The organism is Chitinibacter bivalviorum, assembly GCF_013403565.1.
GTDB lineage: Bacteria > Pseudomonadota > Gammaproteobacteria > Burkholderiales > Chitinibacteraceae > Chitinibacter > Chitinibacter bivalviorum.
The window spans coordinates 1554851-1612521 of the sequence record NZ_CP058627.1; the positions used below are offsets into that span (position 1 = coordinate 1554851).

Consider the following 57671-nt stretch of genomic DNA (forward strand, 5'->3'; position numbering starts at 1 on the left):
ACCAAGGCCGCAGACCAAAATGCGGCCGCCGCACCCGATGACATTACGGCGTTGTCTGAGCAATCTGCGCAAGACGCGCCAGCGAAACGCAGCGTATTCCCGCAAATCGAATTGCTGGCGGCCAATGCGCACGGCGCGCCCAATGTTGCGGCGCTGGAAGTGGTGAAAGCCGAGAGCAAAGGTGTCAAAGAGCTCGATGATCTGGCGGTGACGCTGCATTTATCGCAAGCGCAGAAATTGGTGTACGGCGGCGATGTACCACAAGTCACCGCAATTGCCTTGCAACTGAAACACAGCAGCCAAATCTCGGCGGCGCAAGCGCGGCTGGATGAGCTAATCAAAACCCAATTCAAAGACATGGCGCTGGAAGTGCACGATTACGCCACGCTCAACCCCAGCTACGGCCAAATCACCGGCATGTTTGCTGCGATTTTCAGCTTTATCTCATTGCTGATCGGCGCGATTGTGCTATTCACCGTCGGCAATACGATGAGCATGGCCGTGGTTGAGCGTACCGTCGAAATCGGTACCTTGCGCGCCATTGGCTTGCGCCGCAGCGGGATCCGCCGGCTCTTTGTATGCGAAGGCGTATTGCTCGGCATGGTCGGCGCAGCGCTGGGGGTGGCGCTGGCTTTGGCCGCGGCGTATCTGGTCAATCACAGTGGCATGACGTGGATGCCGCCGGGTAACACCGAGCCCGTGCCGCTGACGGTGCGCGTGTGGGGTGAAATGCGCATGATCACCACCACCGCAATTGGCTTGTTGGTCGTCGCTGCGATTTCCGCGTGGTGGCCAGCTCGCCGCGCGGCGCAATTGAATATTGTTGATGCTTTAAGACACGTTTAACCAGCATGTATAGCCTTGCAGACATTGATCCAAAATGATTACAAGGCTATACCCTTACAGGAGAATGTCATGTTCCATTCAATTATTCTGGTCTTACTCGGTGCAGCTTTCCTCGGCCATAACCTGGGCTGGTGGCCTAATCTCTACACCCTGTTGAGTCTGTGGTGGCCGCTGATTTTGATCGTGGTTGGTATTGCTGGTTTGAGCGGTTTGCGTACGCCACGTTGCGGCAAGAAATCGCGTTATACGCACGAGCAAGGAGAAAACTAATGTTGCGCCCTACTCTACTGGCGATCAGTTCGCTCTTTGTTTCGATCAGCATTTATGCCACGCCGACGGCACAAAGCCTGCTGGCCGCCAGCGATGCGATTCGTAACCCTGATCAATCATTTGGCCTGACCAATACGCTGATCGAATACCGCGATGGCAAGCAAACCGATACGTCAACGTTGGCGATCTACGCGCGGGCCGACAGTCAAAGCGGGCAATTTCGCAATCTAATCCGCTTTGTTTCTCCGCAGCGCGATGCGGGAAAATTGCTACTCAAAAATGGCAATGATCTATGGTTTTACGACCCCGCCAGCAAAGCCAGCGTGCGGATCTCGCCGCAACAACGGCTGCTAGGTCAGGCGGCCAATGGCGACGTGGTGACGGTAAATTTGGCGCTCGATTACGATGCCAGCCTCGCCGGCGAAGAGGATATTCAAGATGGCGAACGGCAAAAACGCGCCAGCTATTTGCTGAACTTAAAAGCCAAAAATAATGAGGTCACTTACCATCGCATCGAGTATTGGATTGATCGCAGCAATAATCGCCCGATCAAGGCCAAGTTTTACTCCAGCAGTGATCGCCTGCTTAAAACGGCCTATTACCGGCATTTTCAAAAACAACTGGGGCAAGATCGCCCAACGGAAACGGTCATCATCGACGGGCTAGATCCAAAGTGGGTGACCGTGATGCGCAATAGTGACTTGGCATTTCGTGATGTACCCGAAAGTTGGTTGCAGCGCGACTATTTGCCACGCTTTAATCCCGAGCAGGCCAAATGACAACGCCATCACGCCTGAGCCAGCTCGCGATCATCATCGCTCTAGCGACTTATTGGCCAACCATCAGTTTTGCCGACGATCTGGATGCGCTGAGTCTGGCTGACAGCGCCCCCACGGAGGTGGTCAAAGCCAAAGAATGGCGATTATTCACTGAGGGTATGCTTGGCAATATCAATCAAAGAAATGATCAGGGCGATATACAGCAGGGGCGTATCTCGTTCGATCTGTATCTGGATCATTATTTCAATGCCGATGTCCATGCCGTATTCTCCGATCGCCTTGATCTGGATTGGGTGGGGGCTCAAAACTCGCAAATCAATACGTTTCGCGAAGGCTATCTGGGCTGGCAGGCCACGCCCAATTTGATTGCCGATCTGGGGCGGATTAATCAACGTAATGGCATGGCGATGGGTTACAACCCGACCGACTATTTTAAAGTCGGTGCGATACGCTCGGTGGTATCGATCGCGCCGAGCAGCTTGCGGGAAAATCGCCTCGGTAGCGGCATGGTGCGTGGGCTATATCTGTGGAATACCGGCTCAGTGACGGCGATTTATTCGCCCAAATTGGGCGACCATAGCCAAAACGCGCCATTTGCGCCTGATTTTGGCACTAGCAATCCGATTAATCGCTGGCAAGTGGCTTTGAGCCAGCAAATCACTTCCGGGCTTGCCCCACAATTATTGTTGTATGGGCAAGAAGGCCAGCCCGTGCAAATCGGGCTCAACGCCAGCGCACTCATCAATGATGCCCTGACTGTGTATGGCGAATACAATGGGGGCCGCAGCACCAGCTTAGCGGCGCAAGCCTGGAACGAATCGGGCGCAGAGCGACAATATTATTCTCGTTTAGCGACGGGGGCGACGTACACTTTTCCGGCCAATATTAGCCTGACGCTGGAATATCAATACAATGGCGCAGCCTTAAATCAGAGTGCTTGGCAGGCATTGGCCAGCCAAACTCAGGCGTACTGGCGCTATCGCAGCTATGTATTTAATGTGCAAGATATCCCGACACAGCACGGTATATTTGCCTATGCGAGCTGGAATGATGCGATTTGGTCACATTTTGATCTTACAGGCATGTTTAAACATGATTTGGTCGATCAAAGTCATCAATATTGGCTAGAGGCGCGCTACCATTTCAAACAAGTCGATTTAGCGCTGCAATATCTATATCAAACGGGCAGTGCGGGGAGCCAATTTGGGGCTCTACCTCAGCAGGCGAATCTGCAGGCACTCATTAAATATTATTTCTAAGGATCATCATGCCCGCCTTAAGGCTTAGAGATCTACCTAGTCGTCATTGGTGGCAAGAATTGGCGTTAATGCTGCTGATCAATATTGCCATTGCGCTCGTCCTGACCGTGGTGGGCAATCACAATACATTCGCCAGCAATATGATTTTTTCCAATTGCATTGGCTTTAGCATTTCATGCTGCAATTATTTATTGTGCAATCAACGCCTTGAAATTAGCTGGCAATGGCGCACCCCGATTGCGATTATTTGTGGCGTCCCTGCTGGCTTTAAGCTCGCCCATTTTTTTGGCGAACCCGATGTCATGCTATTTTTATGGCGAAATCCTGAAAGTGAATGGCGCTGGCTTGCCAGTGCATTACTGGTATCAAGCGCCGCGGCGGTCTTTTTTATCCTCTTTTACCATTCGGTTGCCTATAAACACGCCCTCGAAATTGCAAAACGTGAACAAGCTGAAGCACGTCAGGCTGAAACTTTGGCTCAGCTGGCAATGCTACAAGCTCAAATTGAACCTCACTTTTTATTTAATACCCTCGCCAATGTGCATAGCCTCATCACCCGTGATGCGGCCTTGGCGCAAACGATGCTCGAGCACTTAAATCAATATCTACGCGCCAGTCTGTCACGCACACGGCAGTCGCAAACCAGCCTTGCAGACGAAATCGACTTAGTCCGCGCCCTGCTCGCGATTAGTCAGATCCGCTTGGGCGATCGACTGCGTTACCAGATCACGATCGCCGAAGGATTGCAGCACGCACAATTGCCACCATTATTGCTACAGCCTTTGGTTGAAAACGCCCTCGAGCACGGCATCGAGCCGGCGGTGAACGGCGGCGAAATCAGCATTACCGCACAACTGAGCGACGAAGGCGCATCAAAACAGCTATTACGCCTACGCGTCAGCGACACGGGGCAAGGTTTGCAAATTGGCAATAGCGACGGCGTGGGTCTAGCTAATGTACGTGCGCGGCTGCAGAGCCTGTATGGCGATGAGGGTCGTTTGGCGCTCTATCCCAATGCCCCGCACGGCGTGATTGCCGAATTAAGCCTGCCTTATCGCGTTCGCGACGATTCGCCCTTAGAGAGAGCTAGCGCATGACGACCGCATTGATTGCCGATGATGAACCTTTGCTCGCCCAAGCGCTGGCGGAGCGATTGCAAACCTTGTGGCCGCAGCTAGATATTGTGGCGATAGCCAAAAATGGCCTTGAAGCCAGCGCCGAGATCAATCGGCTCCAGCCTGATTTGGCTTTTTTAGACATCCGCATGCCCGGCATGACGGGTTTGCAAGTTGCTGGCGCTTTACAAAATACTCGGGTTGTTTTTGTGACGGCTTTTGACGAATACGCGGTGGCGGCATTTGAAAATAACGCCGTTGATTATCTGCTCAAACCTGTTAGCGATCTGCGCTTAGCCCAGTGCGTGGCCAAACTACAGCGTACCCAAGCCAAAGTGCCTGATTTGTCTACGTTATTGCAACAGCTCAATCAACGGCAAGCGGTGTCATCCACGCAATATCTTACTTGGCTGACGACGGGTTTAGCGGACACAACGCGCCTGGTCTCGTGCGATGAAGTAATTTATTTTCAAGCCTGCGAAAAATACACTGAAATCATTACCGCAACTGAACGGCACCTCATCCGTACATCGCTTAAAGAGCTATTGCCGCAACTTAACCCGCAGCGTTTTGCCCAAATCCACCGCAGCTACATTGTGTGCTTATCCCAAATCGATAAAATCGATCGCGATTTATTAGGGCGCCAACGCATACACCTCAAGCTCAAGGCCGACATCCTGCCATTGAGTCGCAGCCACGCAGGCCAATTTAAGCAAATGTAAATCTGGCTGCTTGCGTTCTGAAATATCAGTAAACCCTAAAACTCCTTTCATCAGATTTACACATGTCGCATTTTCAATGCTGATATCATTTCATTGCTTTCAAAAATCAAACTTGATAATTACAAAGAATCATAATTATCAAACTCTTTGTCATAAAGGAAGATCAAAATGATGAAATCAGTATGGGCTGCTGCTGTGTTGGTTTTATATTCTTCTGTCGGCATGGCGGCGAATCTGGCGATTTTCGGCAATAACAATATTGCAAGCCTGTATACCGTCTCGCATAAAATCAGTTATGTCAGTGATGCGCAACTTGCCACACCGGGTTTTCTCGATACTTTTAATGCCTTTGTCTATACCCGAGATGGTTACTCCTTGGGCACAAGTCTCTCGGCTGCAGCCAGCAAAAATGTTCAGCAGTTTGTAAAAGGCAATTTCGTGCTCTTCAATGGCGATTTTCAAGATGACATCAATAGCCCATCTGGACAAACCAAGCAGCTTTTCAACCAAGCCCTTAGCTTTGTATTAAGCAATAAAAAAGGGGGGTACATTGGTGAATACACGGGCTCGTTTGCGGCGCTCAGTAGTAATGAAGATGGCCTGCGTCCATTGGGGCTCATCCAAGGAAATGCCGAGGTATCTGGCTTAAACCACGGGGGTGCGGGTAGCGCTGTGACCCTGACGGTCAATGGGCAAAGTAGCAAAGTTACACAGAACGTTAATTTCCCTTTGCGCTCAAACAAGATCGAATTTGGAGCGACTGTGAATGTCGACCCCAAGCTGGTACTAGCACAGTACAGCAATGGCAATGCCGCCATCATTGCGGGCACGATCGCCCCCGTACCTGAACCTGAAACTTATGCCCTGATGGGCATGGGATTGATTGCGCTATTTGCCGCCCGTCGTCGTCGCTATCATTAAAACCTATCATTAAAACAATACGGCCTGCTGCGGGTAGCGTCGCTCCTGCGCAGGCCGAGCACAATCTTCCTGCAGTCTTCCCCCCATGACCTGCGCGATCAAATCCATGTCTTGAGCACTGATCTGAAGCAAACCAAAGCGCAGTTGATAGCCCCAATTGGGCTGATTTCGTGTGAAGTCTTGCGCCTGCAAAGTCGCAATATCGCGGTAGAGCGAACGCAGGCTAATTCCCAATTGTGCGGCCAACTGGGCACCGGTCACCGGAAAACGGTGCTGACGCAACAGCTGCAATAAATCGAGTAGCCTTTGCGCTCGCGACATATTAGTTTGCGGTTTCGATAAGCTGCTTTAGATTGGATAATGCACGGTATACCGTTGCAGACCTTATCTGTGAACGATTTCCAGCAAATACCTGCTTCTCCGTCACAATCCCATTCGGCGTGGCCCACGCCAGCCACACCGTGCCAACGGGTTTTTCAGGTGTACCGCCGGTTGGCCCAGCCACGCCCGACACCGCCACCGCCCAACGTGCATTGGCATTGGTCGCCGCACCTTGCGCCATGGCGGCAACGACAGGCTCGCTGACCGCACCGAGGCCATCGATAAATGCCGGCGGCACGTCGAGCATGTCGGCTTTGGCGTGGTTGGCGTAGGTGATATAGCCCCGCTCAAACCACGCGCTCGAACCGGATATTTCGGTGATCGCTGCGGCGATTAAGCCGCCAGTGCAGGATTCTGCCGTGGCCAGCGTTTCGCCTCTCGCGAGTAAAAGCTGGCCAATGGCCTGAGCCAGCGCTTCAACTTCAGGCGAAAACGGTGCGGAAAAATCAGTCATCAGGCGTCATCTTCCTCGGTTTGCAATACCGCAACGTCGAGATCGCCTCCCGTCAATTTGATGAAGTGATCGCGATAAAAACGCAATTCGTCGATCGACTCCAGAATATCGGCCAGAGCGGTATGAGCGCCGCGTTTTTTGAACTGTTTGTAAATCGCAGGCTCCCAACGTTTGCATAGCTCTTTCAGCGTTGAGACGTCCAAATTGCGGTAGTGGAACCAGCTTTCCAGTGTTGGCATGTATTTCACCAAAAAGCGGCGGTCTTGATGCACCGAGTTACCGCACAAAGGCGAAACGCCTTTTGGGCAATACTGGCTGATAAACTCGATCACTTGCGCTTCGACTTCAGCCTCGGTCAAAGTCGATGCTTTCACTTTGGCGGTGAGCCCAGAATTGCCGTGCGTTTTGGTGCACCATTCGTCCATTGCATCCATTACCGCATCGGATTGATGCACCACCAAGGTCGGGCCTTCAGCAACGAGGTTGAGATGACTGTCGGTGATCACCACGGCGATTTCGATCACACGGTCAGTTTCTGGCTCCAGGCCGGTCATTTCCATGTCGATCCAGATGAGGTGATTCTGGTCTTGTGGCATACTTACTCGCTTGCTGTTCGTAAAAACCTTATTTTAACTAAAAACGCCATTTCCCGCCGCGAATCCGCCACGGTGTAAAGGGAATGCTTTTTAGATCTGAGCCTATGACTGCCCACACGTTTTCAACTTTATTCCTGTTCGCCCTTGTCACCAGCGTATTACTGCAGCTTTGGCTGGCGATGCGCCACATCAATCACGTACTTCGCCATCGCAAAGCCGTGCCCGCTGAATTTGCCGAGCAAATTACGATTGAAGCGCACGGTCGGGCTGCGGCCTATACCGTGGCTAAAACACGCTTTGGCATGTTCTGTACCATTTTTGATGCGATGGTGTTAGCTGCTTTTACTGTTGGTGGCGGCATTGAATGGTTAGCAAAATTAACAGCGCCGTGGTTTCAATCCGATATTGCCCAAGGTCTGGCTTTAGTCACCGCCCTGTCGGTAGTGAACGCCGCACTGAGCTTGCCCGCCTCGCTGGTGTCGACATTTATCATCGAACAACGCTTTGGCTTTAACCAAATGACGCCCAAGCTTTTTATCAGTGATCTGATTAAATCAACCGCAGTCGGCGCCGCCATCGGTTTGCCCTTACTGGCCGCCGTGTTGTGGCTGATGGGCCGGATGGGCGACAACTGGTGGCTGTATGTCTGGGCAACTTGGCTCGTTTTCTCCTTAGCCTTGATGTGGATTTTCCCAACTTTTATTGCGCCACTATTTAATAAATTTGTCCCAATGGAAGACGGCGCGATGAAAGATCGCATCGTTGGCTTGTTGGAGCGCTGCGGCTTTAAAAGTAATGGCTTGTTTGTGATGGACGGCAGCAAACGCTCTAGCCATGGCAATGCTTATTTCACTGGCTTGGGTAAATCCAAACGCATCGTCTTTTTTGATACCCTGCTCAAACACCTTGAACCGACCGAAGTCGAAGCGGTTTTGGCGCATGAACTTGGCCATTTTAAACATCGGCATATTGTGAAACGACTGGTTTGGACTTTTGCACTGATGCTGGGCATGTTGTGGGTCTTGGGCCAGCTTAAAACGCAACTCTGGTTTTATCAGGGCTTAGGCGTCAGCACACCCAGTACCGCTGCGGCGCTTTTGCTATTTTTCCTTGCCTTGCCAGTATTTACTTTTATTTTTGCGCCGCTCAGCTCGATGATGTCGCGCAAACACGAATACGAAGCCGATGCGTATGCCGCCAGCCAATGCTCGGCCAATGATCTGATTACTTCACTGGTAAAACTGTATCGCGATAACGCGGCGACGCTGACGCCTGACCCACTGCACAGCATGTTTTACGATAGCCATCCGCCAGCAAGCTTGCGAATTGCAGCATTGCGCCGTTTGAATGCTCAATAGGCCAGATTTTGGTGAAAAAACCTGCTAGAAAGACAATTTAGCTTACGAGATTTCACCATGGCCTTAAATGAAGAACAATGCATCGATAAAGCAGTAAAGCTAGATGAAGTAGCGGCAGAAATGCTGTCCACCGAGCTGCAAGACTGGATTATCGTCAATGGCAGTCTCGAAAAAACTTTCCGCTTTCGCAATTTTCACGAAACGATGGCCTTTACGAATGCGGTAGCCTTTATCGCACACCAGCAAGATCATCATCCAGCGATTGAGCTCACCTTCGGTCGCTGCAAGCTGACGTGGAATACGCACTCAGCCAGCGGCCTCTCTAGAAATGATTTCATCTGCGCGGCCCGCGTAGACCAACTGATTAAGGCTTCATGACCGCCACTACCGCCCGAATAGTTACCAGTTATGGCAAAGTTTATATCGTCGAGCTCGACGATGGACGCCGTCTTTCCGCCTCAACCCGAGGCAAAAAAACCGATTACGCTTGTGGTGATCGTGTCGCCATTGATGTGCTCAATGCGGAACAAGCGGTCATCAATAAAGCGCTAGAACGCAAGACCTTGCTCTATCGCTCCGATCAGTGGAAAAGCAAACTGATCGCCGCCAATGTGACGCAAATTATTATTGTTGTCGCTTCAGTGCCGAGTTTTTCCGACGAATTGATTGGCCGCGCCCTACTCGCTGCGGCCGATGCCAATATTCGCGCCGTCATTTGCTTGAATAAATGCGACTTGCCCGAGAGCGACGCGGCGCGTGAGCGGCTGGCCTATTACAAACAATTTGATTACCCCGTGGTTGAGATCTCCGCCAAACAAGATCTAAGCCCGCTGATGCCGTGGCTGGATGGGCAGATCTCTGTGCTAGTGGGTCAATCGGGCATGGGCAAATCGACCATTACCAATGCGCTGATTCCCGAAGCGAATGCACGAGTAAACGAAATCTCGGTCGCACTCGATTCCGGCAAACACACCACCACTCACGCCCAACTCTACAAACTCAATGAGACAGCCGAGCTGATCGACTCACCGGGTTTGCAATCGTTTGGCTTGGCGCATATGCGAGCCGAGAGCTTGCCGCATTTAATGGCCGATATGTCACCGCACGTTGGCCAATGCCGCTTTAGTAATTGCCGTCACCGCCAAGAGCCAGGCTGCGCAATTCTGAGCGCGGTCGCAGCAGGCGAAATTGCTGCCACACGGCTCGAGCTGATGCATCGCTTGCAAGACGAAATCCAACTAGCGAGCACCAACTATTAAAATACCCCATCAGGTATTAGCCCGTGGGCGTTTACTCCTAAGATGTATCGCCCAATACACCCAGATACGCCAGCACAACTGCACCATAAAATACGACACGATAGCCAAGAGCACACTCAATAGCGGCAAGCCGACGAGTAAGGGCATCCCCAAGGACTGTACCCAGCTCCCCATCTCAGCGACCCAATCGAGTAGCGCCAAATCCATGAAAGAAGGCATCTGCGCCATTGTGGCACTACCATTTTGCCCAGTGACCCAGGAGCCAAGCCAAAACGCTACCCAATAAATGGGGGCAATCGTGAAAGGGTTGGTATAAAAAGTCGCAAAAATAGCCACCGGCAAATTAACTCTAAATATCAGCGCCAATACAGACGCTGTGATCACCTGTAATGGGCCGGGAATCAAACCGCCGATCATGCCAACCGCAACGCCGCCTGCAACAGAGCGGCGATTCAGATGCCATAAATTAGGATGCTCAAACCAATGCGAAAATCGATTTAGAAAGCGATTCTTTTGCAATGTACTTTGGTCAGGTAGCCAGCGGCGTAAGAGTTTTCTGGGCATTAAATAATTTTTCGCAATAATTTAGCTATGACAGACCCTGTATTTTGGGCAAAATTCAATCTGCAATGAAATAAGTTCTGAACACTACACCGGACTCAAGATTCTATATGGTTGCAGTTACCCGCCCACTTGCCCAATCCATCGCCGAAGCTGCCGACCCTGATCGCTGGCTTTCAGCTTTGGCTGAACGCTACCCACCCAATGAAATTGCCCGCTTGCGTGAGGCCTTAGATTGGATTGGTGAAGTGTATGGCAAAGCACTCAACCCAGATACGGATGAATCATTATTTCTGCACGCGGTCGCCAGCGCGTCTATCGTCGCGGATTTGCGCATGGATGCCAACGCAGTCATTGCTGCTATTTTATTTTGCGTGCCCGATTTTATTGAAAAATCAGGCGAACAAATCGACAAGCGATTTGGCAAGGTCGTCGCCCAACTGGTCGATGGGATTAGCAAAGTACGTAAATTACGCGCTTTAGCAAAGCCAGCGACGAGCAAAGCAGAAGACTATGCGCAGCAAATTGAAGCGCAGCGCAAAATGTTGCTGGCGATGGTCGAAGATATTCGCGCTGTATTGATCAAGCTTGCATGGCGCACGCAAACCATGCACAGCATCGCCAAAATCAGCGAAGAGCGTCGCCGGAAAATCGCGCAGGAAACGCTGGATGTGTTCGCGCCGTTGGCGAACCGACTCGGTGTATGGCAAATCAAATGGGAGCTCGAAGACCTCGGTTTTCGCTTTCTGCATACCGATACCTACAAGAAAATTGCCAAGCTGCTACTTGAGCGGCGAGTCGATCGCGAACATTTTATTGCCGAAGTATTGGGCACTTTGCGCGCTGAGTTAGGTAAAGCGGGCGTTACCCACGTCGATTTGATGGGGCGGCCTAAACACATCTACAGCATCTGGAAAAAGATGCAGAAAAAGAAGCTCGATTTTTCCGAGCTGTATGACATTCGAGCGGTCCGCGTACTGGTCGATGATGTAAAAGATTGCTACACCGTACTCGGCATTGTCCATAACCTGTGGCAGCCGATTCCGGGCGAGTTTGACGACTATATTGCGCAACCCAAAGGCAACTTCTACCGCAGCCTACATACCGCAGTGATTGGCCCGCAAGATAAAGCGGTTGAAGTGCAAATCCGTACGTTCGATATGCATGATCACGCTGAATACGGCGTTGCCGCGCATTGGCGCTACAAGGAAGGCGGTCATGGTGATGCACGCTATGAAGAAAAAATTGCCTGGCTGCGCCAATTGCTCGACTGGCGCGAAGACGTCGCCACCGACGATAAATTCACCGATGCGTTCAAAGCCGAGCTTTTTGAAGACACGATCTATGTGCTCACACCGGCTGGCCGCGTCATCTCGCTACCTAAGGGCAGCACGCCGGTGGATTTTGCCTACCATTTGCACACCGACCTTGGTCATCGCTGCCGTGGCGCCAAGATCAACGGCCAAATTGTGCCGCTCAATACCGCACTGGAAAACGGCCAGCGGGTCGAAATTCTCTCGACCAAAGAAGGTGGCCCCAGCCTTGATTGGTTGCATCAGGGATATGTTAAAAGCCATCGTGCTGCGCAAAAGATTCGGTATTGGATCCGCCAGCAAAATCTGGATGTCGCCATTGAGGCGGGCAAAAATCTGTATGAGAAAGAAGCCGCACGTGCGGGTGCAGGCCAACTCAATCAAGAGTTAATCGCCAATCGCTTGGGCTTTAAAACCATTGATGAAGTGCATATCGCGCTTGGGCAAGGTGAAGTGAGCTTGCGTGAGCTCAATTTAGCCTTTAACGATGCTCAGCGCCCTGTCGAACCCGTGGCAGCAGAAACGCCGGAAGACTTTGTCCGGGCAGCCCGCGCCAGCCAATATGGCGAAGGCATTTTGATTGAAGGCATCGACAAGCTAATGACGATGCTGGCCAAGTGCTGCAAGCCAGTGCCACCCGATGCCGTGATGGGTTACGTCACCAAAGGGCGCGGCATTTCGATTCATCGTTGTGATTGCACAGCACTGAAACGCTTAGCTCAGGAAGCGCCAGAGCGGCTGATACGCGCTGATTGGGGTAATTTAGCCAGCAGCGCGCATGTTTTTGCGGTGGATATTCTGGTTGAAGCCAATGAGCGTGCAAGCTTATTGCGGGATCTCACCGATGTGATGTCGCGCGAAAAAATCAATGTGACTGCGGCCAATATGCAAATCCGAGATGGCCGCGCACGCGTTTCATTTACGATTGAAATTCGCGATAGTGAACAATTACAGCGAATTTTCACCCGCCTGCAAGACGTCGGCGGCGTCATCCGCTGCAGCCGCACCTGATCTCTTCCCGATTGATTTGAAGTGGTTTACTCCAAAACCATTTCAAATCAAATTAGCGAAAAAGCAAAATACGTCACTTCGTCAGCTCGCTTACTTCATCAAGTCGCTATTTTGCCGATAACGATCTAATACACTAATACCAATATCTAGATTATTACAGGGGGCAACGATGTTTAGTTCTTTGCGCGTGCGGCTGATCGCCTTTATCGGCTTACTTATTTTACTCGTTGCGTCCATCATTACTATTGGCGCGTATTCCAAGATGCGCTCAGAAATGATCAATACAGGTTTGCGAAACGAAATTATTGGCGTTGAAACCGGTTATAGCGTCATGCTGCGTAACTGGATTGATGATAAAAAAATGATCATCAGCTCAACCTCAAAAACACTTGAGCAAGCCAGCGATTACATCCCTATCCTCAATCAGGCTGAAAAAAGTGCACATTTTGACGCCGTATATTTGGGTACGAATGATAAAAAAATGTTCAGTACGCATGATTTGGGCTTGCCCCCTGGCTATGATCCAACAGGTCGGCCTTGGTATCAGCAGGCATTAAAAGAAGACAAAACCATCATGACACCGCCGTATGTGGATGCGGGAACAAAACAACTGACTCTATCCTTTGCCGCTCCGGTTAAAAAAAATGGCCAGCTCATTGGCGTTGTAGCAGCCGACATTTTTCTTGATGCCATCGTCAAGGATGTTTTAAATATTAAAATGACTGGAAATGGCTATGCAATTCTCGTCGGCAAAGAAGGCAATGTTCTGGTTCATTCAGATCAAAGCAAAGTCACGAAACCATTAAGTGACATTAACGCTGAACTGTCACCTGCTAACTTAGCCAAGATATCTGCCTCACAAGAAATACTCGATGTAGTCATTGGTGGAGAAAACAAGTTTGTCTTTGCAAAAAACATAGAAAATAGCGATCTGTATTTAGTTTTTGTCATTGATAAATCAATGGCTTTAGCCCCCCTTCAACAATTGCTCTGGATGGCAATTGGTACGCTAGTCGTGATCTTATTATTGGTCATCCCATTTGCCAGCCTGCTGGTCAACAAAATGCTCTCTGGTCTCAATCGCGTGCGCAAAGGCATGGTAGAGATTGCGCAGGGTGAAGGAGATTTGACGCGGCAAATTCATATTGAGGGTGATGATGAAATCGCGCAAACGGCCAAAGCATTTAATCAATTTACCGCTCGTTTGCGGACCATGTTTAGCGACTTGCGCAAAGAAACTGAAAACCTAACGATGGGTGTGCAACAGATTAATCAAGTCCTCAATACGCTGTCGGATGATTCGCGCATTTTGTCTGATATGGCAGCCACCAATGCAGCGACAATTGAAGAAATCACCGTCAGTATCAGCCATATTGCCGACAACGCAGGTGAAGCTAATCATTTGGTGAACAACACTGGCGCACTTTCGGCTGATTCGGCACGGACGATGGGAGAAGTTGCCACTGAAGTAGGTAAATCGGCCTCGGAAGTGCGCGATTTGTCTTCATTACTTGATCGTCTGAACCAACGCAGTCAAGACATTAGCGGCATTATTCAAGTGATTAAAGAAATTGCCGACCAAACGAATCTGCTGGCGCTCAATGCGGCGATTGAAGCTGCGCGGGCGGGTGAGCAAGGCCGTGGCTTTGCCGTGGTAGCCGATGAAGTGCGTAAGCTCGCAGAGCGCACCAGCTCAGCGACCTTGGAAATCACCGGCATGATTGACGGCATTCGCGGCGAAACCAATGCCGCCGTGCGGAATATGGAATCGACCTTGGGCGCGGTACAAAGCGGGGTCAACCTATCGAATCATGCGGCGGAAAAGATTGTCGATATTCGCCAGAATATGAGCCAAGTCATGGAGAAAATGAGCGAAATCGCACATGCAACCAAAGAGCAACAAGACGCAACAACGATGATGGCGCAGAGCGCAGAAAACATTACCAATCAAATGCAGCAATCAGATGCGGCTTTGCATCGTGCCAATGACTCTGTCGCTCAGCTCAATCACCTTGCGGGCTTTCTGCGTGAAATGTTTGGCCGCTTTAAAGTTTGATGGGTATGTAGCTGTAATCATTATATCTATTTAACCCAATGAATATACCCCATAAAAAAAGGCCGCATACGCGGCCTTTTTTTATAGCTTAATAAATTGCATTAGCGCGTTTTTTGCGACTCACCCGCTTTTACAATTTTCAGGCAGTTCGTGCCGCCCAACATCCCAACCACATCACCAAATGTAAAGGCAATCAGATCACCTTGTTGCACGATTCCGCGACGTAACATTTCCATCTCGGCACGCACTAACAATGACTCACGATCCGTATTGTCGTGCGAAAGCATAACAGGCTCAACATCACGGAATAATGAGAGGCGATTATAGGTTTCAGCCTCGGGTGTTAATGCATAAATTGGCACCCCAGAGATCACACGTGACATCCATAAAGCTGATGAACCCGATTGGGTGAGCGCAGCAATCACTTTGACATTCAAGTGATTAGAGGCAAACAAAGCGGCCATCGAGATAGTTTGATCAACGCGAGTATATTCACCATCAATCAAAGCCTGATTGCTCACTTTGTAGTCTTGCGATTTTTCTGCTTCAAGGCAAATTCTAGCCATCGCCTCGACGGTTTCCACTGGATACTGCCCAGAAGCCGTTTCTGCTGACAACATCACAGCATCTGTGCCATCCAAAACCGCATTGGCGACGTCCGAAACTTCGGCGCGGGTAGGCACTGGGCTCGAAATCATAGACTCCATCATTTGGGTCGCAGTGATGGTGAGTTTATTTAGGCGACGTGCGGCTTTAATCATGCGTTTTTGCAAAGCAGGCACCGCCGCATCGCCAACCTCGACCGCCAAATCACCACGCGCCACCATAATCCCATCGGAGGCTTCAAGGATTTCATTAAGATTATCAATGGCCTCCGTGCGCTCAATTTTGGCAATCAATAATGCTTTACTGCCCGCTGCACGCAATAGTGTGCGGGCCATATACATATCGGCGGCACTTTTTGGGAACGACACGGCGACATAATCAGCATGCAGCTTCGCTGCGACCTTGATGTCCTCCATATCTTTACCCGTCAGAGCCGGCGCCGTTAAGCCACCGCCTTGGCGGTTAATCCCTTTATTATTAGATAAAGTACCGCCCACCAACACCGTGGTATACACTTTTTGCCCTTCAACGGCATCCACGACCAATTGGATTTTGCCATCATCCAGCAGCAAAATATTGCCGCTTTCCACATCATTGGGTAGCTCTTTGTAATCAAGCCCTACCGTATCTTGATCGCCCATTTCGCACGCAGCATCCAGGACAAATTTCGCCCCTTTTGCGAGCTCGATTTTATTTTTCTTAAACTTACCAACGCGGATTTTAGGCCCTTGTAAATCGACCATAATCGCAATTGGGCGCCCAACCTTTTTTGCTTGCTCACGCACCAGAGCTGCACGATCGAGGTGATCCTGCGCCGTGCCATGTGAGAAATTTAAGCGCACCATATTCACGCCAGCCGCCACCAGTCGTTCTAGTGTTGCGGCATCACTTGATGCAGGACCCAAGGTGGAAACAATTTTTGTGCTTCGTAGCATGCGCGAGCTCCTTCTGTATGTGCGTGAGATAAGGCCTAATCAAGCCAAAACAATTTCAATCAATGAGTCAATTGTGACAAGATCGCACACAGGCAATCTGAGCCTAATCAACTTCGATCAATTTGCACTGATATATTAGGTAACTTGTTGCAAGAAAGCAGAAAGATATAAGAGAAGAATTGCATTTGGCGTCCCCAGCAGGAATCGAACCTGCAACTAGCCCTTAGGAGGGGCTTGTTATATCCATTTAACTATGGAGACGCATTACCGAGCGGTAAGCAGGCAGCATTCTACCGAAATTTAAGCCGACAAGCACGGCCAGCAAGGCTGGCACGCTGCATTTAGTGAGATTCAATTGAGCATATTTAGTGAATTATCTAGGATTCACGACCAAATCTGCTATTAAACTCGTCCAGCATTTTCTGTTCACGCTGGTTTTCTTTTTTAATTTCGCCTTTTTCATGCCGATCTTTTAAGGCCTCAAATGCCTTTACCTTGCGCTCGCAATCCTGCCAATCGATTTTTCGCCGCTCATATTCATGACCCAAGCGCACCACTTCATCATTTTGCTGAATCGCAGCGGCATCAAGCTTGGCAAGAAACAATTGAAAATCACGCCACTGCGTAATTGAGATACCCGTTTGGGCTTGATTAGCCAATCGCGCACGATATTCGGTACGAAAGCCATCGACTTGTTCGAGCTTAGATTTTGCCAGTAGCCAGCTTGCCTGAGCAGCTTGCATGGCACGTGAGGCCTCTTCTCGCTCATCAAGCGCCAATTGCAATAAAAAGGCAAAGCGAAAAGCGGCCACAATCTACACCTGCAAAATGAACTAAAGCTCGGCTTGGCCTAAGCTAGTTGGCAAACAATTGAGCGAGCTTCATTCTAGCCCCCTCATAGCCTTCTTGCTCTGTAATCGCTTGCTGCAAAAAGGCTTCAAATGCGGGATGGCGGCGAATTGCATCGTCTAATACCGGATCAGAGCCTGGCACATAGGCGCCGACACTAATTAGGTCTTTGCTGCGTTGGTAGCGGGAATACAGGAATTTAAAACGTCGCACCATTTCAAATTCTTGATGACTAATAATATCGTGCATCACCCGTGAAATCGACGCCTCAATATCAATCGCGGGATAATGTCCGGCCTCGGCCAATTGCCGGCTCAATACAAAGTGCCCATCCAAAATCGCACGCGCATTATCTGCAATCGGGTCTTGCTGATCATCGCCTTCCGACAATACCGTATAAAAGGCCGTAATCGAACCGCCGCCTTCACGCCCATTGCCTGCGCGCTCTACCAATTGCGGCAGACGCGCAAAAACTGACGGTGGATACCCCTTCGTGGCGGGCGGCTCACCGACGGCCAAGGCAATTTCGCGCTGAGCCATCGCATAGCGAGTTAGTGAATCCATAATGAGCAGGACATTCTTGCCTTGATCCCGAAAATATTCGGCAATACTCGTTGCATAGGCCGCGCCATACAATCGCAGCAATGGCGGCGTATCTGCGGGAGCGGCAACCACGACACTGCGTGCCCGACCTTCATCGCCAAGAATATTTTCGATAAAGTCCTTTACCTCACGCCCACGCTCGCCAATCAGCCCCACCACCACGACGTCTGCTGCCGTATAGCGAGCCATCATCCCCAGCAAGACTGACTTACCCACACCAGAGCCGGCAAACAAACCTAGACGCTGCCCACGGCCAACCGTGAGCATGGCATTGATCGCGCGTACCCCCACATCCATGACCGAGCGTACGGGTTCTCTATCCATCGGATTATAAGCGCGGGAAAAAAGTGGATAGTAGGCCTCATTCATCAAAGGGCCTTTGCCATCCAGCGGCCGACCTAAACCATCAAGGATGCGACCTAATAGCCCCCAGCCCACCGGCACTTGTCGACCATGATCTTCTGCCCGACGTTGAACTGGCCTGGGCTTACCGTACTCAGGCTTCCATGCCGCAACGTCTTCACGTGGCATGACGCTAGCGCCCGGTTCAACACCATAAATTTCGGCAATCGGCATCAAAAACAAGCGCTGCTCTTGAAAGCCCACGACCACCGCTTCAACTGGATGCCCACTAGGGGTCATCACATCGCACGATGCCCCAATCGGTAAACGCAAGCCAACCGCCTCCAGAACGAGTCCAGAAACCCTAGTGAGCCGGCCGCGGGGTAGCCATGGTTTAACCGACTTCACTGCCGTGCCACAATCCTTAAGGTAGGACTGAATGGATTTATGCGTCGGGTTCATCTGTGACATCTGATTTGAGTGGAGACGGCTGAGATGCAGATTCACTATTTAAATCAAGCGCAGAAACAGTGGGATCATCAGACAATACATCTGAGGTGTATTGCACCACATTCCAATCTGGCATTGATTTTCCTGCCAATACCCCTGCAATCTTTTTCCAGCGGCTTGCCAAAGAATAGTCGAGTTGGGTCGTCGGTGTTTCGATTCGACAACTACCAGAATCCAAGCTTTGATCCGATAATATCCGCCAGACATCGGCGGGTAGCTCAAACTGCAAGTCATGTTGCAGCAACTCAATATCATCAGGAGATAAATATAATTTTGATGGCGCAGTCGCAGCGGGGATCGCCGCTAAGGCTTCCCGTATTGGGGCAAGCAGTTGCTGCGGATGCTGGCGCAACTCATTCCCTATCATTTGCTGAGCCACAAGCAGAGCCAACTCCAACACGGAATCAGCGAGGTCGACCTCAAGGTCTTGCTGCGATTGATTGATCGCCGCTAGGAGCTGACTTAATTGCTGAAGCTCTTGATCCGCTTGCAGTCGCCCTTCAGCCAATCCAGCCAGATACCCTTCTTCACGCGCCTGCTGCTCAATCGACTCGATTTCTTCCGCCGTAGGGTAAGGCATCGCATTGGCTGCGATAGCTGAATCAGGCAGTGCAACGTCATCCTGTACTGGTTCGGGGCTTAACCCCACCTCAATGTCCGTGACGACTTCAGGGCTTGGCGCGGCAACTTCTATGACGGGTTCAACGCTTTGCTCGCTGGCTTGTTCTGGCGTAGCGGGGCTGTCGAGAAGAGAGTTAAACTGCCAGCGCTGAAATGCGGAAAGTTCTTCACTCGGAATAATACGGCGCTGATGACCTGACACGAAATATCCTTACTTAAGTAACTGGACAAAAGTTTTGACGCAAAGCACAACGCCGAAGATCAGCACAAATAGTACGGCGAGGCGAAGAAATGCGGCGCGATAACTTTTGGCGTACTTTTTACTCAATCATACCTTCGCCACCACTGCCGCCAAGGACAATCTGTCCTTCATCGGCAAGACGACGAACGATTTTAAGAATTTCTTTCTGTTCGCCTTCCACTTCGGACAATTTAACCGGCCCCTTCGCTTCCAAATCTTCACGCAACATTTCCGCCGCGCGCTGCGACATATTTTTGAAGATTTTTTCTCGTAAAGCTTGGCTAGTCCCTTTCAGCGCAATGATCAGCGAATCGGATTGAACTTCGCGCATCAAGAGCTGGATACCACGGTCATCAATATCGAGTACATTATCAAACGTGAACATCTTGTCCTGAATTTTTTGCGCCAACTCAGGGTCATATTCGCGAATATTGGCCACCGCAGAAGCTTCAACGACACCGCCCATAAAGTTGAGAATATCGGCCGCCATTTGTACCCCGCCAATGGCACTTTTCTTCAATTTGTCCGAGCCAGATAACAACTGAGTCAAAACATCATTGAGTTCTTTCAATGCTGCGGGCTGTACACCTTCGAGCGTAGCAATACGCAGCAGGACGTCATTACGTACCCGCTCGGGAAAATTACTCATGACTTCGGAAGATTGATCAGGCTCGAGGTGAACTAAAATCGTGGCAATAATCTGCGGGTGCTCATTGCGAATCAATTCAGCAACTGCGGCTGAATCCATCCATTTGAGCGACTCAATGCCATTGTTATCATTGCCCTGCAAAATACGATCGAGCAAGTTCGCAGCCTTATCCGTACCCAGCGCCTTGGTTAAAACGGAGCGAATATATTCGTCCGCCGCACCTAAGTTGGCCCGATTCTGAGTGGCAGCAATAAAATCACCTAAGACCGCGTCCATTTCTTCGCGCTTGACCGAGTTCATATTGGCCATTTCAAAGCCCAGCTTCTGGACTTCTTTAGGCCCTAAGAACTTAAACACCTCAACCGCGGCGTCTTCACCTAAAGACATCAGCAAGAGCGCACTTTTATGCACGCCATCGTCATTCAAATTGGCAGCCATTGGCACATACTCGCTTAAGAAACTTTATTGGGGTTGGATTTATCATCCGAGGCAGCAGTCATCCACTCGCGTAGGATTGTGGCCACCATACGCGGATCATTTTTCGCCAGCTCTTTAGCTTGTTGCAATAGATCGGCAAAAGCAGCCATTTTGTTTTGCTCTTCTGGCGACTCATCGCCTGAGCCACCGCTTTCTAATGAGAAGACCCCACCGCCAGCCTCACCCAAATCCAACTCCAGAGTTCGACTTTCTTCACGCGAACGGGTGAGGTCTTTCATCAATGGCCGCACCACAAAGAACAGCAGATACAGCGATGCAATACCGATAACCAGCATTTTCAAGACATCAATCGCATTGGCTTGAATGTAGTTGAGTGCTTTATCAGGTAAAGGTTTGTCTTCAAGTGGCATCGACTCAGCAAAGGCCGCGTTGACCACATTAATTGAATCACCACGTTCTTTGTTATAACCAATCGATTCACGGACCAAATTATTGATCTGGACCATTTCAGCAGGGGTAAAAGGCACATAAGCCACTTTACCTTCCTTATCTTTGCCCGCCTTATAATTTAACACCACCGCTGCAGACAAACGCTTAACAATCCCAATCGGTTGTTTAACATGCTGAATGGTCTTGTCGACCTCATAATTGAGTGTCGCTTCTTTTCGCGTGTTGCTGCTTACCGCAGCCGCGCCACTCGCCCCCGAAGCAATAGGCGCCGTAATGGGTGCCGCCGCAGCGCCTGGAGGCTGATTAGATAGAGCACCCGGTACGCCCATGGCGGCATCTTCTGCCGTTTTGCCACTTTGATCCAGTGTTTGTTGGCTGCGAATCGCGGCCGAATTAGGTGGCGAATTGGGCTTAAAGGTTTCGGATGTTTGCTCTACTTCGGAGAAATCGAGCTGTGCAGTCACTTCTGCTCTTACATTATCTTTGCCAACAATCGGCGCCAAAATGGCTTCCAGACGCTCGACATAACCACGCTCAATCTGGCTGATGTATTGCAATTGGCGTTGATCGAGGCTGCCACGCGCGTTCAAATCTGCCGAACGGGACAGTAAATTCCCATCCTGATCAACCACAGTGACATTAGAAACTGGCAAGCCAGGAATACTGGAAGAAACTAAATGAATAATGCCTGCAATCTGCCCGCCGTCGAGTACGCGACCAGGGTGCAGCATCAATACGACCGATGCCGATGGCTTTTGTTGATCACGTAAAAAAACCGTCTGCTTTGGGGTTGCAAGATGGACGCGCGCCTTTTCTACGGCAGAAATGGACTCAATCGAACGGACAAGTTCTCCCTCAATTGCACGTTGGTAATTCACTTGCTCTGCAAATTGAGAAACGCCAAATTTTTGATTATCCAGTAGCTCAAAGCCCGTATTGCCGGCCTTTGGCAAACCTTGAGCTGCTAATTTCAAACGTACATCATAGATATTCTGGGCTGGTACTGAAATCATCCCCGCATCGAGCTTATATGGGATATTCATCTGTTGCAGAGATTGGACGATGGCTCCGCCATCTTTATCAGGTAAATTGGTGAACAGAATGCGATATGCAGGCTCTTTAGACCACAACAAGCCACCAATTGCAGCCGCAACAATGACAGCAACCATCACCATGGCCATCATTTTTCGAGCAGCCGGCAGCGCATCGAAGCGTTGTCTCAGCCCACCGATATTTCTTGCTGTCACCAAGGTGTTATCTGCTGCGACGCCTGCTTCTGCCATACCCTACCGATATCAGTACTGCAGGTTAAACCTGCATATTCATAACTTCCTGATAAGCAGTAACGAGCTTGTTACGAACTTGAACCATGGTTTGAAAACTCAAACTCGCCTTTTGCAATGACACCATGACGTCTTGCAAATTGGCATCAGGATCGCCCGCTTGAAATGCGACCTGTTTAGCTTGAGCATCTTGCTGCACCTGATTCACCTGATCAATGGACTCTTTGAGTACATCGGCAAACTTGGGGCCGCCCGCCTCTGCAACTGGCGAACTCGCTGACTGACCCGAAGCCAGTGCAGACATGGACCGAAGTTCACCAAGCAGCTGATCAATCCCTTGCACGCTCATGACTACTTACCTTCCTTGCAAAATTGTAGGTGCGCCAGCCAATCCCAGCAAGCACTTCCTACACCTTGTCGTGTTAAATTGGCAATCCGCCGTCTTCTTCTCGGTACTGCGCCAGCTTATAGCGTAAAGTTCTTTCACTCATACCCAATTTCTCAGCAGCAACTTTTCGAACGCCGCCCGCCGCCTTCAGTACATCAAGAATCATGGTTTTTTCCATATCCTTAATACTGCCACTCGCCACTGGCTCAATCACATCGTTGCTCACGGCAAATTTTGCCGCAAGCACCGGCAAAAATAGATGCTCAACGGCAATTTCATCCCCAGGGGCCAATATCAAAGCTCTTTGCATGACATTGTCTAGCTCTCGAATATTGCCAGGCCACTGGTGTATCAATAAGACCTCTTGTGCTGCAATCTGAAGAACAGGCGATCTTTTTTTCTGTACCGATGCATACCTAGCAAGCATATTACGTGCCAAAGGTAAAATATCTTTCTTTCTTTGCCTTAACGCAGGTATCTGCAAAGGGAATACATTCAAGCGATAGTATAGATCCTCACGAAAATGCCCCGCTGCCACTTCCTCGGCCAGATCACGATTAGACGTTGCCAAAACACGGATATCTAAATGAATCGATTTCACGCCGCCAACTCGTTCCAATTCTCGCTCTTGCAAAACCCGCAACAATTTTGCTTGCAATGGCAAAGGCATTTCGGTGACTTCATCCAATAAAATAGTACCGCCCTGAGCTTGTTCAAATTTACCGACATGATGTCCGGCTGCACCTGTAAATGCACCTTTTTCATGACCAAATAGCGTCGATTCAAGTAATTGCTCGGGAATCGCGGCACAATTAATCGCCACGAAAGGCTTACCTGCACGCGAGCTGTGTCGATGAATAAAGCGTGCCATCACTTCCTTACCGACCCCAGATTCACCGGTCAACATAATCGATGCATCTGACATTGCAGCTCTACGCGCGACATCTAATAATTGCTGCATCTCTTCAGATTCGGCAACGAGCTCATCCTCACCAAGATCTGGCAGAAGATAACGCTCGACTTGTTCTAGCAAAGCTGCAGGCTCAAATGGCTTGGGTAAATAATGGCTAGCGCCAGCATGCAAGGCATTCACTGCCTGCTCAATCATGCCGTAGGCCGTCATTAAAATCATAGGCAAACAGGGGTATAACTTTTTAACTTCGCGTAATAATTCCTCGCCATCCATAGGCTGCATTTGCACATCGGAAATTACGAGCCCCACTTGCTGAGATGCTAGTACCTTCAAAGCAGAGGATCCATCTTCAGCGACTACGACTGCATAGCCATCGAGCTCTAGGGTATCGATCAGCGCCTCGCGCAAGTCATCGTCATCCTCAACGATTAATACTGGTAAAGCCATGAATTTCCTTTAAATGCGTAATGCTCTACTGCTATTAGCAGCAATCCACGCCAACACACGTTGCGACATATCTTTCAGCGGAACAATATCGTGCACCCCACCAACCGCAATCGCTTCTTTGGGCATACCAAATACCACACAGCTAGCCTCATCTTGCGCAAAATTATGCGAGCCCGCTTGATGCATCTCAAGCATCCCTTGCGCTCCATCTTTTCCCATTCCCGTCAGAATAACGCCGACCGCATTGCGACCAGCCACATTGGCTGCCGAGCGAAATAACACATCCACAGAGGGGCGGTGACGATTTACAGGAGAGGCCTGAGATAATTCACACACATAATTTGCCCCTGAAACGCCCAAAATAAGATGTGAGTGCCCAGGCGCAATATAAGCATGCCCTGGCAACACTCGCTCTCCATGCTCCGCTTCTTTTACCGAGATTCGACATAAAGAATTTAACCGATTAGCAAAAGACTTGGTAAATGACTCTGGCATATGCTGGGCAATCATAATTGCCGGCGCATCGGGCGGCATCGGCATCAAAAACTCTTTCAATGCTTCGGTCCCCCCTGTTGAAGAACCAACAATAATAATCTTTTCGGACTTCAGTAATGGGCGAGACGATTTGGCCAAGACAGCATCAGCCGTGTGGCTAGGGGAAATGGGGTCGTGGATCAAACTTCTCACTTTTGCTTTGGAGGCCATTCTTATTTTTTCCCGAATCTCATCGGTGTATTCATCAATTTTACTGGCAATATTCATTTTTGGCTTGGCAATAAAATCGACTGCGCCCAATTCCAATGCTCTTAGCGCAACTTCCGATCCTTGCTCGGTCAAGGAGGAGATCATGAGAACCGGAGTAGGCTTAAGGCGCATTAAGCGAGCCAAGAAATCCAAACCGTCCATTTTTGGCATTTCAACGTCAAGTGTAATCACGTCAGGATTAAGCTCGCGTATATACTCGCGTGCAATCAATGGATCCGGAGCGGTTGCCACGCAGACCATGTCACCAGCGGTATCAATCACTTCTTTTAATAAACTTCTAATCAGCGCTGAGTCATCAACGACAACTACCCGAATCTTTGCCATCACCTTGCTCCCGTTGAATATTACCCCTCAAGCTTAGTCAAACAATTCGACATCACCACCGGGTTGCATATGAACAAGACGCGAACCATAACTTTTTTCTCGCTCAACAATCGTATTATTGTGAACTGATTTCAGTTTTTTCACCAAAACTCGGCCAGTTTTTGGAAAAAAATAAACTTTTCTCGGATGAATATCCAACAAATCTTGTGCCACAATTGGAATGCGCTCTAACGCTAAAAATGCTTTTACAAACTCTGCATTTTTTAGCCCAACATTTGATACTGTAAAACCACGCAATACATTTCCACCACCAAAGACCTTTGCCTCTAAGCGATTTTTATTTGCGCCTTGTTTGAGCAATTGATTGATTAAAATCTCCATTGCATACGTGCCATAGCGTGTTGAAACCCCATTCACCGTCGCCATATCCTCATGTGAGTCTGGCAGCATAAAATGATTCATTCCGCCTATTCCCGACACATTATCGCGAATACACGCCGCAACGCACGAGCCTAAAACGGTGACTAATAGCATTTCACGTCCGGTAACATAATATTCACCAGGCAAAATTTTGGCTGCCTCAATCGAGAAATTTTTATCATAATAAAGCGTAGGTGCCAGCACTTCTTCATATGAGGCATTGGGCATTATTTTTTACCCCAAGACATTTTTGCCAAGTCAGTCAGCATATATGTAGTCTTGCCGCAGGATTGAAACCATTCAGACATAAAGTGCAAATTTTCTGAATGACCAACGTACAACAGACCATTCGGTTTGAGTAATCGCCCCATTTTTTCCAAAATGACTCGCTGGGTTGGCTGATCAAAATAAATCATGACATTGCGACAAAAAATAGCATCGAATAAACCATCTAGGGGCCAGCGCTGATCGAGCAGATTAATTTGCCGAAACTCCAACAAATCTCGTACAGCCTTTTTCACGCGTACTTTTCCGGCCCGCTCATCTTTTCCTTTTAAGAAAAAACCACGTTTTCGTTCCAGTGACATTTTCTCTAACTTCTCTAGGGCATAAATGCCCTGCATTGCGGTCTCAAGCACATGAGTATCCAGATCTGAAGCAATAATTTCGACGGGAGGATTCGCCGATTGATAAGCTTCGAAAGCTGTCATAGCAAGTGAATAGGGCTCTTCTCCCGTAGATGAAGCAGAGCACCAAATACGAAATGGACGAGCATTACTATCCTGCATTTGTGCGGCAAGAATATCAAAATGATGCGCTTCACGAAAAAATGACGTGAGGTTGGTGGTGAGCGCATTGGTAAATTGCTGCCACTCTGCTGAGTCTGGATGTTGTTCCAAATACCGCAAATACCCACCAAAGGTATCGATCTGCAAAGCTCTCAATCTACGGGCTAGACGGCTATACACCATCTGCTCCTTGCTTTCATTCAGACGAATGCCAGCACGTTGATAAATCAGATCAACAACACGCGTAAAATCAGCCTTGGTGTAGCTAAACTCATGCCCATTATTCATACATTTTCTTCAATAAATACTCATAAGACGAAATGGTCAATCAAATCGATGATTGTTATTTGATTTATAGCAGCTAAAACGATGTTTAAATCTGTGCAAGAAAATTACAGGAAAAAATAAGGGGCTGGAATAGCCCCTTCAAGGTTCAATAATTGAATTTAATTAAAATTCTTCCCAATCCTCATCCGCATTGCCCAATTTTGGCACGCTACGAGTTGCTACTTTTACTTCAGTATGAGGCCGTGATTTATTCATACTCACTGGCGGGCTTAGCTTAGTCGTCGTTCTGGCCATCAGCTTGCCTCCCATTAATTTGAAAATACCCACTGTTTGCGTCAAATTATTGGCTTGGTCTTCAAGACTTTCAGCCGCAGCAGCAGCCTCTTCAACCAATGCGGCATTTTGCTGCGTATTTTCGTCCATATGAGTAATGGCTTGATTGACCTGCTCAATACCAGCACTTTGCTCATTCGACGCTGCCGAAATTTCGCTCATAATATCGGTAACTCGGCGAACTGCGCCGACGACATCCTGCATTGTATGGCCCGCTTGATCAACGAGTTTTGAACCCGCTTCTACTTTCAATACCGAGTCACCAATCAAGGTTTTAATCTCTTTAGCCGCACCAGCTGATCGTTGCGCCAGATTTCTAACCTCAGAAGCGACTACTGCAAAACCACGGCCTTGTTCGCCAGCGCGGGCGGCCTCAACGGCGGCGTTGAGCGCCAAAATATTGGTCTGGAATGCAATGCCATCAATGACAGAAATAATGTCGACAATCTTTTTCGCCGATTCATTAATGTCTGACATCGTCGAAACGACTTGACTAACCACGTCTCCGCCTTTGACCGCGATATCCGAGGCGCCAATGGCCAGTTGATTCGCTTGGCGAGCATTTTCGGCATTCTGTTTCACCGTACCTGTGAGCTCTTCCATGCTCGAAGCAGTTTCTTCTAAGCTAGCAGCTTGCTGCTCGGTGCGGCTGGACAGATTGCTATTACCTGCAGCGATTTCTTGTGATGCCACATTAATCGTACTCGCGGCCTCTTGGATGTTGAGAACGATTTCGGATAGGCGATCACAAGTTGTGTTGCAATCATCCTTCAGTTGGCCCAGCAAACCACGGTAATCTGCGGTGATTTTTTGCGTTAAATCACCTTGCGCCAAAGCACCGAGTACCCGAGCAACGTCATTTAAACCCGCTTCATTTGAAATTACTAACTGATTCATCCCCTCAGCCAGTTTCAACATAAAGCCCTCTTTACCATTTGGATCAAGACGGCGACTAAAATCACCATTCACCGCGGCATCGACTAGATTCCCAACTTCAACTTCAACAGCAACTTCCTGAGTACGATCAACCCACTCAACCACCGAACCCAAGCGCTTGCCGTCTTTTGCAAACACAGGGCTAGCAATCAGCTTAAAGGTCTTACCTGCTACCGTAATCTGCGAAGTGTATGCACTAGTCAGATTTGCCAACAGACCGGACTGGTGACTTGGGTTTTTATGGAAAGAGTCAATATTCGTACCAATAAGTTTGCTCACATCAAAATGTGGCAAGACTTTGCGCAAATCAGCCTGTACGCCAGACAGCATGCTCGTTACCGCTTTATTCATATAAACAATAACGCGGTTTTCATCGGCTAGCATGACATTGGTAGAGGTAGATTCAAGCGCCCCAAGAATGCGAGCATTTTCGTCGGCCAAGGTTTTCTCACGCAATTCCGCCGCGATAGCCTCTGTGCGATCCAACCACTCAACCACATAACCTTCACGGCCATTTTTATCGTTGAGCACGGGGTTTACAATCAGAGCGAAAGTGCGGCCACCCACCACGATACTAGCGCGATGCTCACTGGTGAGTCGGTCGAGCATACTGCGTTGATGCGATGGGTTTTTATGGAAGCTGTCGATATTAACTCCAATTACATTGCGAGCACTAAATTGCGGCAGTTCTTTGCGAATATCGGCTTCGGCATTTTGCAATAAGCGGTCAACGGCACGATTGCAGTAAATAATATTCCTGTCAGCGTCTGCGATCATCACACTGGTCGACACGGAATCAAGCGCAATTTTGACACGAACATTGTCGGATGCTGCTTTAGCCGCATCCCGAAGTTTTAGCTGTAAAGCCGCTACTTGCGCTAGCATGCTCTGGCTATCGGCACCATGGAGGTCAATATCCTGACTAAAATCACCAAGGGACATTCTTTGCAGTACAAGCTGTACGGCCTCAAGCTCCCCCCCTAATTGCCTACGAATTCGTCGCAGCAATAGCAAGGCAATAGTTACAGCGAGTATTAAACCTAAAATGGCGGCTACGACAATCGTATTTTGGGTTGCTTGAGCCTCAATCTTTAATTGATCTGCACTTTTCAAGGCGCCATCTTGTTCTTGTTGAGTAAAATTCAATACGGCATCACGGTAATTATTATATCGCTGACGAACTTCTCCCATTAACAGAAGTCGCGAACCCGCCATATCTCCCGCATCAAATAGGGCTTTAAATTTGCCTTGAGATTCGACAAATAAGGCACGTTTCTCACTAATACCTGCAATCTGATCTAAGGCTTCTTGATCATTTATTAATTTCGAGGTTTCCTCAAGATGTTTTAGCAATTCAACAATCTTTGATCTTGACTCTAATATCCTGCTCCATTCAGCCGCCGCATTTGATTTATCTTCAGCATTTGCAATACCAATAATTTGCATATTTCGCAATGCGCGTGCAATCGTATTTATTTCATTTACGATCTGTTGACCTTTTACCAAATGAGGCAAATGATCATTAGTCAGCGCCCCCATTTCATCTTTGGTGCGGCTACTTGCACTAAATGCCACAACAGCCAATATAACCAGCATTGCGACGATGGCAGCAATCCCCAATGAGATACGACGACTGAATGTCAAATTTGTCATTATTCTATTCTCCTTATGCCGCCGTTGCTTCAACCAATGCCATATCGGCACTGGTCATCAATTTTTCGATATCTACCAAAATAATCATCCGATCATCCACCGTACCCAAGCCTAAGATATAAGCAGTATCTAGTGCTGAACCAAACTCTGGAGCACTGCGCAATTGGTCAACGGCTAAAGTCATCACATCAGAAACACCATCAACAACGATTCCCAATGTTCTCTGAGCGACATTGAGGATAATCACAACCGTAAATTGATCATAGGTTGGATTTCCAATGTTGAATTTAATCCTCAAGTCTACAATCGGTACAATATTGCCACGCAAATTAATCACACCTTTAATAAAACTAGGTGAATTGGCAATACTTGTCACAGCATCATAACCACGGATTTCTTGAACCTTTAAAATATCGATCCCATACTCTTCTTTGCCCAACGCAAAGACCAGTAACTCACGATTAGCTTCATCTTCTTTTATTAACTGATCCATAAGCCCTCCATTACGCGGCCATTGCGGTTAATTCGGTTGGAGTGACGTGCTGCGCCATTTTAACGAGTGCAGCTACATCAAGAATAAATGCGACATGCCCATCACCCATGATCGTTGCCCCAGCAACACCATTCACTCGGCGGTAGTTGGTTTCTAAATTTTTTACAACAACCTGATGCTGTCCTAATAAATCATCAACAAACAAAGCGATTTTTTGCCCTTCAGCTTCTAAAATAATCACCAAACCTTCTTCAAATGAGTTGATTTTCGGCTTTAAATTAAATATTTCATACAGGGCAATAAGCGGCAAATATTCGCCACGAACATTGATTACATTTCCTCGCCCTGCCATGGTTTTAATTTCACTTGATTTTGGCTGTAGCGACTCAACAATAAAGGTTAATGGAATAATATATAGCTCATCAGAAGCAGAAATAGACATCCCGTCTAAAATGGCTAAAGTTAAAGGCAGGCGAATACTCATAGTTGAACCAATCCCTTGCATGGATTGAATTTCAACTCGGCCACCCATGGACTGAATATTCTTGCGAACAACATCCATTCCAACCCCACGTCCGGATACATCGGTAATTTCAGAAGCAGTTGAAAAGCCTGCTTCGAAAATAAGCATCCAGACTTCATTGTCGCTCATGCTATCGCTTACATTTAATCCGCGTTCCTTCGCCTTTGCCAGAATACGTTCACGGCTTAAACCAGCCCCATCATCGCTCACTTCAATGACAATATTGCCACCCTGATGAAAGGCCTTGAGTGTTAAAGTACCTTGTGCCTGTTTATTTCGACTAGTGCGAACATCAGGTAATTCAATACCATGATCCAAGCTGTTTCTAACCAAATGTGTAAGTGGGTCGCTTAATTTTTCAATAAATCCTTTATCCAATTCCGTATTGTCGCCAATCATTTTTAATTCAACTTGTTTACCCAATTTGGCAGCTAAATCGCGAACCAAGCGTGGATAACGATTAAATACAAATGAAATGGGCATCATGCGAATTGACATCACTGATTCTTGCAACTCACGGGTATTTCTTTCCAATTGCGCCACCCCACTCAATAGCTTTTCATGGAGTACAGGATCAAGTTGCAATGCATTTTGGGCCAACATAGATTGAGTAATCACCAATTCGCCCACTAAGTTGAGAAGCTGATCTACTTTTTCCACGCTCACCCGAATTGAGGTATCAACAGCCTTATCAGTTGCACGCTCATTGGGCACCCGTGTCGTTGCGGGCGCAGGCATTTCAATTGGCTGATTGGTAGCGACTGGGGCAGTGGAAGTGGTAGGTTTGATGGCCTGAAAAAAACCATATCCTTCCCCGTCCTGCAAAGGCGCACTCGCTGGAATTTGTGCATTGGCTGATGTAGGCAGAGGTTCAAAAAAGCCATACCCATCATCTTCACTTGCTGTTTGGGTACTACTCTCTAGTGGCTCAAAAAAGCCATATCCCTCATCAAGACTGATTGCGCCCTCTTCGGTCTCAGGCAGAAACAAGCCAAAGTCTTGACTCATATCTGCACTCGATTCAATTGAAATGCGCTCGGGAGCAACTACAAACGCCAATGAATCTATTAATTTTTGTATATCGAATGCGGTTTTGAGCCGATACAGCCAGGGCGTTGCCACATCGCCCGGCTCATAATCCTCAATCTCACCAAGTCGCGATAGCTCATGGTTGAGCTGAACTGCATCAAAATCTTCACCAGCACTAATAATGAGTGTTAGAGCGCTCTGATTGGCAGGTGCAGCGATAGGCTGATTTTCAACTAGATGATTGAGCGTCGCGGTTATGCTCGCAATCGCGGCGCGATCAAGATCAATATGATCTCGGTGAGAGGCTAAAATCGCTTGTAAAACATCGCCCGATTGCAAAAAAACATCAACCATTTCGGGCTGCAAAATAATTTCGTTTTTACGGATACGATCGAGCAGATTTTCTAAAACATGAGTCACTTCGGTCAGATCTGTAAAACCGAAAGTGGCAGCGCCGCCTTTGATGGAATGCGCCGCGCGGAAAATAGCATTTAGGTCTTCAGGATCGGGTGCGCTAACGTCGATTTTTAGCAGCAAGGACTCCATATTGGCTAAATGCTCGGCGGCCTCATCAAAGAAAACTGAGATGAATTGGCTCATGTCGATGGTCATAGCTTCCCCCCGTTAGCCGTGCTAACCAATGACTTTGCGAACGACTTCTAATAATTTCTGGGGATCGAATGGCTTAACTAACCAACCGGTTGCACCAACCGCGCGCCCTTGTTGTTTCATAGCATCACTCGATTCAGTCGTTAGCATTAAAATGGGGGTGGCGCTGTACTGTGGCAAGCCACGCAAGGTGCGGATCAGCGTTAGACCATCCATGCCAGGCATATTCTGATCGGTCAGTACCAAATCTACTTGCGTGCTTTTCGCCTGTGAGACGCCCGCATTTCCATCTACCGCCTCCACTACTTCATAGCCCGCGCTACGGAGCGTAAAGCTCACCATTTGTCGTATGGATGCAGAATCATCTACTGCGAGTATCTTTTTTGCCATACTTCCCCCCTTTGATCGCGAATTCAAAACACTTGTCGGTCATGCGCCTGGCACGGTAAAAATGCACAAGCTGCTTACTTTTATAGGCAAGTCTTTGCTGCATTGCCATTTCAAATGCAGCAAAACCGACAAAATCTTTTCATTCATTGTCAATAAATGACATGAAATTAGTTAGTATTAATTACGACGGTTGAATTTACACATGCAGAACAAACACTTAGGTGTCATTTATACATTTCGCCGTTGCCCATATGCTATTCGCGCTCGCTTAGCCATTTGGCTCAGCGGGCTACAACTTGAACTACGTGAAGTCGTGTTGCGCAACAAACCCGCCGCCCTGCTGGCTGCCTCGCCCAAGGGTACCGTGCCTGTTTTGGTATTGAATACAGGCAAGGTGATTGAGCAAAGTCTGGAGATCATGCTGTGGGCTCTCCAACAATCTGATCCAAGGCGTTGTTTGGCACTTGATTTAGACGCACAACTGCAGTTCATTACCGAACATGACCTGCATTTCAAACCGCTACTCGATCGATACAAATATCCAGAGCGACATCCCGAAGCTAGCTCAAGCGAACACAGATACAATGCCATGTATTGGCTGGAAAACTATTTAAATAAAAGACTAGAGAGATATACCCATCTTTGGGGTGAGCAATATGCTTTAGTTGATTTAGCCATCGTGCCATTTGTTCGGCAATTTGCCCTGGTCGATATGGATTGGTTTATGCAAAATGCGCCCAAGCCGCTCATAAATTGGCTCGATTCGCTCACGAATTCGGTTATGTTTGAATCGGTGATGGAAAAATACCCACCTTGGGCAGTTGAGAACAATCCCACCCTTTTTGGACGCGCAGACCCACTTTAGCTCCCTGCTCCTAGTTGCTTACTCAGTGCTGCATCCAACCCATCACTAAAAAATGCCTGCGGTTTAATCCAGATCTAAAACAAGTACACCGCCTTATTTTTTGCGTCCGGCGGGCATGCTAGAATAGCTGCCTAATCAAAACTAGTACTTAAACAGGTGCAGCATGGCAGGTCATAGCAAATGGGCGAATATTCAGCATCGTAAAGGTCGTCAGGACGCTAAACGCGGCCAGATTTTTACCAAGCTGATCAAGGAAATCACCGTTGCCGCCAAAATGGGTGGCGGCGACATCACGATGAACCCGCGTCTGCGCCTGGCCATCGATAAAGCCAAAGCGCAATCAATGCCCAAAGACAATATCGAGAGCGCGATCAAACGCGGTACAGGCTCGCTCGATGGCGTTGATTACATCGAAACACGTTACGAAGGCTATGGTTTGGGCGGCGCAGCAGTAATGGTCGATTGCCTAACCGACAACCGCACCCGTACCGTGGCCGATGTGCGCCATGTATTTAGCAAATACGGTGGCAATATGGGCACTGACGGCTGCGTGAGTTTTCAGTTTAAACACTGTGGCTATTTGATTTTTGCACCAGGCACGGATGAAGATGCGCTGATGGAAGCGGCACTGGAAGCCGGCGCTGACGACGTTGCGACCAATGATGATGGCTCGATCGAAGTCATCACCCCACCGTACGAATTCGTCAACATCAAAGAAACGCTCGAAGCAGCTGGCTTTAAAGCTGAAATGGGCGAATCGACGATGAAGCCGCAAGGTGAAACCGAATTGACCGGTGATGATGCGATCAAAATGCAAAAACTGATCGACATGATGGAAGCTCTTGATGACGTACAAAACGTCTACACCACAGCCGTATTTGACGAAGAAGAGTAATTGAACGTCAAACTAAAACCAAAGCCTGCCGATGCAGGCTTTTTTGTTGCTTACGCCCAATAAAAACCAAGATTCCCTTTCTTGAATCAATGTAAATATTTACAATCAAGCGCATAAATAAAACACAAAGCCAAAGACACAGGGGATTTACACAGCGTCTTTCACGATCATGAATCGTATTATCAAGGGTGTTAATATGAATAAAAAAAATACAGTTATTTTAACTTTACTTGCTGTTGCGTTAACTGCATGCGGCGGTGGTGGTGGCGGTACGAGTAGCACTGCACCGAGTGTGAATACGGTCACACCAGCACCAAGTAGCGCTGCAACATCAACACCAGTTCCCACCGCAACACCTGCACCAACAGCGATCCCAAATCTACTGCGCTCAAGTGAAAGTAACTTGAGCCACTATGTCGGTAGCTGGTATGCCCGCTGTATTCTAGTGACTTCAAATGGGGCGACGCATGGCATGGAACTCACCATGCAAATGGGTAATGTGAGCAACAACCAAGAGATTCCTGTTTCCGTCACAATGTGGGATTATGGTGCTTACAATACCACTTGCAATTCATCTATTAAAATCCCTACGCTCAGCAGCGTCAAATGGACTTTAAAAGTAAATGCAAGTACTGCGGTAACTGGTGGCACATTTACTGGCAATCTTGATCAAATCACTGTGACAGAAAATGGCACGCCAACAACACTATATTTAGGCTTTGATTCGAATTACAAATCGCTTAGATTATCAAACAGCACCACAATCAACCCACAAGGTGCGGTCTATACCAAAACAAGTAACTAATTTAATTAGTTTGCATAACAATAAAAGCCGGCAGCGCCGGCTTTTATTATTTGAACAAGAAATAATAAATCACATACAACCAACTACAAAAACCATGAATAATGGCCCAAAGAATGGAATGATTTGCCGACCACGACAGGGCGACGGCAATTAAAGTGCCTAAGCTAAATCCACCAAATAATTTCATGCTTAACTCCACTTACCATATGATTGCTTGGCATCTTAACGTATCTGGTAAAAGATCGCTTGCTGATTCAGACGTAAAAAAAGCCACCCTCAGGGGTGGCTTTTCGCTTCAAGCAACGCTTAGTTAGCGCGTTTTTTGAATTCCATAGTACGAGTGTCGATCTCGATTTTGTCACCGATATCGATGAAGGCAGCAACTTGCACGTTCATGTCTGAACCAACCAATTTAGCTGGCTTCATTACTTTACCTGAAGTGTCGCCACGAACTGCTGGCTCAGTGTATTCAACTTCACGTACGACAACAGTTGGCAACTCAACAGAGATTGCTTTACCGTCGTAGAAAGTCACTTCACATTTGTCTTCCATGCCGTCAACGATCAGGCCCAAAGTGTCGCCGAGGTTGTCAGCTTCAACTTCGTATTGGTTGAACTCTTCGTCCATGAAGACGTACATTGGGTCAGCAAAGTAGCTGTAAGTACAAGCCAAGCGATCGAGAACAACCACTTCCATTTTGTCGTCTGATTTGTAAACCACTTCAGAGCCTGAGCCTGACAACAAGCCTTTAGACTTGATTTTCACAACTGAAGAGTTACGACCTGATTTAGAGAACTCAGTTTTTTGCACAACCAGAGGTTGGCCGTCTACCAAGATTACGTTACCAGCGCGTACTTCGTGTGCGGTTTTGATTGCCATTGCGATTACCTGATTGATTACGATTTTGGAAAAATCGATGTTTGAAAATTGAAAAATCCCGCTATTTTACCTTGGAATTGACGAATCTGACCAGATTAGTCGCCAGATCCCCGTGCGAAAGCAATTTTTTCCGCCAAACGTCAGCATGAATATCTAACTCGGCACGATGCCTCAACAAGATTTGCCATGCAGATCCAGCATCGCCACCATGATTCCAGACCTGCATCATCTGATTTACGGCGCTCGTGGTCTCTTCAGGCAAATCCGCCAAATAATGCAGAAGAAAGGCATCGAGCTTATCGCGATGGGCGTCATCATCTTGAGGATAGATATGCCAGATAAAGGGTTTACCAGCCAATTGCGCGCGGATAAACGAGTCTTCTCCCCGCACAAAATTGAGATCGCAACTCCACAGTAGTTGGTCATAGCGATCTTGCGACAACATCGGAAAGATTGAGATGGTTAAAGCCCCATCTTGATATACCCCCTCAGCGCATTGCCTTAGAGACAAATTAGCTAAATCCATTTCAGCCAATACCCTGCCTTGTGGCACCAATAAATGTACGGATTGATCCCCATCGATCAGCCCAGCTAACCACGGTTTTAATTCGATCGGCTCATAGGCAAACAACGATACAGTCAGCGCATTCGGGCAGAACTGACGCCCAATCGGGCAAAGCTGGGTCAGAAATTGCTGGGCGTTTGCAGTGCTCCAGCCCTGCCGCGCGTCCCTTTGTTGAGCCTCGCTTAATACACCGCCGGTATGCGCGGTAAAGCCGGGGAAAAAAAAGTACTTATTCAATCCCTGCACTGGGGACGGCAAGCCATGACAACCTTCGACCCATTCTTCCGCACTAAGGTATTCCAGATTAAGCCAGATCGGGCTGCTCAATCGCTGCTTCATTTTTTCGATATAGGATGAAGGCAAATCGCAGGCGAAAGCCTCGATCACTACATCAGCTGCTACTTCATCGTCAGAGAAATGAGCCGCCCAATGCCGGACGGTTACGCCCTCCAAGCTCTGCGTCGAAGCAGTCGGATCAATTTCTGCGCGAATCTTGGCAAAACTCACCAGATCATCGACCCATAAAGTCACCTCAAAAGTAAATTCCTGCGTCAGTTGGCGAGCTAAGCGCCAACAAACGCCAATATCGCCAAAATTATCAACCACTCGGCAAAAGATCGCCCATTGCGGCATAAGCCCGCTCCACGCCATTGATGTGTCGTAGAGTTTACCAGATCGCGAAAAATCACTATTTGGCGAGTTTATTGGTGCGTGCTTTGGCTAAGATAGTTTTTTGGACTGCAAGCGGTGCCGGCGGAAATCGGGCTTGATCAGGAATATGAATCAGAGCAGGATAAAAACGCTGCACGCGCAGTACATATTGACGAGTTTCAGGGTATGGCGGAATCGCGCGATAGCGATCGACAGCCCCTTCACCGGCATTGTAAGCCGCCGAGACCAAATCGATTCGTCCTTGGTAGCGCTCGATCAAAAAGCGTAAATACTGCACGCCGCCTTTCACATTTTGGCTGACATTGAATACATCACGCACATTAAAGCGCTGGGCCGTATCGGGGATCAGCTGCATCACGCCCATCGCCTCTTTGGGTGACACGGCATGACGGTTTAATCGAGATTCAACCATCGCAATACTCAGTGCAAAATTGGGATCAACACCATACCAATGCGCAATTTTACTGATGATCTCGGCGGTTTTTTTCTGATCGCCATTGAGCTGGATAGGCATGGCGGTCATTGAAATGCCCGGTGCCCTTTCGGGATCTACTGCGGACAGTACACAAGCTGGCAATTCGTTAGATTTGAGATGCACCATCTCAAGCATGTTTTGGGCGTGCAAATGCCCTTGTTCAGCGGCTATTGAAAATAAACTGGCCGCGGCAGAACGATTTTCCGGTACACCCAAGCCAAAGGCATACAGCATTCCCAATCGATACTGCGCCTCGATCACACCATGCCGCGCGGCACGACAATACTGCACTGCGGCAGCCCAAGGGTCAGCACTTTCCAGCTCGGTAAACTCGGCAAAAACGGCTTGGTTTGCCTGTGTGAACCCAGAAAACAGCAGCGTGCCAAGCAGCAAAATGGCACGATCAAAACACTGAAGATGCAGCATCACGATTTATCCTGCAATCGAAATAGCTATGCCTTATTTTAGACCCAGTGCCCGCGCAAAAATGCCGCAACTCAACCAAATACCCCTACAAACGGCAAGTCACTCCTCTTTGCGTGAATAGATCGGCTTCGCAACAGCAGCCTAGGCAGCTCATCATCGCTCAATTTGAGCTATACTTAGTTCATACGGGGATGAGATGGAAGCTGAAACCATGGAAGGCTTGAGTGCTGTGACCAGCCAGCTCATAGAGTTAGAGCACAAAATTCACACCGGCAATGCCAATGCTGCGATTGAGCCATTAAAAAAAATACTCAATGCGCATAAACATGTACACGAAATCAGCGCCCAAGCCTTGTATTTACTCGGCTGGGTACAATGGGCTAAAAATCAATACTCAGACGCCGAAAAAACAATCCGCGCCGCGCTCAAACTGATGAGTAATGAGCATCCAGCTTATTTTCCCGCCTTATTAAAAAAAGCCTCGATTGAAACGTCGCAAAACCATTTTTTTAAAGGCCTTCATACTTGGTTATTTATACTCGACCATGCAGACAGCAATCAGCACCCAAATATTATTTCTGAAGCTTATTTAGGGATTGGCTCATATTTTAAAGTTAAAGAATCCGCCGAGCTTGCAGAAACCTGCTTCCAATATGCTTATGATTTTTCTAAGCAAGGGCAAAACCATGAGGCGCAAGTTAAATGCGGTATCTATCTGTTATCGGTCTACTGCAGCACCAATAAATATACAGAAGCACAAAAGACTATTGATGAATGCTGGCCAATCTTAAAATTACTCAACGAAGCAGATCCGGTCTTGTTTGCTGATATGCACCATTACTCTGGCATGACCCTTGCTTCGCAGAATAATTTTGAACAAGCCATCGAATCGATCCATCGAGCACAAAGAATCAATGAAGAAAATCAATTTTTGTGGGGGCAAACCCAAAATAGAATTCAGCTAGCCAAGATTTATGCAAAACAAAATAAATATCACGTAGCCATCACTCAGCTTGAATCTGCTGTTTTGATTTCTTCAATTTTTGACCACGGGGTCATACAGCAAGAGATCTGTGGCATTATTCGTGAAATACATAAAAGTAACCATAACTATGCTGCTGCACTCTCCGCCCACGAGGCTTATCATCACTTGGCGATCAAAAACCGAGCATTTTTCAATGATGATTCCAAAAAGAAAAATGGCACACGTTTGAAAACTCTGGAAAATAGGCTAGAAGTTATTCAGAAGAAACAAACAGAATCAAAATTAAAATCGACTATAGATTATCTGGAACAAAAAATAATCTCTCTCACTACTGATCATTCAAAAGACTCTCTCACTGGAGCGCCCAATCAGCTTTATTTTCTGCACAATCAGAACAAGCCCAACTCAAAGAAAAATAGTGAATCCATCAATTTACTGATCAACATAAGAAACTTGTTCGACATCAACGTTATACATGGCAGGCATTTAGGCGATGAAGTGATTTGCGCTGTCTATCAAGCCCTAACTCTACATTTTAAACATGAAGAAACCTCGATTATCCGTTACTACGGGCAACAATTTTTAGTATTGAACGCAACACCGTCATCGATTACTAAAATTCACCAAATTAGCCTAATCATCGAGAGATTAAAGACAAATAAGCAAGCCAAAATTGAGCTGGCCATTCACCGAATTGGCATAAAATACAAAAAAAATCATGAACCTATCATCACTACAATTGAATTGCTATGGCAGTTTCCTGCGGGAGAAAAATCATGAAAGGCATTTTCTCTCCTTCCGACCTTGATCAATTATTATTACAATCCAGCCGAGATCCGCAAGGTACTTTAAACACCCTACGTGGTCATTTGCAGCCGCTACATTCGATTGAATATAAAAATAAAATCAACACCATTCACGGCTTAGCATTAGCTAACCTTTGGAAATATGATGCTGCAGAAAAAATACTGAACCGTACCGCTAAGAGCTTATCAAAATTGGGGATGACATTTGGTTTGGCACTCGTACTGGATGAATTGGCCGCTATTTATCTGATCAGGGGTGATATTAATCAGGCTATGATGACGTGGTTAAATTGTTTAAGATTTGGCATTCAACACAAAGATCATACTGCGATCATGCGGGCCCATCTAGGCATTGGTAAAACCTACTATGGTATTTATGATTTCAATAATGCAAAACGTCACCATCTTGCTGCGATAGATGTTGCCTGCATGCAGCCAGAAAACCCATTAAGTTGCGAAGCCTATGTTTGTCTTGGGGTTGACTTAATCAAATTAGCGCAATTTGAAAGCGCTTATGCTACTTTATCGATTGCAAAATCGCTGCTGTATTGTACGCAATACCCCAATCGGAGCGGCTGTGAAATTGAAATTTATTTTGGCATGACCCTTGCCGCACAAGACCAAATCAATTTGGCGATCGACAAATTCAATAGTGCCATTGAACTTGCCACACAGGATCACTACAGCTGGGGCTTGGCGCTGGCTCACCTTGAAAAAGCAAAATCACTATTAACCATTAAAAATCATCAACAAGCGATTGATGAGCTAAGTAAAGCTGAACACTATGCTGATCTAATCAACTCTAGCTTATTTCGTTACCAATGTTATGAAATGCAATACCAAATCTTCAAAGACACAGGAGACTATGAATTAGCGCTAGAAAGAATGCAGTTATTTACACAATCTGCATTACACAAACTCGATCGAGATCAAAAAATACGTCCATCATCTACGGTGATTAAATTATTAAATCGATTGCAAGAGCAACTGAATTTCGAACATTCGAAAATGGAAAATACTGAACTGGCCTCACGCCTCAAAAACCATCAGGCATTAATCCGTCAGCTGACTGAACGCGCAGAAACCGACCCATTAACTGGTTTATTCAATCGACGTGCCTTGGATCATAGGCTAGAACGTGAAATTGAATTATCCGATATTCAGCAGCAGCCGTTTTCCCTGCTCATGCTCGATATTGATCATTTTAAATCAATCAATGATGTTCATTCTCATCAGATTGGCGACAAAGTATTGATTCAAATTGCCCTCATTATTGTCAGCACCTGCCGCCAAGGGGAGTTTGTTGCGCGATATGGTGGCGAAGAATTTACTGTTTTATTACCCTCTGCGACTTTAGAAGCGGCATGCAATGTTGCGGAACGCATCAGATTGAATATCGCTGAATTTGATTGGTCAAGCATCAAAAAGGGGCTCAATCCCATTACCGTCAGCATCGGGGCTAGTTGTCGGCAAACCGCTGAAGCAGCTGAAAGCCTACTTTCTCGCGCAGATGCCCTGCTCTATCAGGCCAAGCATGCTGGTCGAAATCGGGTGTTAGGTGATCACCCACAAGCCACAACTCCACATTAAGCAATTGGTTTGTAAATTATTCACGCTCAAGCGAAGCAGCAAAGTGAAGTGAACATCCGCATAGGTAATTTGTCATAGAAAATGCCAACTGAGTATGGTCTGATTCGCATATCGAATATTGCAACAATCATAAATAGGGCTTCAAGATGAAAAAAATCATTCTTCCAAGTTTACTGGCAGTGAGTCTGGCTATGACAGGTTGCGCCAATATGTCTCCTGAAACACAAGGAGCATTGATCGGAGCCCTCGGTGGTGCGGCAGCTGGGGCTGTAATTAGTAAAGCTTCAGGTGGCCATCACACTGGCCGCGATGCTGCAATTGGCGCGGCTGTGGGGGCTATCGGTGGTTATGCGTGGTCTTCACACATGGAAAAACAACGTCAGGAAATGGAAAAAGCCGCTCAAGGCACAGGTATTGAAGTGAGCAAAACGCCAAATAACGAATTGAAACTGGAAGTACCCAGCGATTTCTCATTCGATACGGGTAAATACACCATCAAGCCCAATATGCGTCCCGTCCTTGATAAATTGGGGCAAACACTCAACCAAAACCCTGTTACTTTGGTACGCATTGTTGGCCATACCGATAGCACAGGTTCAGATGCAATTAATGAGCCATTGTCGGTTAATCGCGCAGCCTCAGTACAAAGCTATTTGATTGGTAAAAATGTCGCGGGCAATCGTATGAGTATTGAAGGTCGTGGCTCGCGTGAGCCAGTTGCTGATAACAGCACGACCGCAGGTAAAGCCCAAAACCGCCGCGTCGAAATCTTTGTCGCCGAGCCCGCTCAGCCGCAAAAATAAGCTTTACTGCAATTCGCCGTTAATCCAACAGCCCGTGCTACGGGCTGTTTTTACATCTAAAACGATCTTAGTGCACTGCACAAATGGCCCATCAGTCTTTTCTCTATGAGCTCGCAACTCATCCTTGAATTTATTCCGGATGCGTCCATTTAGAAATTAATCAACCCATTTGTAGGAGCATCAAGATGCGTATCGATAAACTAACTACCAAGTTTCAGCAAGCGCTGGCCGACGCGCAAAGTCTGGCTGTTGCTGGCGACAATGCGTATATCGAGCCACAACATTTATTGCTGGCATTACTCAACGACAACGATTCCGGTGCTGCCGCCCTGCTCGCTCGTGCTGGCGTCAATGTGCACCCACTGAAAACTGCGCTGGAAAATTCGCTGCAACGACTGCCGAAAATTCAAGGCGGCGATGGCGATATGACCATCGGCAAAGATCTCGGCCGCGTACTGAATCAAGTCGATAAAACCGCGATGCAGCGTGGCGATCAATTTATTTCCAGCGATTTATTTCTGCTTGCGCTGGCCGACGACAAAGGCGAAACCTCGCGTCTGCTCAAAGAAAACGGCGGCAAGAAAGAAGCCATCGCCGCGGCCGTGGACGCAGTACGCGGCGGCGAAAACGTCAATAGCGCCGACGCCGAGCAGCAACGCGAAGCACTGACTAAATACTGCCTTGATCTCACCGAGCGCGCCCGCGCCGGCAAGCTTGACCCTGTAATTGGCCGCGACGATGAAATCCGCCGCGCTATTCAAGTTTTGCAGCGCCGCACCAAAAATAACCCCGTCCTAATCGGCGAGCCCGGCGTCGGTAAAACCGCGATCGTCGAAGGGCTGGCGCAACGGATTATTAATGGTGAAGTGCCCGAATCATTAAAACACAAGAAGGTATTGTCGCTAGATCTAGCTGCGCTGCTGGCTGGCGCCAAATACCGGGGTGAATTTGAAGAACGTCTCAAAGCGGTACTCAATGAGCTGGCCAAAGATGAAGGCAATAATATTGTCTTTATCGACGAACTGCACACCCTCGTTGGCGCTGGTAAAGCCGAAGGCGCAATGGATGCCGGCAATATGCTCAAGCCCGCCTTGGCGCGCGGCGAGCTGCATTGCATCGGCGCGACCACGCTCGATGAATACCGTAAATACATCGAGAAAGACGCCGCGCTGGAGCGCCGTTTCCAGAAAGTTTTGGTTGGCGAACCAAGCGTTGAAGACACGATTGCAATCTTGCGCGGCTTGCAGGAAAAATACGAAATCCATCACGGCGTTGATATCACCGACCCAGCGATTGTCGCTGCGGCGGAACTATCGCACCGCTACATTACGGATCGTTTCCTGCCCGATAAAGCCATCGATCTGATCGATGAAGCTGCGGCCAAGATCAAAATGGAAATCGATAGCAAACCCGAGGTGATGGATAAGCTCGACCGACGAATTATCCAACTCAAAATCGAGCGCGAAGCAGTCAAACGCGAAAAAGACGAAGCGAGTAAAAAGCGCCTAGCGCTGATTGAGGAAGAAATCGCCAAGCTCGACTTGGAATATTCCGACCTCGATGAAATCTGGAAAGCTGAAAAAGCCAGCGTACTCGGTAGCCAAGCAATTCGTGAGGAAATCGAGAAGCTGAAAAACCAGATGGATTCGCTCAAACGCGCGGGCGAATGGCAAAAAGTCTCCGAGCTGCAATACGGCGAATTGCCTGCACTCGAAGCGAAATTGAAAGCCGCCGAGGCGACAGAAACAGGTGGAGAAAAAGCCAATAAACTCTTGCGCACGCAAGTTGGCGCCGAGGAAATCGCCGAAGTCGTTAGCCGCGCTACCGGCATTCCAGTCAGCAAAATGCTGCAAGGCGAGCGCGAAAAACTGCTGCATATGGAAGACGTGTTGCACGCGCGCGTCGTGGGGCAGGATGAAGCGGTACGCTTGGTGTCCGATGCCATCCGCCGCTCGCGCGCGGGGCTGGGCGACCCGAATCGCCCGTACGGGTCTTTCCTGTTCCTAGGGCCAACTGGCGTCGGTAAAACCGAGCTGTGCAAAACGCTGGCCAATTATTTGTTCGACTCCGAAGACCATATGATTCGCGTCGATATGTCTGAATTTATGGAGAAACACTCGGTCGCGCGACTGATCGGTGCGCCCCCGGGCTATGTCGGCTATGAAGAAGGCGGCTATTTAACCGAACTCGTGCGCCGTAAACCGTACAGCGTGATCTTGCTCGATGAAGTCGAAAAAGCGCATCCGGATGTATTTAATATCCTACTGCAAGTACTCGACGACGGTCGCCTCACCGACGGGCAAGGGCGCACGGTGGATTTTCGCAACACCGTGATCGTGATGACGTCGAACTTGGGTAGCGACCATATCCAGCGCTTGGCCGATTCGGATTATCAAGTGATCAAGCTGGCGGTGATGGCTGAAGTGAAAACCCACTTCCGCCCCGAGTTTGTCAATCGCATCGACGAAGTGGTGGTTTTCCACGCCTTGGCGCAGCAGCATATTCGCAATATCGCCAAGATTCAGCTCGAGAAATTGGTAAGCCGTTTGGCGCAGATGGAAATCGGCATGGAGATTTCCGACGCTGCACTCGATCTGATCGCCGAAGCGGGTTTCGATCCGGTTTATGGCGCAAGACCACTGAAACGCGCGATCCAAAGCGAGCTGGAAAACGTACTGGCCAAACGCATCTTGGCCGGTGATTTTGCCGCCAAAGACACGATCTTGGTCGATGCCAAAGACGGGATCATGCAATTTAGTAAGCGCTAATTACTAACCGTATATGGCTGTAGATCTTTTAAATATTGATTCGCAGCCATATACCTAAGAAGCCAACCCCAATAAAAAACGCCATCCAAGCTCACGCTGGATGGCGTTTTTTTTGTCTATTGCAGAAATTAGGCCGGTACGAGATTAGACCAATACAGGCGGTAATTGCTGTGCCATTGCTTGGCGTTGGCTGGTGGCAGCGCCGATCAGCGCAAAGCCGAGTAATTCATCGGCGCTACCGACAAAGCGTGCGGTGATGCCATCGTCTGCGATCTCAACTTGCCAATCCCCTTCCGCGCCGATCGCAGGTGGCGCGACGACAGTTGGGCAGGCGGGGGTTTTCACGACAACAGGCATCGCGGGGTATTTCACTACAGTTGGGGTCCCTGCTAATGTTGCTGCCAATGCCCTTGCCTGCTGCATAATCGGCAAAACAAATGGCAGCGTTAAGCCAGCCACTTCGGCGCAATCGCCGACGGCGTAAATGTGCGCAGCACTGCTTTGCAATTGACGATCAACTACGATGCCACGGTTAATTGTCAGCCCCGCTGCGGCGGCCAATTGCGTGCGCGAGCGCAGGCCAACTGCCGACAGCACCAAATCAGCAGTCACAATCGAGCCATCGCTTAAGGTCAGCGCGTAGCCTTGTTCGATCGCATCAACGGCACTGGCCGAGACGCCCATTTTGAATTCAACGCCCGCCTCGGTAAGTTTGGCGGCGAGGCGCTCCCCTGCTTCGGCGGGCAATAGGCGCGACAAAGGCCAGTTTGACGGATCAAGCACCACAGGCTTGATGCCGCGCGCCAGCAAGTCATTGGCAAATTCGCAGCCGATCAGCCCGGCGCCCAGAATAGCGACCGTTTTTACGCCTTCAAGCGCGGCGCTAAATTTGGCAAAGTCGTCCAGATCATTGACGCTCATGACGCCCGCGGCACCATTGCCTGAGAGTGGTAAGCGAATCGGGTCAGCACCCAGCGCGAGCACCAAATCGCGGTAAGGCAATACTCGGCCATCGTTGATGGTGACGGTTTGAGCGGCAGCATCAATCGCGCTGATTTCAGTGTGGGCCAAAATGGTGGCATTGAGCTCGCTTGCCATCGTTTCGGCCGACTTCATCACCAATTGCTGGATGCTTTTGTTACCAGCCAGTGCATTGGAGAGCATGGGTTTGGAATAGAAACCGGCATGATCACGCGAAATCACCGTTAGCGGCGTCGCGGTATCGAGCTTGCGCAGCTCACGGGCCAGATTGTAAGCGGCAAGGCCGCTGCCAATAATGATGATGGGGTGGCTCATTGGGATTTCCTATCAGTTTGAGTGATCAAACACCCACGATTTACTGCCCTTGCCAATGTTTTGCAGCGAGCGAGAAATCTAAGGCTTTGCAAAAAAGCCGGCGTGCTACAGATGCAGTCGCCGGCTTTCTTTGAGCTACCAAGCCCACAGCAACGCTGAGACTTGGCCGCGGTTCGGTGCTGCAGACGGCTTAAACTTCAACCATATCAAAGTCAGCTTTGGCGACACCGCAATCAGGACAGGCCCAATCTTCGGGAATATCAGCCCAAGCCGTGCCCGCGGTGATGCCTTCTTCGGGTAAACCTACGGCTTCGTCATAGATAAAGCCACATACGATACATTGCCATTTTTTCATTTTGAGTACTCCTGCGAATTTCAAATTGTAAAAAGCGAGTAGAAATCTCTGTAATTGGTTTAATGCTTATTTTGCGAGCTGATCAAGCACGGCCTGATAGTGATTCGCATGGCGCTCTTCTACTTTGGCCAGCGCCGCAAAGCGTTTGGCGGCTTTTTCCAATACGGCTTTGAACATTTCTGCGTGCTCTTTTGATTCAGCGATTTGCTCGTCGATCTCGGCAACCGCGTCGTGGCGACCTTCTTCTACCGCAGCGTGGCGGAAGCTGGGGTACATTTCGGTGTATTCGTAGGTTTCGCCTTCGATTGCAAATTGCAATGCTTTGGCAGGCGTCATATTGGCTTTCGGGAACAGCAAATCAAGGTGACCAAAGGCGTGCATCACTTCTTGATCAGCCGTCGCTTCAAAAGCTTCTGCAGTGGCAATATCGCCCATTTCGCGACACAACTTAGCGAAATAACGATATTTGATGTGAGCCATCGATTCGCCAGCAAACGCTGACTCGAGGTTTTTGATCGTTACTGATTCTGGATTGTGGAATGGTGAGGCCATGATATTGCTCCTTGGTTAAAAGTGCTGCGGGGCGATTCGGGTTTGGAACCTGGCGCAGCGCTGATGTCGATGAGCAAATATTAGGACAGTCGAAACGATATATCCAGTCAATTATAACGATTGAATTATTAGCTTTTTCCTATCATTCAATTTTTGCATCATCGAGCCAGGCTACTTTAGATAATGAAGATTGCAAAATGGCTTTTCGCAAGGCTTCAATCGCGGCCATACGGGGAAAGTTGCGTCGCCACGCCATCACGACCCGACGAGTGGGCACAGGCTCGGCAAACGGACGAATACTCAATAGCGCATCGTCGGCCGCGCTGATCGAGGTTTCCGGCAATACTGTCACCCCAATTCCGCCCGCCACCATATGCCGTATCGTCGTCAATGATGAGCCTTGCAAAGTGCGTTGCAAGCTGCCGTGATTGATACTTTCCCGATTGAGATCGGGGCAAGTCTGCAAGACCTGATCCCGAAAGCAATTGCCAGGTGATAGCAGTAAGACATTTTCTTCGGCCAGTTGTTCAGCCGAAATAGTTGTGAATTTTTCCCATTCATGCCCCTTAGGGGTAGCGACCACAAAGCCTTCATCATAAAGGGCTTGCGTTGCAATACCCCCTTCATGAAATGGGTCAGCCACAATCGCAACATCAATCTCGCCTTGCTTGAGCATCTCAGCCAGTCGCGAGGTGTAGTTTTCTTCCAGCAATAATTGCATTTGCGGCGCGTGCTCGCGCAATTGCGGAATCAGATGCGGTAATAGATAAGGGCTAATGGTGTAAATCACGCCAAGACGCAAGCTGCCCGCCAGCGGGTCTTTCCCCTGCTCGGCCAGCTGCTTCACAACTGAAACTTCTTCGAGCACGCGTTGCGCCTGCTCGACAATGCGCTCGCCATTGGCAGTCAAGGTGACATCGCCGGACGAGCGCTCAAATAAAGTAACGCCCAATTCATCTTCGAGTTTTTTTACCGCCACCGATAAAGTCGGTTGCGATACAAAACAGCTATTGGCCGCACGCCCAAAATGGCGCTCTCGCGCCACGGCAACGATATATCTAAGCTCTGTGAGTGTCATCGCCATTGATTCCGACGGATTTCAAGCAATTGGCGACGCAGCAAATACCACGCCACCACGATCAAACCGATGCTAGCTACGGTAATCCAGATCGGCATCGTGATGCCAAACAGTAGAAAATCAATATTGGCACAATCGCCAACGGGGCGAATCACGGCAGAAATCCAGCTTGGCAAGGCATTGAGATCAATCGGAAAAGGCAAACTAGACGCACACGTCACCGTCGGGTCTTTCGGGCCATATTGCATCCACGTATGGCGAATACCAGTCACCGCACCAAAACCCGCCCACAACGTCAAAATCAAGCCGTATAAATACACGCCGCTACGTGTTCTTGCTGGGCGGATAACGGCGATTAGCGCAAACAGGCCAAAGCCGATAATGGCAATGCGCTCATACACGCACATCAGGCATGGCATCAGCCATTGATAAAATTGGTGGTACAGCGCAAAGCCGATCATGCCTGTGCAAGCCAAAAACAGCACAGCAAACCCAAGTCGCCAGCGTAATAAATTCATGCCGGATCTCCGCGCAAATAGAAAAGAACTATTCTAACGCTTAATCCGACTCGTCTGCAGCTAGAAAATCGCGCAATTGCTGCTCTTTTTGTAAAGCATCACGATAGCCCAAAGCAATCAGCTCACGCGCGTACGGCCCGCAAAATAATAGGTAGCTGGCCAACACCGAGCCTTGGCGACGAAATGCACCCAAACCACCGAGAAAAAAGCGCATCCCCAGCGAAAATTCGCGCCGAAATGGCAGTGTGAGTTTTTCCAAAGGCTGCGATGGCGCAATGGTGAGCACTTCAACGGGGCGTAAATTTAAATGCCCGTTTTGCCGGATTTCCTCCGGGATAAAGGAAATGGTGCGATTAATCCGCGTCATGCGCTCCAGATCAGTTTCCATCGCATCCAGAAAAATACTATTCATTAACTGCCCGCTGACCTGCGCCAGCGTGGGGTAGCCGGAAGTGTGCTGCCGCGCCGGCCCCGCCTCACTTTGCGGCGCCACCCCAATCACCAACATGCGTTTCGCACCCAAATGAATCGCTGGGCTTAAGGGTGCAATTTGCCGCACCGAGCCATCGCCAAAATATTCGCGGTGAATACGCTCCGCCGGAAAAACAAGGGGTATGGCGCTAGAAGCCATGAGGTGATTGATTTCCAGCTGAGTACGTACCCCGATGCGCGAAGCACGCTGCCAACTTTCCAGCCCTTCCGCGCCTTGAAAAAATGCCACCGACTGCCCTGAGCTATAACCGAGCGCCGAAATCGACACCGCTTTCAATGCGCCTGAATCAATATTGTTTTGGATTTGCGAAAAATCGACGATCTGACTCAGAAACTCACGCAGCGGTGCATTATCCAAAAACGACCGGGGATTTTTCTTACCCAAGCCCCCCACCAGCATCGCGCCCAGCCAATGTGCGCCCGTCGCCATTAAGGCACCCATCGAGCCGTGATAAATTTGCTCGGGCTGCAAGTTCTGCCACATCCGCGCCAGCGAAAATACCGAGCGCCGAAATTCGCCCGCGCCCATCGCCAAGCCTGCAGCGTTGATCGCGCCGGCTGAAGTGCCACAAATAATCGGAAAAGGATTGGGCGCGTGTTGGGGCAATAATTTGGCGATCGCCAGCAAGACCCCAACTTGATACGCGGCACGAGCGCCGCCGCCAGACAGGATTAGTGCGGTATCGGGTGCTGCATTTAGATTTCGACTCATGCTGCCTCCCCGCCAGCCTGACATTAAGCGGGCTGCCTTACTTCAAGCTAGCCTGCGCGGCGCAATACATCAATCATGCAACGCAGCATTCAAAAGGCCAGCACGAAACATTGTTTGTAATATTACAAGGCCATAGTCGAAAAACTTGCATTTCGGTATAATGCTTTTTTGGCGAAAAGGATTTAGCTCATGCGCATTGTGCAAAAAGCCCTCACGTTCGACGACGTTTTGCTCGTCCCTGCCCACTCAAACGTGATGCCACGCGATGTCTCGTTGGCAACCCAGTTCACGCGCGGTATCCGCCTGAACCTCCCCCTCGTATCAGCTGCAATGGATACAGTCACTGAAGCGCGCTTGGCCATCGCAATGGCGCAAGAAGGCGGCATCGGTATCATTCACAAAAATATGACGCCTGCCATGCAGGCCAAAGAAGTAGCAAAAGTAAAACGCTACGAGTCAGGCATTGTGAAAGACCCTGTGACTGTGGCACCGAATATGCTGGTGCGCGACGTGCTCGCTTTGACACGTCAACACAAAATTTCGGGCTTGCCCGTGATCGACAATGGCCAGCTGGTCGGTATCGTTACCAACCGCGACCTGCGTTTTGAAACTCGCCTTGATGTGCCAGTTTCATCGATCATGACGCCAAAAGAAAAACTGGTGACCGTGAAAGAAGGTACGAGCATCGAAGACGCTCGCACACTAATGCACGAACACCGCCTTGAGCGCGTTCTGGTGGTTGACGGCGCATTCCAGCTCAAAGGTCTGATCACTGTTAAAGACATTATCAAAACCAGTGAACACCCACTGGCCGCCAAAGATGAACAAGGCCGGTTGCGCGTAGGCGCTGCGGTTGGCGTCGGCGCAGGTACCGATGAGCGCGTAAAATTGCTTGCTGAAGCGGGCGTTGACGTAATCGTTGTTGATACCGCCCATGGTCACAGCCAAGGCGTACTCGATCGCGTGAAATGGGTAAAAACCAACTACCCACACGTGCAAGTTATCGGCGGCAATATCGCCACTGCGGCTGCGGCATTGGCCCTGGTTGAAGCTGGCGCTGACGCGGTCAAAGTCGGTATCGGCCCAGGCTCGATCTGCACCACACGTATTGTTGCTGGCGTCGGCGTACCGCAAATTTCTGCCGTAGCCAATGTTGCTGATGCACTGGCTGGCACTGGCGTACCATTGATCGCTGACGGCGGTATCCGCTTCTCGGGTGACATCGCCAAAGCCATCGCCGCGGGTGCACACATGGTCATGCTCGGTGGTTTGTTCGGCGGTACGGAAGAAGCCCCCGGTGAAGTTGAGCTATTCCAAGGCCGCTCGTACAAGAGCTACCGTGGCATGGGTTCACTCGGTGCCATGGCTGGCGCGAACGGCTCGTCTGATCGCTACTTCCAAGACAAAACCGCTGATGCTGATAAATTGGTTCCAGAAGGCATCGAAGGCCGCGTACCCTACAAAGGCCCATTGACGGCCGTGATTCACCAATTGGTCGGCGGTCTGCGCTCATCAATGGGTTACCTCGGTTGTGCGACGATTGACGAAGTTCATGCCAAAGCTGAATTTGTACAAATCACCGCCGCCGGTATCCGTGAATCGCACGTGCATGATGTGCAAATCACCAAAGAAGCACCGAACTACCATCAAGACTAAGCGCTTGATCGCATCGCCCAAAAAAAACCGCCTCTCGAGGCGGTTTTTTTACTTCCGCAAACCCATTCGCGCTCACCACCACCCTGCGCAACGATTGAGGGATCAGGCAAATCCGTATTATTCACATGATGGGGCGGCGCTAGATTAAGTCTGGCTTAAGGCGTGATTGATTAAATGCACACATACCATTTATTCAATCGACGGAGTCACACCATGAAAACCACCCTCACCGCCCTATTTGCCGCCCTCACTTTCACCGTCACCCTATCAGCATGGAGCGCCATCCACACCGCCAGCAGCAGCGCGCCAGTGCCAGCCTCTGACATGGCCGTCAATACCGAAGTACAAAGAACGCTGCTGAGCGATGCTGAATTACGCGATTTTGGTCTGCGTGTCGCCACCCGCAAAGGGGATGTGCAATTGATGGGGGAAGTGGCGTCGCAACAGCAAATGGAACGTGCGATTACGTTGGCACGGTCTATTAGTGGCGTACAGGCAATTCATAATCATTTAAGTGTTCAAACAGCCAATGTGGCTTAATCCATTAGGCCTGACTGCGACTCACCACTGGCTGTGATTTTTTAAGCGCCGCAGTTTAACGGCAATCAGCTCAAATAGCAGCGAGGGTATTGCCATCAAAGCATTGATCAAATTGATCTACCTTACTATACCCATGCAGGCCTATTTATTTTCGTAGTATTCACTAAGCATATTGAATCGCAACTACACCTGAGATTAGCCTGCTACTCAGGCGATAAACCGGCCGTTTCGCCGGCCAAACGAGCAAGGGATGGGTCTTGCCCCACCCCTTGCAACCCCAGCGCGCCCGATCGACGCGAAACCCCGTCCGTCCAGCGCTTGGCAAGGCGCCGCAAAACTCGCTGCGCGCTAGCGTCGCGCAGCTCAAACAGGTTGCGGCTTAAAACCTTGCCAACCGCCTCCCGAACGGCGCGTCTCCACGGGCAATCCGCCCTAATTAGAGCGGGGTATATCTACCAAAAACAATTCAGAATTAATCTTCAGAGCAACACCTAGGCATGTATATGCCACAGTCGTTGGTCTGCACCAACTCCCCTGCAGCAGCGCCGAGCGAGGAACAATCGGCAAGGGAATTCGGCGGGCTCTGTTTTGTTAAAGCCCGCCGCCTTGCCGATTGTCCGCAGCGAGGGTACGGGCGTATCCCGCGCAGATGCCGGGGGCTGCTTTGGGGTGCAGGGGTATTTGCAGAAGCAAATACCCCTGCCCGTTTGCGCGGCGGAACGCGCATTGAAACATCGCGCCAGCGGCGCAAAAAACACAAAAAATGTAGGGCGGGTTAGCCGCAGGCGTAACCCGCCAAACGGATTGTGGTAAGCTTTCTCGAAATCAAATTAGCGCTTAATTCAACCATTGCTCAGCGCGGGTCAGAACCCGCCCTACAAGGCTACAGTACTGCGCTAAAAGCAATTGAAGCTTATTTGCAAATACGATTCTGGGGGAAGTTAAACCATCCGAAGATGGGGCAATAAATCATCGGCGATAACAAACTATATGTTCATTCGATATTTTGGATGCCCAATAGAAACTTCTTTGTTAACAATCATGGTCATGAAAGAATTGAGTGCATCGCTAATCAAGGCTATTTCTTGCTCCCTGCTCAATGCATGTGGATAAGGTATTTCTTTTCTCGCTTTGTGATAATTCTGATAAACATCTTTCCAAACTTCACCAATTAGGCTCCACCCATCCTGCCGCTTCTTGATAGAAGTCTGATTTAGTGGTGATCCGGCTTCTGCTACCGTTAAATTTTCACCCAAATCCTGCTGATAAGTAAAAGCAATCAAAATGTCTTCGCTTTGAAAGACGGTACATGAGAAATCATCACCATTTTCATCCATAACCAAAATAAAACCATGATTATTCAAGAATTCAGCATATTCTCTGCCAGCAAGCGTGCCTAGTGGATCGATCGTCGTCTTATTCATATTGCACCTTAGCCCATGTGTTGCCTTTTTTGACGTAACCCAACTCTTTGAATTGAGTACTATTCAATAAGTCAATTTCACGAAGTGTTGCAGCCCGTAGGGTGTAACAACCGAAGGGCGTTACACCGATCTGCGTCATGGTGCAATGCGCTTCGCTTATTGCACCCTACTTATACACCACTCCGTATACCACTAAAAACCAATACCAACAATAACTACAACCATATACCCCCCAACAAAAAAGACCGCCAAAGGCGGTCTTTTTTATCAACTCAAACTACACAATCACTCAATCACTGGCGGATTACGCAATTTGATGTGCAATTCGCGCAATTGCTTCTCGTCCACCGCATTTGGTGCATTGGTCAACAGACACTGCGCACGTTGCGTTTTCGGGAAGGCGATCACGTCGCGGATTGATTCGGCGCCGGTCATCAGGGTGACCAAACGATCCAGACCGAAGGCCAAGCCGCCGTGTGGAGGCGCGCCGAATTTCAGGTTGTCGAGCAAGAAGCCAAATTTGTTTTGCGCTTCTTCTTCGCCGATACCGAGGGCGTCAAATACCGTTGATTGCACGTCAGCTTGGTGGATACGGACTGAACCGCCGCCCATTTCCCAACCGTTCAACACCATGTCGTAAGCGCGTGCTTTGCACTCGCCTGGGCTGGTTTTGAGCAATTCGAGGTGCTCGGCTTTTGGCGAAGTGAATGGGTGGTGACACGCGTTCCAACGTTTGCCGTCTTCGTCGTATTCAAACATTGGGAAGTCAACGACCCACAATGGTTTCCACGATTTAGTGAAGTAGCCGCCCGCTTCGCCGCGCTCGTGACCGATCTTGATCCGCAGTGCGCCGATCGCTTCGTCAACGATTTTGCGTTTGTCCGCACCAAAGAAGATGAGGTCGCCATTTTGCGCACCAGTGCGCTCGATGATGGTTTTCAGCGCTTCAACCGACAGGAATTTCACGATTGGGGCTTTCAGGCCAGAATCTTCGGTGTTGCTGATGTTGCTAACGTCTTCAACCTTGATGTAGGCCAGACCTTTGGCGCCGTAGATGCCGACGAATTTGGTGTAGTCGTCGATGTCTTTACGGCTCAATACTGCGCCGCCTGGAATACGCAAGCCGACTACGCGGCCGCCGTCCATGTCTGCTGCGCCACGGAAGACTTTGAATTCTTCCGTTTTCATCACGTCGGTGAGTTCAGTGAATTTCAAGTCAACGCGCAGGTCGGGTTTGTCCGAGCCGTAGTAGTACATCGCGTCGTCATACGCCATGCGTGGGAATTCGCCCAGATCCACATTGATCGCTTCTTTGAAGACGTGACGCGCCATTTCTTCGGTGATGCTCATGATTTCTTCTTCGTTTAAAAACGAAGTTTCAATATCGATCTGTGTGAATTCAGGCTGACGATCAGCGCGCAAGTCTTCGTCACGGAAGCATTTGGTGATTTGGTAGTAGCGATCGAAACCAGCCACCATCAACAGCTGTTTGAACAGCTGTGGCGATTGTGGCAAGGCGAAGAATTGACCGTCGTGTACGCGAGATGGCACGAGGTAATCGCGCGCACCTTCTGGCGTAGAGCGAGTCAGCATCGGCGTTTCGATGTCGATAAAGCCTTTGGTGTCGAGGAAGTTACGTACCAGCAAAGCCACTTGGTAACGCAGACGCAGATTGCGTTGCATTGTTGGGCGACGCAAGTCGATCACGCGGTTAGTCAAACGCACGTTTTCAGAGAGATTTTCATCGTCGATCTGGAACGGTGGCGTTTCGGCTTTATTCAGAATGATGATGTCTTTGGCCAATACTTCGATCTGACCAGAAATCATTTTGCTATTGGTCGTGCCTTCTGGGCGCGCGCGCACCAGACCTTTGATTTCCAATACGTATTCGCTGCGCGATGCATCGGCAGTGGCAAATGCATCAGGGGTGTCTGGGTCAACCACAACTTGGACGATGCCTTCACGGTCGCGCAAGTCGATAAAAATCACGCCACCGTGGTCACGACGACGATGAGCCCAACCTTGCAAAGTCACAGTCTGGCCGAGGTATTGCTCGTTGATCAGACCACAGTAATTAGTACGCATTGAATTTCCCTAATTAAAACTAAGTCAATGAAGTAAGGGTGCCTTGCCTCGCAAGCCACTTTTACTCGATATCGATATCAATCATTTGTTGCAACGACAACTGCACGCTGCTGTTCACCTACATTGAGGCTTATTGCTTCTGGGTAGCTCACCACCTTGGCTGATGGCATCACGACCCCCATTGAAATCACATATTTGAGCGCCTCATCGACGCTCATATCCAGCTCTTTGACATCGGCTTTGCGCGCCATAAACAAAAAGCCCGACGTTGGATTGGGCGTGGTCGGTACAAACACCGAAATTAACTCGCCTTCCAATTTTTCGCCGATCTCGCCGCCGGGTGCGCCGGTTTGAAAACCCACCGACCAAGTGCCCTGATGCGGAAACTGCACCAATACTGCTTTGCGAAACGCTTGGCCCGAGTCGGAAAACAGCGTATCGGAAACCTGCTTCACGCTGTTATAGATCGAGCGCACAATCGGAATACGATTGAGCAGGCTCTCACCAATTCGCAATAAGCGTCGTCCCAGCATATTGGTTGCGATCATGCCGGTAATCAGCAACACCAGCACCGTCAGAATGACGCCAAAGCCGGGAATGTGATGCGCATTATTTAAGCTAGGAACACTGCTCGACATACCGCGCAGCAGCCAGTAGTCGGGGCGAATTTCATTGGGCAAAATCGCGCCCAGTTGATCCATCGTGCCAATCAGCGTGTTGAGCACCCACAGCGTGATGGCCAGTGGAATCCAGATCAACAACCCAGTGAGCAGATAACGCTTAAAATAGCTGGTCACATCGCCCTCAATATTTAATTGCTACCGCTGGTTGAACCACCGGATGCAGATTTATTTTTAAAATCAGTCTGATACCAGCCATTGCCTTTCAATTGAAAACCAGCGGCAGTGACTTGTTTTTCATATTTTTCAGTTTTACAGGCTGGACATTGCGTCAAAATGGCATCGGCCATTTTTTGCATGTGTTCATCCGCATGACCACACTCAGCACAGCGATAAGCGTAAATAGGCATAAGCGCTCCTTTCCAGAACACAGCATTATAACGGAGAACTGATTCGAACGTGAATGCGCTTATCGCCCACGTCCGCGAGCCATCGCGCTACACGGCAGTGCAAAATCTTTGGCGGCGATGAAAAATGGTGCATTCCCACAGCAGAGCGACGAACTTACCGATGGGTATATGCTCAAAAAGCTTTCACTACATTGATTTCAAAGACATACCCAATCAAGCACGAAACATAAAATACACCGCACCGACCATGCACAGCGCGGCGTAGACATAGTTCCACTGAAAAGGCTGCTTCATATACAAAACAGCAAAGGGAATAAACACACTCAAGGTAATGACTTCTTGCATGATTTTTAGCTGCGCAAGGCTATATACTTGGTAGCCGATGCGGTTGGCAGGCACTTGCAGCATATATTCAAAGAAGGCAATGCCCCAGCTCATCAAGGCCATCAGAAACCAGGGTTTGGTCGTACCATTTTTCAAATGGGCGTACCACGCGAAAGTCATAAATAAGTTTGAGCAGACCAATAATAGGACGCTAGAGAGCGCCGGTGGTAGGTTCATACAGGCAAATACCCGAATTTTTGCTAGAATCGCGCTAGTTTACCGTGACCACATCCTCACTCGGAATACCCATGTACGCTTTACGCTCAGTCATTGCTGCCCTGCCACTGC

56 protein-coding genes and 1 tRNA gene (2 of these 57 running past the window's edge) are annotated in these 57671 nt (G+C 48.9%); 22 read left to right on the plus strand and 35 right to left on the minus strand.

Going from position 1 to position 57671, the window contains the following annotated elements; genetic code table 11:
• The 7 genes from HQ393_RS07235 to HQ393_RS07265 all read left to right on the plus strand — a co-directional run.
• Positions 1–846: the 3' portion of an ABC transporter permease gene (locus HQ393_RS07235; protein ID WP_179358144.1), read on the plus strand. 567 nt of this gene lie to the left of the window's left edge; only the last 846 of its 1413 coding nucleotides appear in the window; the start codon falls outside the window, past its left edge; it ends in the stop codon at positions 844–846.
• Between the two features lie 69 nt (positions 847–915).
• Complete coding sequence (locus HQ393_RS07240; protein WP_179358145.1) at positions 916–1116, plus strand: LiaI-LiaF-like domain-containing protein; 201 nt, start codon at positions 916–918, stop codon at positions 1114–1116.
• A complete protein-coding gene (locus HQ393_RS07245) occupies positions 1116–1895 on the plus strand; it encodes an outer membrane lipoprotein-sorting protein (RefSeq protein WP_179358146.1) in 780 nt (259 codons plus the stop codon). The genes HQ393_RS07240 and HQ393_RS07245 overlap by 1 nt, the downstream gene beginning before the upstream one ends.
• Positions 1892–3154, plus strand: a complete 1263-nt coding sequence (locus tag HQ393_RS07250) for a hypothetical protein (protein WP_179358147.1) — start codon at positions 1892–1894, stop codon at positions 3152–3154. Before HQ393_RS07245 ends, HQ393_RS07250 begins: the two co-directional genes overlap by 4 nt.
• Positions 3155–3162: 8 nt before the next feature.
• On the plus strand, positions 3163–4251 hold the full coding sequence (locus tag HQ393_RS07255; RefSeq protein WP_218871330.1) for a sensor histidine kinase: 1089 nt from the start codon (positions 3163–3165) through the stop codon (positions 4249–4251).
• On the plus strand, positions 4248–4991 hold the full coding sequence (locus HQ393_RS07260; RefSeq protein WP_179358148.1) for a LytR/AlgR family response regulator transcription factor: 744 nt from the start codon (positions 4248–4250) through the stop codon (positions 4989–4991). The genes HQ393_RS07255 and HQ393_RS07260 overlap by 4 nt, the downstream gene beginning before the upstream one ends.
• Before the next feature lie 168 nt (positions 4992–5159).
• Positions 5160–5912: a PEP-CTERM sorting domain-containing protein gene (locus HQ393_RS07265; RefSeq protein ID WP_179358149.1), complete on the plus strand. Its 753-nt coding sequence runs from the start codon at positions 5160–5162 to the stop codon at positions 5910–5912.
• 9 nt (positions 5913–5921) lie between these two features.
• Here HQ393_RS07265 and HQ393_RS17905 read toward each other — a convergent pair whose 3' ends face one another.
• Genes HQ393_RS17905 through orn form a run of 3 tightly spaced genes read right to left on the minus strand, consistent with a single transcriptional unit; the run spans position 5922 to position 7343 of the window.
• Positions 5922–6233 (minus strand): HTH domain-containing protein, encoded by a 312-nt coding sequence (locus tag HQ393_RS17905; protein ID WP_179358150.1) that lies wholly within the window; start codon positions 6231–6233, stop codon positions 5922–5924.
• A 1-nt stretch (position 6234) separates the two neighbouring features.
• Positions 6235–6747 (minus strand): CinA family protein, encoded by a 513-nt coding sequence (locus HQ393_RS07275; RefSeq protein ID WP_179358151.1) that lies wholly within the window; start codon positions 6745–6747, stop codon positions 6235–6237.
• On the minus strand, positions 6747–7343 hold the full coding sequence (orn, locus tag HQ393_RS07280; RefSeq protein ID WP_179358152.1) for an oligoribonuclease: 597 nt from the start codon (positions 7341–7343) through the stop codon (positions 6747–6749). Before orn ends, HQ393_RS07275 begins: the two co-directional genes overlap by 1 nt.
• A gap of 104 nt (positions 7344–7447) precedes the next feature.
• Between orn and HQ393_RS07285 the strand changes: the two genes are divergently transcribed.
• From HQ393_RS07285 to rsgA, 3 genes are read left to right on the plus strand one after another with little or no spacing between them, the layout of a single operon-like run.
• Positions 7448–8701, plus strand: coding sequence for a M48 family metallopeptidase (locus tag HQ393_RS07285; RefSeq protein ID WP_179358153.1), 1254 nt, complete (start codon positions 7448–7450; stop codon positions 8699–8701).
• A 57-nt stretch (positions 8702–8758) separates the two neighbouring features.
• Positions 8759–9079, plus strand: a complete 321-nt coding sequence (locus HQ393_RS07290; RefSeq protein ID WP_179358154.1) for a 4a-hydroxytetrahydrobiopterin dehydratase — start codon at positions 8759–8761, stop codon at positions 9077–9079.
• Positions 9076–9960 carry a ribosome small subunit-dependent GTPase A gene (gene rsgA, locus HQ393_RS07295; RefSeq protein WP_179358155.1) on the plus strand — a complete coding sequence of 295 codons (885 nt, stop codon included), beginning with the start codon at positions 9076–9078 and terminating at the stop codon, positions 9958–9960. Before HQ393_RS07290 ends, rsgA begins: the two co-directional genes overlap by 4 nt.
• Positions 9961–9969: 9 nt before the next feature.
• Here the strand turns inward: rsgA and HQ393_RS07300 are convergent, their stop codons facing one another.
• Positions 9970–10524, minus strand: coding sequence for a DUF2062 domain-containing protein (locus HQ393_RS07300; protein ID WP_179358156.1), 555 nt, complete (start codon positions 10522–10524; stop codon positions 9970–9972).
• A gap of 107 nt (positions 10525–10631) precedes the next feature.
• Here HQ393_RS07300 and HQ393_RS07305 point away from each other — a divergent pair, with 107 nt between their 5' ends.
• Positions 10632–12845, plus strand: coding sequence for a RelA/SpoT family protein (locus tag HQ393_RS07305; RefSeq protein ID WP_179358157.1), 2214 nt, complete (start codon positions 10632–10634; stop codon positions 12843–12845).
• A 169-nt stretch (positions 12846–13014) separates the two neighbouring features.
• On the plus strand, positions 13015–14901 hold the full coding sequence (locus HQ393_RS07310) for a methyl-accepting chemotaxis protein (RefSeq protein WP_179358158.1): 1887 nt from the start codon (positions 13015–13017) through the stop codon (positions 14899–14901).
• Between the two features lie 101 nt (positions 14902–15002).
• Here the strand turns inward: HQ393_RS07310 and pyk are convergent, their stop codons facing one another.
• The 16 genes from pyk to HQ393_RS07390 form a co-directional block, all read right to left on the minus strand.
• Entirely contained in the window at positions 15003–16442 is a 1440-nt protein-coding gene (gene pyk, locus HQ393_RS07315) for a pyruvate kinase (protein WP_179358159.1), read from the minus strand.
• A gap of 186 nt (positions 16443–16628) precedes the next feature.
• Positions 16629–16703: transfer RNA gene (locus HQ393_RS07320), tRNA-Arg, on the minus strand.
• Between the two features lie 116 nt (positions 16704–16819).
• On the minus strand, positions 16820–17254 hold the full coding sequence (gene fliJ, locus HQ393_RS07325) for a flagellar export protein FliJ (protein WP_179358160.1): 435 nt from the start codon (positions 17252–17254) through the stop codon (positions 16820–16822).
• Between the two features lie 43 nt (positions 17255–17297).
• A complete protein-coding gene (gene fliI, locus HQ393_RS07330) occupies positions 17298–18698 on the minus strand; it encodes a flagellar protein export ATPase FliI (RefSeq protein WP_179358161.1) in 1401 nt (466 codons plus the stop codon).
• The gene (locus HQ393_RS07335) at positions 18682–19569 is read right to left on the minus strand and encodes a FliH/SctL family protein (RefSeq protein ID WP_179358162.1); all 888 of its coding nucleotides are present in this window, start codon (positions 19567–19569) and stop codon (positions 18682–18684) included. The genes fliI and HQ393_RS07335 overlap by 17 nt, the downstream gene beginning before the upstream one ends.
• 118 nt (positions 19570–19687) lie before the next feature.
• Positions 19688–20695, minus strand: a complete 1008-nt coding sequence (gene fliG, locus HQ393_RS07340) for a flagellar motor switch protein FliG (protein WP_246307975.1) — start codon at positions 20693–20695, stop codon at positions 19688–19690.
• A 14-nt stretch (positions 20696–20709) separates the two neighbouring features.
• Positions 20710–22428, minus strand: a complete 1719-nt coding sequence (fliF, locus tag HQ393_RS07345; RefSeq protein WP_179358163.1) for a flagellar basal-body MS-ring/collar protein FliF — start codon at positions 22426–22428, stop codon at positions 20710–20712.
• A gap of 25 nt (positions 22429–22453) precedes the next feature.
• Positions 22454–22777, minus strand: coding sequence for a flagellar hook-basal body complex protein FliE (gene fliE, locus HQ393_RS07350; RefSeq protein WP_179358164.1), 324 nt, complete (start codon positions 22775–22777; stop codon positions 22454–22456).
• A gap of 73 nt (positions 22778–22850) precedes the next feature.
• Positions 22851–24176 (minus strand): sigma-54-dependent transcriptional regulator, encoded by a 1326-nt coding sequence (locus HQ393_RS07355; RefSeq protein ID WP_179358165.1) that lies wholly within the window; start codon positions 24174–24176, stop codon positions 22851–22853.
• Positions 24177–24185: 9 nt separating this feature from the next.
• Complete coding sequence (locus tag HQ393_RS07360; RefSeq protein WP_179358166.1) at positions 24186–25265, minus strand: protein-glutamate methylesterase/protein-glutamine glutaminase; 1080 nt, start codon at positions 25263–25265, stop codon at positions 24186–24188.
• A gap of 33 nt (positions 25266–25298) precedes the next feature.
• On the minus strand, positions 25299–25913 hold the full coding sequence (gene cheD, locus HQ393_RS07365; protein ID WP_179358167.1) for a chemoreceptor glutamine deamidase CheD: 615 nt from the start codon (positions 25911–25913) through the stop codon (positions 25299–25301).
• Positions 25913–26761, minus strand: a complete 849-nt coding sequence (locus tag HQ393_RS07370) for a CheR family methyltransferase (protein WP_179358168.1) — start codon at positions 26759–26761, stop codon at positions 25913–25915. Before HQ393_RS07370 ends, cheD begins: the two co-directional genes overlap by 1 nt.
• A 162-nt stretch (positions 26762–26923) precedes the next feature.
• Entirely contained in the window at positions 26924–29683 is a 2760-nt protein-coding gene (locus HQ393_RS17630; protein WP_179358169.1) for a methyl-accepting chemotaxis protein, read from the minus strand.
• Positions 29684–29696: 13 nt separating this feature from the next.
• Positions 29697–30176, minus strand: coding sequence for a chemotaxis protein CheW (locus tag HQ393_RS07380; protein WP_179358170.1), 480 nt, complete (start codon positions 30174–30176; stop codon positions 29697–29699).
• A gap of 10 nt (positions 30177–30186) precedes the next feature.
• A complete protein-coding gene (locus tag HQ393_RS07385; RefSeq protein ID WP_179358171.1) occupies positions 30187–32340 on the minus strand; it encodes a chemotaxis protein CheW in 2154 nt (717 codons plus the stop codon).
• Between the two features lie 21 nt (positions 32341–32361).
• The gene (locus tag HQ393_RS07390) at positions 32362–32727 is read right to left on the minus strand and encodes a response regulator (protein WP_179358172.1); all 366 of its coding nucleotides are present in this window, start codon (positions 32725–32727) and stop codon (positions 32362–32364) included.
• Between the two features lie 202 nt (positions 32728–32929).
• Between HQ393_RS07390 and HQ393_RS07395 the strand changes: the two genes are divergently transcribed.
• The 3 genes from HQ393_RS07395 (at position 32930) to HQ393_RS07405 (ending at position 35292) form a co-directional block, all read left to right on the plus strand.
• Positions 32930–33592 carry a glutathione S-transferase gene (locus HQ393_RS07395; RefSeq protein WP_179358432.1) on the plus strand — a complete coding sequence of 221 codons (663 nt, stop codon included), beginning with the start codon at positions 32930–32932 and terminating at the stop codon, positions 33590–33592.
• Between the two features lie 163 nt (positions 33593–33755).
• Positions 33756–34487 carry a YebC/PmpR family DNA-binding transcriptional regulator gene (locus HQ393_RS07400; protein WP_179358173.1) on the plus strand — a complete coding sequence of 244 codons (732 nt, stop codon included), beginning with the start codon at positions 33756–33758 and terminating at the stop codon, positions 34485–34487.
• 196 nt (positions 34488–34683) lie between these two features.
• The gene (locus HQ393_RS07405; RefSeq protein ID WP_179358174.1) at positions 34684–35292 is read left to right on the plus strand and encodes a hypothetical protein; all 609 of its coding nucleotides are present in this window, start codon (positions 34684–34686) and stop codon (positions 35290–35292) included.
• A 46-nt stretch (positions 35293–35338) separates the two neighbouring features.
• Here HQ393_RS07405 and HQ393_RS07410 read toward each other — a convergent pair whose 3' ends face one another.
• The 4 genes from HQ393_RS07410 to HQ393_RS07425 form a co-directional block, all read right to left on the minus strand.
• Positions 35339–35479 carry a hypothetical protein gene (locus HQ393_RS07410; protein ID WP_179358175.1) on the minus strand — a complete coding sequence of 47 codons (141 nt, stop codon included), beginning with the start codon at positions 35477–35479 and terminating at the stop codon, positions 35339–35341.
• A 119-nt stretch (positions 35480–35598) separates the two neighbouring features.
• A complete protein-coding gene (locus HQ393_RS07415) occupies positions 35599–36165 on the minus strand; it encodes an elongation factor P (RefSeq protein WP_179358433.1) in 567 nt (188 codons plus the stop codon).
• Between the two features lie 67 nt (positions 36166–36232).
• A complete protein-coding gene (gene earP / locus HQ393_RS07420; protein WP_246307976.1) occupies positions 36233–37369 on the minus strand; it encodes an elongation factor P maturation arginine rhamnosyltransferase EarP in 1137 nt (378 codons plus the stop codon).
• A 55-nt stretch (positions 37370–37424) separates the two neighbouring features.
• On the minus strand, positions 37425–38309 hold the full coding sequence (locus HQ393_RS07425; protein ID WP_246308002.1) for a lytic transglycosylase domain-containing protein: 885 nt from the start codon (positions 38307–38309) through the stop codon (positions 37425–37427).
• A gap of 196 nt (positions 38310–38505) precedes the next feature.
• Here HQ393_RS07425 and HQ393_RS07430 point away from each other — a divergent pair, with 196 nt between their 5' ends.
• The 4 genes from HQ393_RS07430 to clpB all read left to right on the plus strand — a co-directional run bounded on the left by HQ393_RS07430 (position 38506) and on the right by clpB (position 45261).
• Positions 38506–40074 (plus strand): diguanylate cyclase domain-containing protein, encoded by a 1569-nt coding sequence (locus HQ393_RS07430; protein WP_179358178.1) that lies wholly within the window; start codon positions 38506–38508, stop codon positions 40072–40074.
• Positions 40071–41690 (plus strand): tetratricopeptide repeat-containing diguanylate cyclase, encoded by a 1620-nt coding sequence (locus HQ393_RS07435; protein WP_179358179.1) that lies wholly within the window; start codon positions 40071–40073, stop codon positions 41688–41690. The genes HQ393_RS07430 and HQ393_RS07435 overlap by 4 nt, the downstream gene beginning before the upstream one ends.
• Positions 41691–41836: 146 nt before the next feature.
• Entirely contained in the window at positions 41837–42493 is a 657-nt protein-coding gene (locus HQ393_RS07440; protein ID WP_179358180.1) for a YiaD family glycine zipper/OmpA-like lipoprotein, read from the plus strand.
• A 185-nt stretch (positions 42494–42678) separates the two neighbouring features.
• The gene (gene clpB, locus HQ393_RS07445; protein WP_179358181.1) at positions 42679–45261 is read left to right on the plus strand and encodes an ATP-dependent chaperone ClpB; all 2583 of its coding nucleotides are present in this window, start codon (positions 42679–42681) and stop codon (positions 45259–45261) included.
• A 144-nt stretch (positions 45262–45405) separates the two neighbouring features.
• On the opposite strand, the gene HQ393_RS07450 is transcribed toward clpB, so the two are convergent.
• From HQ393_RS07450 to HQ393_RS07475, 6 genes are all read right to left on the minus strand, one after another.
• Complete coding sequence (locus HQ393_RS07450) at positions 45406–46557, minus strand: NAD(P)/FAD-dependent oxidoreductase (RefSeq protein ID WP_179358182.1); 1152 nt, start codon at positions 46555–46557, stop codon at positions 45406–45408.
• Positions 46558–46747: 190 nt separating this feature from the next.
• Positions 46748–46912: a rubredoxin gene (locus HQ393_RS07455; protein ID WP_179358183.1), complete on the minus strand. Its 165-nt coding sequence runs from the start codon at positions 46910–46912 to the stop codon at positions 46748–46750.
• A gap of 66 nt (positions 46913–46978) precedes the next feature.
• On the minus strand, positions 46979–47464 hold the full coding sequence (locus tag HQ393_RS07460) for a rubrerythrin family protein (RefSeq protein WP_179358184.1): 486 nt from the start codon (positions 47462–47464) through the stop codon (positions 46979–46981).
• A gap of 142 nt (positions 47465–47606) precedes the next feature.
• Positions 47607–48542: a hydrogen peroxide-inducible genes activator gene (locus HQ393_RS07465; RefSeq protein WP_179358185.1), complete on the minus strand. Its 936-nt coding sequence runs from the start codon at positions 48540–48542 to the stop codon at positions 47607–47609.
• Positions 48539–49060: a disulfide bond formation protein B gene (locus HQ393_RS07470; protein ID WP_179358186.1), complete on the minus strand. Its 522-nt coding sequence runs from the start codon at positions 49058–49060 to the stop codon at positions 48539–48541. Before HQ393_RS07470 ends, HQ393_RS07465 begins: the two co-directional genes overlap by 4 nt.
• Positions 49061–49100: 40 nt before the next feature.
• A complete protein-coding gene (locus HQ393_RS07475) occupies positions 49101–50264 on the minus strand; it encodes a patatin-like phospholipase family protein (protein ID WP_179358187.1) in 1164 nt (387 codons plus the stop codon).
• Between the two features lie 189 nt (positions 50265–50453).
• Here HQ393_RS07475 and guaB point away from each other — a divergent pair, with 189 nt between their 5' ends.
• Together guaB and HQ393_RS07485 are read left to right on the plus strand one after the other, a co-directional pair.
• A complete protein-coding gene (gene guaB / locus HQ393_RS07480; RefSeq protein ID WP_179358188.1) occupies positions 50454–51920 on the plus strand; it encodes an IMP dehydrogenase in 1467 nt (488 codons plus the stop codon).
• Between the two features lie 213 nt (positions 51921–52133).
• Positions 52134–52460: a BON domain-containing protein gene (locus tag HQ393_RS07485; RefSeq protein ID WP_179358189.1), complete on the plus strand. Its 327-nt coding sequence runs from the start codon at positions 52134–52136 to the stop codon at positions 52458–52460.
• 986 nt (positions 52461–53446) lie between these two features.
• Here the strand turns inward: HQ393_RS07485 and HQ393_RS07490 are convergent.
• The 5 genes from HQ393_RS07490 to HQ393_RS07510 all read right to left on the minus strand — a co-directional run bounded on the left by HQ393_RS07490 (position 53447) and on the right by HQ393_RS07510 (position 57560).
• Positions 53447–53884 carry a hypothetical protein gene (locus tag HQ393_RS07490; RefSeq protein WP_179358190.1) on the minus strand — a complete coding sequence of 146 codons (438 nt, stop codon included), beginning with the start codon at positions 53882–53884 and terminating at the stop codon, positions 53447–53449.
• A gap of 285 nt (positions 53885–54169) precedes the next feature.
• Positions 54170–55969 carry an aspartate--tRNA ligase gene (aspS, locus tag HQ393_RS07495; RefSeq protein ID WP_179358191.1) on the minus strand — a complete coding sequence of 600 codons (1800 nt, stop codon included), beginning with the start codon at positions 55967–55969 and terminating at the stop codon, positions 54170–54172.
• Between the two features lie 77 nt (positions 55970–56046).
• Positions 56047–56766, minus strand: coding sequence for a DUF502 domain-containing protein (locus HQ393_RS07500; protein WP_246307977.1), 720 nt, complete (start codon positions 56764–56766; stop codon positions 56047–56049).
• A 14-nt stretch (positions 56767–56780) separates the two neighbouring features.
• Entirely contained in the window at positions 56781–56999 is a 219-nt protein-coding gene (locus HQ393_RS07505) for an FmdB family zinc ribbon protein (protein WP_179358192.1), read from the minus strand.
• Between the two features lie 213 nt (positions 57000–57212).
• A complete protein-coding gene (locus HQ393_RS07510) occupies positions 57213–57560 on the minus strand; it encodes a DMT family protein (RefSeq protein ID WP_179358193.1) in 348 nt (115 codons plus the stop codon).
• 71 nt (positions 57561–57631) lie between these two features.
• On the opposite strand from HQ393_RS07510, the gene HQ393_RS07515 reads away from it, so the two are divergent.
• Positions 57632–57671, plus strand: the 5' end (the start) of a protein-coding gene (locus tag HQ393_RS07515) for a tetratricopeptide repeat protein (RefSeq protein ID WP_218871332.1). It continues 1073 nt past the right edge of the window; 40 of the gene's 1113 nt are visible here — the first part of the coding sequence; it begins with the start codon at positions 57632–57634; its stop codon lies off the right edge, out of view.

What these genes read in the sequence shown, in the direction of transcription:
- HQ393_RS07240 (WP_179358145.1), top strand. Translation starts at nt 916, where the DNA reads ATGTTCCATTCAATTATTCTGGTCTTACTCGGTGCAGCTTTCCTCGGC.
- HQ393_RS07245 (WP_179358146.1), top strand. Translation starts at nt 1,116, where the DNA reads ATGTTGCGCCCTACTCTACTGGCGATCAGTTCGCTCTTTGTTTCGATC.
- HQ393_RS07250 (WP_179358147.1), top strand. Translation starts at nt 1,892, where the DNA reads ATGACAACGCCATCACGCCTGAGCCAGCTCGCGATCATCATCGCTCTA.
- HQ393_RS07255 (WP_218871330.1), top strand. Translation starts at nt 3,163, where the DNA reads ATGCCCGCCTTAAGGCTTAGAGATCTACCTAGTCGTCATTGGTGGCAA.
- HQ393_RS07260 (WP_179358148.1), top strand. Translation starts at nt 4,248, where the DNA reads ATGACGACCGCATTGATTGCCGATGATGAACCTTTGCTCGCCCAAGCG.
- HQ393_RS07265 (WP_179358149.1), top strand. Translation starts at nt 5,160, where the DNA reads ATGATGAAATCAGTATGGGCTGCTGCTGTGTTGGTTTTATATTCTTCT.
- HQ393_RS17905 (WP_179358150.1), bottom strand. Translation starts at nt 6,233, where the DNA reads ATGTCGCGAGCGCAAAGGCTACTCGATTTATTGCAGCTGTTGCGTCAG.
- HQ393_RS07275 (WP_179358151.1), bottom strand. Translation starts at nt 6,747, where the DNA reads ATGACTGATTTTTCCGCACCGTTTTCGCCTGAAGTTGAAGCGCTGGCT.
- orn (WP_179358152.1), bottom strand. Translation starts at nt 7,343, where the DNA reads ATGCCACAAGACCAGAATCACCTCATCTGGATCGACATGGAAATGACC.
- HQ393_RS07285 (WP_179358153.1), top strand. Translation starts at nt 7,448, where the DNA reads ATGACTGCCCACACGTTTTCAACTTTATTCCTGTTCGCCCTTGTCACC.
- HQ393_RS07290 (WP_179358154.1), top strand. Translation starts at nt 8,759, where the DNA reads ATGGCCTTAAATGAAGAACAATGCATCGATAAAGCAGTAAAGCTAGAT.
- rsgA (WP_179358155.1), top strand. Translation starts at nt 9,076, where the DNA reads ATGACCGCCACTACCGCCCGAATAGTTACCAGTTATGGCAAAGTTTAT.
- HQ393_RS07300 (WP_179358156.1), bottom strand. Translation starts at nt 10,524, where the DNA reads ATGCCCAGAAAACTCTTACGCCGCTGGCTACCTGACCAAAGTACATTG.
- HQ393_RS07305 (WP_179358157.1), top strand. Translation starts at nt 10,632, where the DNA reads ATGGTTGCAGTTACCCGCCCACTTGCCCAATCCATCGCCGAAGCTGCC.
- HQ393_RS07310 (WP_179358158.1), top strand. Translation starts at nt 13,015, where the DNA reads ATGTTTAGTTCTTTGCGCGTGCGGCTGATCGCCTTTATCGGCTTACTT.
- pyk (WP_179358159.1), bottom strand. Translation starts at nt 16,442, where the DNA reads ATGCTACGAAGCACAAAAATTGTTTCCACCTTGGGTCCTGCATCAAGT.
- fliI (WP_179358161.1), bottom strand. Translation starts at nt 18,698, where the DNA reads ATGAACCCGACGCATAAATCCATTCAGTCCTACCTTAAGGATTGTGGC.
- fliG (WP_246307975.1), bottom strand. Translation starts at nt 20,695, where the DNA reads ATGGCTGCCAATTTGAATGACGATGGCGTGCATAAAAGTGCGCTCTTG.
- fliF (WP_179358163.1), bottom strand. Translation starts at nt 22,428, where the DNA reads ATGGCAGAAGCAGGCGTCGCAGCAGATAACACCTTGGTGACAGCAAGA.
- fliE (WP_179358164.1), bottom strand. Translation starts at nt 22,777, where the DNA reads ATGAGCGTGCAAGGGATTGATCAGCTGCTTGGTGAACTTCGGTCCATG.
- HQ393_RS07355 (WP_179358165.1), bottom strand. Translation starts at nt 24,176, where the DNA reads ATGGCTTTACCAGTATTAATCGTTGAGGATGACGATGACTTGCGCGAG.
- HQ393_RS07360 (WP_179358166.1), bottom strand. Translation starts at nt 25,265, where the DNA reads ATGGCAAAGATTCGGGTAGTTGTCGTTGATGACTCAGCGCTGATTAGA.
- cheD (WP_179358167.1), bottom strand. Translation starts at nt 25,913, where the DNA reads ATGCCCAATGCCTCATATGAAGAAGTGCTGGCACCTACGCTTTATTAT.
- HQ393_RS07370 (WP_179358168.1), bottom strand. Translation starts at nt 26,761, where the DNA reads ATGAATAATGGGCATGAGTTTAGCTACACCAAGGCTGATTTTACGCGT.
- HQ393_RS17630 (WP_179358169.1), bottom strand. Translation starts at nt 29,683, where the DNA reads ATGACAAATTTGACATTCAGTCGTCGTATCTCATTGGGGATTGCTGCC.
- HQ393_RS07380 (WP_179358170.1), bottom strand. Translation starts at nt 30,176, where the DNA reads ATGGATCAGTTAATAAAAGAAGATGAAGCTAATCGTGAGTTACTGGTC.
- HQ393_RS07385 (WP_179358171.1), bottom strand. Translation starts at nt 32,340, where the DNA reads ATGACCATCGACATGAGCCAATTCATCTCAGTTTTCTTTGATGAGGCC.
- HQ393_RS07390 (WP_179358172.1), bottom strand. Translation starts at nt 32,727, where the DNA reads ATGGCAAAAAAGATACTCGCAGTAGATGATTCTGCATCCATACGACAA.
- HQ393_RS07395 (WP_179358432.1), top strand. Translation starts at nt 32,930, where the DNA reads ATGCAGAACAAACACTTAGGTGTCATTTATACATTTCGCCGTTGCCCA.
- HQ393_RS07400 (WP_179358173.1), top strand. Translation starts at nt 33,756, where the DNA reads ATGGCAGGTCATAGCAAATGGGCGAATATTCAGCATCGTAAAGGTCGT.
- HQ393_RS07405 (WP_179358174.1), top strand. Translation starts at nt 34,684, where the DNA reads ATGAATAAAAAAAATACAGTTATTTTAACTTTACTTGCTGTTGCGTTA.
- HQ393_RS07410 (WP_179358175.1), bottom strand. Translation starts at nt 35,479, where the DNA reads ATGAAATTATTTGGTGGATTTAGCTTAGGCACTTTAATTGCCGTCGCC.
- earP (WP_246307976.1), bottom strand. Translation starts at nt 37,369, where the DNA reads ATGCCGCAATGGGCGATCTTTTGCCGAGTGGTTGATAATTTTGGCGAT.
- HQ393_RS07425 (WP_246308002.1), bottom strand. Translation starts at nt 38,309, where the DNA reads ATGCTGCATCTTCAGTGTTTTGATCGTGCCATTTTGCTGCTTGGCACG.
- HQ393_RS07430 (WP_179358178.1), top strand. Translation starts at nt 38,506, where the DNA reads ATGGAAGCTGAAACCATGGAAGGCTTGAGTGCTGTGACCAGCCAGCTC.
- HQ393_RS07435 (WP_179358179.1), top strand. Translation starts at nt 40,071, where the DNA reads ATGAAAGGCATTTTCTCTCCTTCCGACCTTGATCAATTATTATTACAA.
- HQ393_RS07440 (WP_179358180.1), top strand. Translation starts at nt 41,837, where the DNA reads ATGAAAAAAATCATTCTTCCAAGTTTACTGGCAGTGAGTCTGGCTATG.
- clpB (WP_179358181.1), top strand. Translation starts at nt 42,679, where the DNA reads ATGCGTATCGATAAACTAACTACCAAGTTTCAGCAAGCGCTGGCCGAC.
- HQ393_RS07450 (WP_179358182.1), bottom strand. Translation starts at nt 46,557, where the DNA reads ATGAGCCACCCCATCATCATTATTGGCAGCGGCCTTGCCGCTTACAAT.
- HQ393_RS07455 (WP_179358183.1), bottom strand. Translation starts at nt 46,912, where the DNA reads ATGAAAAAATGGCAATGTATCGTATGTGGCTTTATCTATGACGAAGCC.
- HQ393_RS07460 (WP_179358184.1), bottom strand. Translation starts at nt 47,464, where the DNA reads ATGGCCTCACCATTCCACAATCCAGAATCAGTAACGATCAAAAACCTC.
- HQ393_RS07465 (WP_179358185.1), bottom strand. Translation starts at nt 48,542, where the DNA reads ATGACACTCACAGAGCTTAGATATATCGTTGCCGTGGCGCGAGAGCGC.
- HQ393_RS07470 (WP_179358186.1), bottom strand. Translation starts at nt 49,060, where the DNA reads ATGAATTTATTACGCTGGCGACTTGGGTTTGCTGTGCTGTTTTTGGCT.
- HQ393_RS07475 (WP_179358187.1), bottom strand. Translation starts at nt 50,264, where the DNA reads ATGAGTCGAAATCTAAATGCAGCACCCGATACCGCACTAATCCTGTCT.
- guaB (WP_179358188.1), top strand. Translation starts at nt 50,454, where the DNA reads ATGCGCATTGTGCAAAAAGCCCTCACGTTCGACGACGTTTTGCTCGTC.
- HQ393_RS07485 (WP_179358189.1), top strand. Translation starts at nt 52,134, where the DNA reads ATGAAAACCACCCTCACCGCCCTATTTGCCGCCCTCACTTTCACCGTC.
- HQ393_RS07490 (WP_179358190.1), bottom strand. Translation starts at nt 53,884, where the DNA reads ATGAATAAGACGACGATCGATCCACTAGGCACGCTTGCTGGCAGAGAA.
- aspS (WP_179358191.1), bottom strand. Translation starts at nt 55,969, where the DNA reads ATGCGTACTAATTACTGTGGTCTGATCAACGAGCAATACCTCGGCCAG.
- HQ393_RS07505 (WP_179358192.1), bottom strand. Translation starts at nt 56,999, where the DNA reads ATGCCTATTTACGCTTATCGCTGTGCTGAGTGTGGTCATGCGGATGAA.
- HQ393_RS07510 (WP_179358193.1), bottom strand. Translation starts at nt 57,560, where the DNA reads ATGAACCTACCACCGGCGCTCTCTAGCGTCCTATTATTGGTCTGCTCA.